Genomic DNA, 57,671 nt, shown 5'->3' with positions numbered 1-57,671 from the left:
ATTGTACCAATAATCACTCCAGTTGTAAGCGCTCCCAATAAAATGACTGCCAAATTTAGATCCATTATTATTCCCCCATCTCCATATAAGTGGAGCCAAAATATTTATATATTTACCTGATGTCTATTCATGGAGGTTACATTTTATTTTGAGATACTGAAAATCTGAGAAAATAAGGTAAATGTATCATTTCCCTAATAATACCACATTACAAGCTTTATAAACCTGTTGATTGACCTCCTTTTGTGAAATGCTAGAATAAAAGAGAACTTTTTTATCAGTAGGAGGATATCATGCAACACTTAAATTCTGAAAAGCTTCATGACGAGGCTTTGCAACATATTGTCGGTGGTGTAAACAGTCCATCTCGTTCATACAAAGCAGTAGGCGGCGGGGCGCCAGTTGTTATGGAAAAAGGAAAGGGAGCATATTTCTGGGATGTAGACGGCAACAAATACATCGATTATTTGGCTGCATACGGACCAATTATTACAGGTCATGCGCATCCCCATATTACACAGGCAATCCAAAAAGCAGCTGAAACAGGAGTATTATATGGAACTCCGACCCGGCATGAAATTACCTTTGCTAAAATGCTGAAGGAAGCGATTCCTTCTTTAGAAAAAGTAAGATTTGTTAACTCCGGAACAGAAGCCGTTATGACAACAATCCGTGTCGCACGTGCCTACACAGGCCGAGATAAAATTATAAAATTTGCAGGCTGCTATCACGGTCACTCAGACCTTGTTTTAGTTGCAGCTGGTTCAGGTCCGTCTACTCTTGGCACACCCGATTCTGCCGGTGTTCCAAAAAGCATTGCCCAAGAAGTAATTACAGTCCCGTTCAATGATTTGGTGCCATTTAAAAAAGCATTAGAAAAATGGGGAGACCAAATTGCAGCTGTCTTAGTAGAGCCAATCGTTGGTAACTTCGGGATTGTTGAACCAAAAGAAGGATTTTTACAGGAAGTAAACAGACTTACACATGAAGCTGGCGCACTAGTTATTTATGATGAAGTTATTACAGCCTTCCGGTTTACATATGGAGGCGCCCAGGATTTACTAGGCGTCCAGCCTGATTTAACTGTTTTAGGAAAAATTATTGGCGGCGGTCTTCCAATCGGAGCTTATGGAGGCAAAAAGGACATTATGGAAACGGTGGCTCCTTTAGGTCCGGCTTATCAAGCGGGAACGATGGCAGGCAATCCTGCATCGATCTTATCTGGGATCGCTTGTTTAGAGGTTTTACAACAAGCAGGAACGTACGAGAAATTAGATCATTTAGGCGCACTTTTAGAAGAAGGTATTAAGAAATATGCTGATGCATATAACATTCCAATTTCTCTTAATCGCTTAAAAGGCGCGCTTACTGTCTACTTTACTCATGAGAAAATCGAAAATTATGAGCAAGCTGAAAACACGGACGGAGAACGATTTGCAAGGTTTTTCAAGCTCATGCTTCAGCAAGGAATAAATCTCGCCCCTTCCAAATACGAAGCTTGGTTTATTACGATTGCACATACGGAAGAGGATATAGAAAAAACAATAACAGCTGCAGGAAATGCATTCAAACAACTTTCAAATGAATAACCATACATTCTTTCATTATGGAAAATCACTCATTTTCCATAATTTTTTTATTACCCAATAGTAAACGCTTACATTATTTTCACTCCCTAACTTTGTCAGGTTTCCTTACAAACAATTAAGAATGTATACCCTATCCACGAACCTGTATAAATAATTGAAAACCCTATCCGAAGGTGATAAGATTGGAATTATAATTCTGAAAATTTTTTCTTTTTAAGTTTTACCTTTATTCTTTCCTTCTTTGCACTCTCCTAAGAAACTGTTGCTTTAATGGATTCAGTCTTACATCAAGAGATTACCCATTTAGAAACTAATTTACGAAAACACCCATTTATTTTTATAGATTACTATGCTTATAGGAGGTGAAGGCCTAGAGACGGTTGCTCCCTCTCTCTAGCCGCAATTATGACTGAACAATGGAGTCCAAGTTTGTTTACAGATTATCAAAAAAATGCTGAACATGATGCTTGTGGTATTGTGTCTGTGATTGAAAAAAAGAATATCCCAACAAGAGATAATATTTTAGCATGTATTAATGCTTTAGTGACGATGAATCATCGTGCAGGTTTTATTAATGAAGAAGGCGATGGTGTTGGTATTCACATTGACCTTCCAAAAAAACTTTGGAAGGAAAAGTTGCAGCAGGCGGGTCAAGACCAATCTTTAGTTGACCGACCTGACTTTGTTGTCGGTCATTTTTTTATTTCCAGACATACAAACAAAGATCAAATAAAAGAACATGTGAGAAAAGAACTTACGAAGTCTAACCTCCAATTAATCTTTGAGACAGATGAGGTAACATCATCTGAAGCATTAGGACCAATCGCTGTTCAGGAAGAGCCGTTATTTTGGCAAGTGGGCCTTATTCCAAATGAAGAACATAAGCAATTATCGAAAACATTATTTCATCTTACAATTGAAATTGAAAAGGACGACCATATTCACGTCGCCTCTTTAAGTCAGCATGCAGCAGTATACAAAGTAATGGGTGCCGGTGACATTTTGCCAAAGTTTTATCACGATTTAGCAAGTCCGTTAGTTGCTTCTGCGATGACACTCGGCCATAATCGTTATTCAACAAACACCCTATCAAACTTTTTCCGTGTACAACCTTTTAGCGTACTAGGTCACAATGGAGAGATTAATACAATCTCCAAACTACGGGATGAAGCGAGAATGATTGATGTCCCTTTAACAAATGGGGGCAGTGACTCACAGGATTTAAACAGGACGATTGAAACGCTTGTTTGCCGGTACAATTTTAGTTTATTTGAAGCTCTTGACATCTTATTTCCGCCAATTGTAAATGAGATTAAGACCTATCCAAGCCATATTAAAGATTTATATACGTATGTGAGAGAGGCTTGGGGTCATTTTGCACAAGGTCCTGCAGGAATTATTTCGAGATTTGCAGATGAGGCTGTTTTCAGTGTGGATGCTCTTGGGCTCCGTCCATTATGGCAAATTGAGACAAAGGATTCCTATCTTTTCTCTTCAGAGCCTGGAATTATTTCAAATGCTCTTTACACAGGAGAGCCAAAACCGTTAGCGCCGGGTGAAAAAGTTGGGTTAAAATGGAACGATAATAATGAGATTAAGGTTTATCACTATCCAGAATTTCAAGAAGAGGTTTATCAACGATTCTCGCCAAAAGTGTCTTTGGAAAACTATCAAGTTCGGTTAAAGCATCCAAAGAGTACAAACCAATTAACATTATCACCTGTTCAAAAGATTCAAAACGGCCAATATTCTGCATTCGGCTGGGATCGCGAGCATATCCAGCTGCTTGAGCAAATGGCAGAAAAAGGCGCGGAACCAATTCGTTCTCTAGGCCATGATGGCCCCCTGGCAGCCATTCATCCTGACCGAAAAAATATTGCAGACTTTTTAAAAGAAAGTGTTGCGGTTGTAACAAACCCTGCGATTGACCGTGATCGGGAAACAGAACATTTTTCCACAAGAACAATCATCGGAAAACGTCCATCTTTAGTTGAAAAGCATGGACAAGAGCTTGTTTTAGAGCTCCCATCTCCATTGTTAATAGAAGGGCAAATCGGTCAAGCAGCTGCTTCAGAAACAGATCAACTTTCATATGAGCAGGTTGTTGAGCAGTTTTCAAACAATAAATCCCTTGCCATTCTTGATACTACATTTAATGAAAAAGAAGATCTGAAAGATGCCTTATCAAGACTGGCAGACGCAGCTATTGACGCTGTTCGAAATGGTGCTGCCCTCTTAGTTTTAGAGGATCAGAAGGCACACAAGGATCATGAACTGTGGATTGACCCCCACCTTGTTACTTCTGTTATTGATCAAGCTTTAGTGGAGGCAAGAATTAGAAGAAATTGTTCGATTTTACTTCGTTCAGGAGCGATTAGGTCATTGCATGACATCATTACTGCTTACGGACTAGGTGCAAACTTAATCAGCCCTTATATCCTGTTTGCTACAGTAGCAGAAGAAGACGGTCCAGTAACTCCAGTTGTAAACCTTTTTAATGCATTAAATAAAGGATTGGAAAAAGTCATTTCAACGATTGGCATTCATGAGCTTCGCGGTTATGGCCGTCTATTCTCTGCAATTGGATTAAACCTTGAAATTTCCGATAAATTGAAAGTTGTTAATTTCTTAGGCTCTGCAGAGTTAAAACATAATTTGAAGAGTCTAAAAGAGGATGCTATTGAAAGATTGAAAGATTATGAAAATGAAAAAGCAAGACCAGGAAAAACATTCCACATCTTCCCTCGCATTTGGAAGGCAATCGGGGATGTTGCTTCATCAGGAAACTATGATGGATATCGAGAAAAATTAACTGAACAAGAGGAAAAAAATCCAATTTCAATTCGACACTTAACTGATTTAAAGAAAATCAATTCTTCCGTTCCAGCTGAAAAAGTTGATCTAGGTGTTGGCGACCATGACCTGCCATTTGTTATCGCATCCATGTCATTTGGCTCCCAAAATGAAGTCGCTTTCCGTGCTTACGCAGAAGCAGCAGATCGTTTAAACATGATCAGCATGAATGGCGAAGGCGGAGAAATCAAGGATATGCTTGGGAAATATCCGAAAACACGCGGCCAGCAGGTTGCTTCTGGGCGATTTGGTGTAAATGCTGAGCTTCTAAACTCGTCCAATTTATTAGAGATAAAAATTGGTCAAGGGGCAAAGCCTGGTGAAGGCGGACACCTTCCAGGTTCTAAGGTTACAGCCAAAATTGCCGAAGCACGTAATGCGACAATCGGTTCTGATTTGATCTCACCGTCAAATAACCATGATATTTATTCGATTGAAGACCTATCGCAAATGATAACAGAGTTGAAAACGGCAAATGATCAAGCGAAAGTAGCGGTAAAGGTTCCTGTTGTCCCAAACATCGGAACAATCGCAGTCGGTATTGCTAAAGCAGGCGCTGATATTATTACGTTAAGCGGCTTTGACGGCGGTACAGGTGCTGCAAGGATCCATGCGCTTCAATATGTAGGATTGCCTGTTGAAATAGGTGTAAAAGCAGCCCATAACGCCTTACTTGAAGCAGGACTTCGCCATAAAGTAGAAGTTTGGGCCGATGGGGGAATTAAAAGTGCACTTGATGTAGTAAAGGTTATGCTGCTTGGTGCCAACCGCGTTGGATTCGGAACTCTTTCCATGATTGCCATTGGCTGTACAACATGCCGCGGCTGTCACCTAGACACGTGCCATGTCGGAATTGCCACTCAAATAGAAACTGAATCCCAAGCAGAAGAGCACGGATTGCGAAGATTTGTTCCGCGCCAGTATGACTTGGCTGTTCAAGGCTTAATGAATATGTTCGGTGCTTTTGGAACTGAGCTAAAATCCTTAGCTGCTTCTCTTGGCTTTAATCGTCTGCAAGAGCTCGTAGGGCGTTCAGATTTACTAGAGCAAACAAGAGGTGTAGACGCAATGGATCTTTCAAATTTATTAAAAACAAATGATATCCAAAACCTTGTTCATAAAGAGGTTGCAGCGAGCGTAGAAGAAAAACGATTAGCTGTAGCAGCCGGAGCAGAGTACCTGGATTATCATGAAGATGATTTACTTGAATCACGTGATTTCTCAGGGGTTACTTCTGAGCAGCGTGTATTAGCAAGCCGAGTTTCCTGTCACCGCGTCCGCGGCAGATTGGATGGGTCCTACAAAGAGCTGGATGACATCAAGCTTCAATACAGAGACGGCTCTGTATTAGGAAACGGTCTTGGTGCTTACAATACTAGCGGAATTAACATTCTTGTTGAAGGCGGAGCACAAGACGGAACAGGGAAGACTTCTTTTGGCGGCCAAATTAAAATCCTCAAATCAAAAGGGGTGGATGGAAACTATTACAATGGTTCTGTCGGAAAAGGTTTTGGTTATGGAGCACAAAGCGGACTTTTACTTGTTCAAGGAAATGCTGATGCAAGAGCAGGTATTAGATTATCCGGTGCAGACATCATCATCGGCGGAAAAGTAAAGACCCCGATTCCAGCTAATGAACTTGGAAATATTGGTGTAGGTGCAAACATTAAAGGTTTTGCTTTTGAATATATGACAAATGGACGCGGTCTTGTATTAGGCGATCCAGGCCCATGGATTTGTGCAGGTATGACTGGGGGAGTCGTTTACGTCCGCCAGCAGCCTGAAATGGGACTTACAAAATCAGCAATCGAGCGCCGTATAGCAAAAGGCGCGAAAATCGAAACAGGCTCACTCTCAGAACAAGGAAAATCTGACGTATTCGAGCTGCTTTCCATTTATATTGACGCATTAGAACAAAGCGGACAGACAGATGAAGCGGACGAACTAAAGCCGATATTGAATGAAGTAGAAAACCACTTCATTCAATTAGTTCCTCAAAAAGAACAAGCTGATCCTTCTGTATCCACAGAATGATGTCAAATTAATTTATTATAGGGTACCAGGTACTCGCGGTTCCAGGAACCGCGAGTACCTGGTACCCTTGTTTAATTTTGTATAAATCGGGGAAAAGTATCTTGAATAAATGATGAAATGAGTGTATATTACTTTATTGTTTAGGAACAAAATTGGAATCTCTCGTTTAAAAGCAATAAGGTTTTATAATTTTTTCCTAAATGACCAAGAAAATTTACTCATGAAAGGAATGCTTTTTTAATTCTATGAAACTCGGTGCCCGCATTTTAAAAACGGGAATTGCTATTACGATTGCCTTATGGATTTCAAATGTGCTGCAGCTTCCATCACCAGTCTTTGCAGGAATTGCTGCCATCTTTGCGATTCAGCCCACGATATATCGCTCTTATTTGTCAGTTATTGAGCAAGCCCAAGCGAATATAATTGGGGCATTTATTGCTATATTATTTGGACTTGTATTTGGTCCGCATCCTTTTGTTATCGGCTTTACCGCCGTCATTGTTATATCCATTAATTTAAAGCTTAAAATGGAAAAAACAATACCTGTTGCACTCGTTACTGTTATTGCGATTTTAGAAAATCCCGGAGAGGACTTTATCCAATTTGCTTTGATTCGTTTTTCGACTGTGCTATTAGGGGTTTTGGCTGCATTTGTTGTAAACCTTATTTTTCTCCCGCCAAAATATGAGACGAAGCTGTACAATCAAATTGTCGAAAACACCGTGGAAATTATAAAATGGATTAGAATTAACATCCGGCAGGCTTCAGAACATAGTGTGTTAAAGGAAGATATCGAGTCACTAAAAGAAAAGATGATAAAGCTTGACCAGCTCTACTTACTTTATAAAGAAGAAAGACATTACTTCAAACGAAATGAATACTCAAAGTCCCGGAAATTAGTCATGTTCAGACAAATGCTTGTGACCTCGAACCGGGCTTTATACACATTAAGAAAATTGCACCGATTAGAAAACGAATTGCATAACATGCCGAAAGAATTTCAGCAAATCCTTGTCTCAGAGCTTGATTACCTATTACATTTTCATGAGCTCATCCACATGAAGCTAGTCGGTAAAATCAAACCGCAATCATCACATGAACCTGAACGAGTCTATAATAAACAAAAATTGGTTGAAGCATATTTAAGCTATCAATCAAGCTGCGCCTGCCAAGACTCCTTCTATCACCTGATGCCGCTTGTCTCAAATATTATGGAGTACAGCGAACAGCTCGAGCATTTAGATATATTAATTAACAGCTTTCAAAGCTATCACCAAAAAGAAAACGAACAGATTATCAACCAAAATAATGGTAACTAACCCAGCTGTGAAAGCTGGGTTTTTTATTTTGGAGAAAATATTTCCTTCAACGGTACGATAAGGACAATAATGATCTAGATGTGAAATGTAAAACTTGAGTTAGTTGACTAAATCCTCTATTAATTTTAAACAGAATTGTTACATTTGTTAATGTTGTAAAAATCCAACCCTATTTCACATCAAAAGGACGATTTAATAGAATAAGGCTTATTGAGCCAATTGGGCTAAAAAAGTACCATAAATGGGTTCTATGCTAAACTATCAATAAATGTAGTAATCAAATATAAAAAAGTTGGAGAAATATGAAAAAAGTTAAAAGTAATATTAAAAGGATTATCATATTTTTAGTGATTTTAGTTTTCTTCATGTATTTAAATAACAGTCCTCTGTTTACTAAAGCTAGAGATGAAGCCCCTTTGTTACTGGCACATAGAGGGATGGCACAAACTTTCCATATGGAAGGAATCACAGATGATACATGTACTGCTGAAAGAATATATGAGCCAGAGCATCCCTACTTAGAGAATACAATTCCATCTATGAAAGCAGCCTTTGAAGCTGGCGCTGACTTAGTTGAATTTGATATTCAACCTACAAAAGATGGTCATTTTGCTGTTTTCCATGATTGGACATTGGAATGCCGCACTGATGGAAAAGGGGTTACAAGGGAACATACCCTTCAAGAATTGAAGTCCCTTGACATTGGATATGGATATACCGCTGACAAAGGAAAAAGTTATCCGTTTCGTGGTAAAGGAGTAGGGCTTATGCCATCACTTGATGAAGTTATATCATATTTCCCAGCTGGCTCATTTTTAATTCATATTAAAAGTGACAACCCAGAAGAGGGTGTTCACCTTGCCCAATATCTTTCTAAACTGCCAAAAGAACGTTTGAGTCAACTAACTGTTTATGGTGGAGACCAACCTATAAAAACATTAAAAGAAATTCTTCCAGAACTTCGTGTCATGTCAATGGATACCATGAAAAATTGTATGCTTCCTTATATTGCCGTAGGGTGGACAGGATATGTTCCCTCTGCTTGTCACAATACACAGATTCATATTCCAGAGAAGTATGCTCCATGGATGTGGGGATGGCCGGATAAATTTATAAATAGATTAGAAAATGCAGGAACTAGAGTGTTTATTGTTGCAGGTGATGGAGGATGGTCGGAAGGATTTGATACAACTGAGGATATCAAGAGACTGCCTTCTAACTATTCTGGTGGTGTTTGGACCAATAGAATCGATATAATTGCCCCTATTTTACATAGAATAAAATGGTGAATGTGTTCAAGTAAAAGGCGGTTTTATAGAAAAAGGATCAGAGAAATAATCAAACTTTTTCTTTATCCCTTCCCACCCATTTTTACTCAAATATTATATTTCTGCATTTGGTTTTAAAAATTTTTCAACTGATTTTTTTGTTTATTGAGTAGTTTTTTATGTCATTCCACACTACAAAATAGTAGGTAAATAATTTAAATAACTCAAACTTCGCACCTAAATAATTAGGAACAGTGGTTGATTCTATTTAGTTCTTCTGTATTCCAATATAAACCTTGACTTTGTGCTTAAATAATACAAAAAACACCTCATACTTTGGTATAGTGTGATTGACTAGAAAACACTACCAAACAGAAGAGGTGCTTCCTATATGATAGAGCATAATGACCAAAACAATCAACTATCAAAAGAATTAAAATCAGTATTCAGTGAATTAGAGATGTTTAAACATCTCCGAAAAGCTGGAATTACAAAGAAGTTTGGCTTCACAGCTTCCTATTTGTTTCAACTAATATTCTGTTTAATCTTTCATCATAAGAGTTGGTATACCCTTTTACAGTCAAAGAAGGGAGATTCTTACCCAGCTAAGGACGCTGTTTATCGTTTTATGAATCATTCAATGTTTGCTTGGCGTCTCTTTTTAACTTATTTAAGTGCTCATGCCGTTCAAAAAGTGGATGGTCTTACAGACTTAAATCGTCCAAAAGTGTTGATATTTGACGATTCCAAATATGATCGAAATCGCAGTAAAAAGGTTGAACTTCTCGCACGTTGTATGGATCATTCTTCTTTGCATAAACGTTTCTATAAAGGGTTCCGTATGCTCACTCTTGGTTGGTCAGATGGCTGTACTTTCATGCCTCTCGACTTCTCTTTATTGAGTTCAAAGAACGCACAGATTAACGGGATTTCCGAGAAGATTGATAAACGTTGCTCAGGCTATAAACGTCGTGTTGAAGCGCTGGAATCAGCTCCAACCATCATTCCAAGTATGATTGAAAGGGCATTACAAGCAGGTGTAACAGCTGATTATGTTTTGATGGATACTTGGTTTACACAACAACCTCTTATACAATCCATCGTTGGGATTGGTCTTGACGTGATTGGTATGGTCAAGGACACTAATCAACGTTATTTGATTAACAATCAAAGGCTTTCTTTGAAACAACTGTATAAGGTTGCCGCGCCAGTCTCAGATAAAAAAGGAATCTTGAGATCCATTCATACAACGATGGCAAATGGCGTTCGAGTAAAGGTAGTATTTGTTCAAAACCGCAACAAAAAGAGTGAATGGCTTGCGATTCTTAGCACAGACTGTGCGCTTTCTGAACAAGAAATTGTTCGAATCTATGGAATGCGCTGGGATATTGAAGTCTTCTTTAAGACAACCAAATCTCTACTACGTCTACAAAAAGAGTTCCAAGGGATGTCTTATGATTTACTTATAAGCCATACAACCATTGTCTTTTCAAGGTATATTGTATTATCTTGGCAAAACCGTTGTAACAGCGACCAACGTACCATAGGTGGACTCTTCTATGAACTTTGTGATGAAGTAAATGAACTCGATTGGGCTGTTGCTTTACAGCAGTTAATAGAGCTTCTTGAAGATACCCTAAAAAAGTCAAACAAAACAATTCAAAAACTAATTAAAAGTCAACTTCAGCAATGGATTCACGGTCTGCCTAACTATATCTAGGCTTATTTGTCGATTTCAGTCTGCGAAGTTTGAGTAAATAACTAAACCCTTTTTTTACATTTCAAAAAAGCGTGAACATCATGTCCACACTTTTCCTTAAAGTCTAATCCAACATTTGAATATCGAATAAACGTTTATAAGCCCCATCCTGGCTCGCCATAAGCTCAAAGTGCTGGCCGGTTTCCATAATTCTTCCATTTTCAATCACAACAATCTTGTCGGCATGCGTAATTGTCGAAAGGCGGTGAGCCACAATAAATGTAGTTCGATCTTTGGCGAGCTGTTCTAACGCTTCTTGAATTAAGTGCTCACTTTCTAAATCAAGAGCAGAAGTCGCTTCATCTAAAATAAGGAGCGGAGGATTTTTCAAAAATACCCTTGCAATTGAAATTCTCTGCTTCTGCCCGCCTGATAGCTTTACTCCACGCTCTCCTACAGGAGTGTCATACCCTTTTGGAAGTTTTAAGATAAACTCATGAGCATTTGCCGCTTTCGCAGCCTCGATTATCTCTTCCTCTGATGCATCAGGTTTTCCAACTAATATGTTTTCTTTAATGGAATCGCTAAACAAGAATGAATCCTGCAGGACCATTCCAATCTGATCCCTTAAGCTCTGGGCACGGTAATCCCGAATATCATGGCCATCGATGACAATCCTGCCTGAAGTTACATCATAAAATCGCGGTATCAGACTAACTAGTGTCGATTTGCCTCCTCCGCTCATTCCTACAAAAGCCACAGTTTCTCCAGGTTTCACATGTAAGCAAACATCCTGAAGAGCAACAGGCTCGTCCTCTTGGTAACGAAATGTAACATGATCAAACTCCACATTACCCTTTAAATTTTTTGCTTCAATTGGATCAGGTTTGTCTTTAATATCATACTTTTCATCCATTAACTCAAATACCCGATCCATTGACGCTACCGCTTGAGTTAAAATAGTTGAAGAGTTTACTAACCGTCTTAATGGATTATATAAACGTTCAATATAGCCGATAAAAGCTACCATTTCCCCGATTGTTAGATTTCTTTGAATAACCTGATAGCCCGCATAGGTGATAACAAGGAGAGGAGCTAAATCGGTTATCGTATTGACTACCGCAAAGGTTTTAGCATTCCAATCAGTATGTTTCAGTGCTTTCTGTAAAAAATTTGAGTTCTCTTCATCAAACTTCTGCTGTTGGTGATCTTCAATAGCAAAGCTTCTAATGACCGGCATTCCTTGGACCCTTTCATGCAAATGTCCCTGTACTTCTGCAAGCGCCTGAGAACGAACGCGGGTCAGATCGCGAAGTTTTTTGTAAAAATACTTGACCGATAGTCCATATAAAGGAAATAGAACAATCGATACTAACGTTAATTTAATATCCAAAAAAAGCATAATAATGATAGCAATTAAAATAGTGATAATATCCAGCCAAACATTCATAAGACCAACAATGACAAAGTTCTTCGTCTGTTCAACATCATTTATCACTCTGGAAATGATTTCTCCGGCGCGGGTATTCGCATAATATCTTAAGCTTAGCTTTTGCAAATGAGTAAAAAGCTGGTTGCGGATATCATATAAAATTTTACTTCCAACCCATTGCCCAAAATATTGCCGATAATATTCAACCGGAGGACGCAGAACCGTAAAAACTAAAAATACAATCCCCATAATCATAAATAGCCGCGATGTTTTTTCATCTGCAGAAAGATTCCCTTGCAATATATCATCTACAACATATTTTAAAAGCAGCGGTATGGCTAATGGAATGGCAAATTTAAGGATTCCAATCGATATCGTTCCAAAAATCTGCCATTTATAAGGCTTAACGAATGCCATATACCGTCTCATCGAACCCATAGTTCTCCCCCTATCCTTTTGTACTTGGTACTCACGGTTCCAGGAACCGCGAGTACCTGGTACCTTTCACTACACAAAAATGCCTGTCACCTCCGGCAAAAGCACAATTTGCCTGAGGAGCAGGCATTAATCATGAATGCTATTTCAAATAATTAAATACCGTTCATACCACTGGTCAATGAATTCAGGTGCAAAAGGCCCTTTTCGCTGACGGATCCAGCAAATTAGCTTTTCCACATTGGTTTTTAATATTAGATCAATGACATCAGGGTAATTCATCAGTTTTCTATGGTACTCATACTCATCCTCGTCTAACAAATTAAAGGTCATATCAGGGAAGACTTTAATATCGAGGTCATAATCAATATACTTTAATGCCTCGTCATCCCAAACAAACGGGGAGCTAATATTACAGTAATAATAAATACCATCATTTCGAATCATCCCAATCACATTAAACCAATGCCTAGTATGGAAATAACAGATGGCTGGCTCTCTTGTAATCCAAGTTCTTCCATCAGATTCGGTAACTGTGGTTCTGTCATTTGCAGCGATGATACATGCTTGCGTCCCCTTTAGGATGGTTGTTTCCTCCCATATTCGATGAATGAGACCATTGTGCTTATAGCTATGTATTTGTATTTTATCCCCTTCCTTGGGAAAACCCATTTTTTCCCCCTACTTTCCGTGGACGCTTTGTAAAATCCTAGTTAGATTCAGTCATTCACAAAGGCTTACTTTTTTATACTTTATTATAAAGGTTTCATTATTAAATTGAAAACAAAAGAGCCATTCGGTGTAGAATGGCCAAATTTAATAAAGATTATGTTACACTTTTTTGTTTCGTCCTGAACAAGCCGATCACTTATAAAGTATCCCGCGGTGGGAGAGTAGATGAAGAATAGATAGCCGAATTACCGGTATCTTTATTTAAAGGTCATTTATAGGAAGAACTAGACAATCGTTTTTTCCTTACTTTTCTGATAAGAAGCAATGACTTCTTCTGTTTGTCTTTCAAACATACATTGAATATTCAAAAGTTCTTTTTTCATATGTTCGATTTCTTTTTGCAGGGTTCCGAGCTGTGCTGAATGCTCAAGATCTGAGAGCTGACTTTCAATTTCTTGACATCGTTCGATTTCTGATTGAAGCTCAAGCAGCTTATCCATCGTTTTTAATTGTTCCCCAACTAATTGATCAAACTGAATCATTTGTATCTCCTTTTTCATTTTCGACTTGCTAACTCTCCATATAAAATTTCTGTTTAGATCATACGAATCCTTTGACTATTTATGTAGACGTTTAAGAACATTTGTCGAAGTAAGATTTCTTATAAAAAACACTGCTTAGTCTAATTCCAAATTGAAAAGGCACCTCTCCCGAGTTAGAAGAAGTGCCTTTCAATGTTTAATTATTGGTTATTTTGTTGTTGTTGAGCTTTTTTTTGTTGAGCTTGGGCGTTTTGTTGTCTTACTTGCTGCGCATCAGTTTCAGAAGCGAATTCTGCACCGTATTGGCCTTGAGCAGCAGCTTGGTTTTGTTTTTTCACTTGTTGAGCGTTTGTTTTAGACGCTTGCGGTTGTTGTTGGTTGTTTGCCATTGTTATCACCTCCACGAACTTTATAATGTCCAAGAGGCAATTCAATTATCCAACTTTTTTTAAAAAAATTTTTTAAACAAGAAGAGACCGTCCTCCATCAACGATAATTGTTTGTCCGCGAATCATTGATGCTTTATCAGAGGTAAGAAAATCAATCGTATTCACAATGTCATCAATGGAAACCATTCTTCCAGCTGGTGTATTATTTCTAGCATCTTCTAGCAGCTCTTCTCTGTTTGGAAAGTGTTTTAATGCCTCTGTATCGACAGCTCCGCCAGAGACAGCATTAACAATAATATTGCGTGAGGAAAGCTCGACAGCTAAATAGCGAGTCAGCGCCTCTAGAGCTGCTTTCGAAACACCAACTGTTGTATAATTGTCCAAATATCGGATGGAGCCTAAAGAGCTGATGCTTACGATGTATCCCCCGCCTGCCCTTTCCATTAGTTTAGATGCTTCCTGTGCACAGAATAAAAGTGCCTTGCTGTTAATATTCATCGTCCAATCCCAATGGTTTTCCTCGAGTTCTAATGCAGGACGCAAAACACCCGAGGCTGCATTGTTGACTAGGACATCCAGCCTTCCGAATGCTTCTTCAATTTGAGCAAACATTTCTTTAATTTTTTCAGGCTGTCCTACATTCGCTTTAACAACTATTGCCTTTACGCCTAATTTTTCTATTTCCTCAGCAGTTTCTAACGCTGCCTTTTTGCTTCTTGCATAATTTATCACAATGTTATAGCCTTTTTCAGCAAGCTTCAAGGCAGTTGCTTTCCCGATTCCTCTGCTGCTTCCTGTCACTAATGCCACTTTACTTTCAATCAATTCTTTCAACTCCTCAAATATGTATAGATGCCCTTATTGTACCAAACAATAAGGGCGAAAAAACAATCCATGTTAATATGCTTTTGGAGAAAGGGGCTCAAAACAATGTATGTTGGACGAGATATGTCTGAGCTGTCCATGATGTCTAAGCGTGATTGGAAAGAGAGTGAATTAGCGTATTTCCATCACTCACTTCAACAAATCATGCCTTACTTAAATGCAGAAGGACAAACAATCCACCGCGAAATTGTTCAAGAAATCGAAGAACGCGGCGGCCTACAGCGAAATGAAGCTGATTACACCCACGGAACCCGATCATCCTATGACTAATGGATAATGTGGTGCCATAATGTGGTGCCTGGCACCCTATTCTTACTTCGGTGCCTGGCACCCTATTCTTACTTCGGTGCCTGGCACCCTACTCTTGCTTCGGTGCCTGGCACCCTACTCTTGCTTCGGTGCCTGGCACCCTACTCTTGCTTCGGTGCCTGGCACCCTTGGTGGCACGCTTGGTTGTCTTTATATAGCTGCATGATTTTTTGGTGTGAGACTGGGAATGCATAGCGTTGAATTTCTGTTTTGTTTACTTTTATAAGGCCTTTTGTGTTAGAGGAGTCTTCTACTTTGGCAAAGTAAACAGATATGTTCCAGATGAGATGGCTAAATACATGCGGAATTGTCCCTTTTATATCTGAGAGCTCCATAGTTACGCCGTATTCTTCTTTCATTGCTTCAGTAAGCAGTTCTCTGTAGGAACGGAAATCACCAAGCATTTCAAAGTTAGGGAATTCCCAAAGGTTTGCCAGCAGTCCGCTTGCTGGTCTCTTGTGAATATAATAATTGTCTTCGTCATCTGTCAGTACAACTGCAGAGATTTGCTTTGGCAAAGGCTTTTTCTTTTTGCTTTTAACGGGAAGCTCCCGCTCAACTCCCTCTTCAAAGGCTGAACAGTGCTCTTGGACAGGACAGATGAGACATGCTGGAGAAGCAGGAGTACAAATGATTGCTCCCAGCTCCATCAAGGACTGGTTAAAATCAGATGGGTTTTCTTTTGAAATAATTTTATAAATGATTTCCTCAAAAATCTTTCTAGATTTGGGCTTTGCAATGTCGTCCCAAATAGAAAATAGCCTTGAAACAACTCTCATAACGTTTCCATCAACGGCAGGCTCAGGTATATTGTATGCGATACTCAAAATAGCTCCTTTTGTGTAAGGCCCTACTCCCTTTAACGAACCAAGTGTATCCGGAGTGTCCGGAACGATTCCGCTATAGCTCTCGTGCACCTCACGCACTGCAGCTTGAAGATTACGGACACGTGAATAATACCCTAAACCTTCCCAAGCCTTAAGGACTTCCTCTTCCTCAGCCTCCGCTAAAGCTTTTATAGTTGGAAATTTTTCTATAAAATGATGAAAGTAAGGAATAACAGTGTCCACTCGTGTTTGCTGCAGCATAATTTCTGAAACCCAAACTTTATATGGATCTTGGTCTTGTCGCCATGGAAGATCCCTTTTTTCTTTGTCATACCAGTCGAGAAGGTCTTGTTGAAATTCATAAATGTTGAATGTTTTTAGCTTTTCTTTTACATAGTCAACCATCAGAATGCTCCTTTAAATGTTAAATTCCATGAAAAGTGGGAAAATAGATGATAGACTCTATTTTATAAGTTGTGTTAACTCTAAGCATCATATCATACTTATAATAGTTAAGGATGATTTAAGCTCCTTTAAATAAGCAAGGAGGTTTACCCTTTGGATACTGGAACTCATGTTGTTATGGGAGTCGCTTTAGGCGGGCTGGCAACGCTTGATCCAATGGTGGGAATCGAAACAGAAACAGCGGCTGCTGTTATGATTGGTACCATAATCGGGTCCCAAGCTCCTGATATTGATACAATTTTAAAATTAAGAAATAATGCCATTTATATCCGAAATCACCGAGGAATCACCCATTCTATCCCGGCTGTTTTCATTTGGCCGCTTTTAGTTACTGGGCTGATCATGTTCTTTTTTCAAAATGTTGACATTTTCCATGTGTGGGCATGGACGTTTATAGCCGTAATTCTTCATGTTTTTGTTGACATATTTAATGCATATGGCACACAGGCTTTAAGGCCATTTTCAAAAAAATGGGTTGCCTTGGGTGTTATTAATACGTTTGATCCGTTTATTTTCACCATTCATATGGTCGGAATTTTCATTTGGCTTTTCGGTGCACATCCAGGCTATACCTTTTTGACAATGTACGCAGTAATCGTTGGATATTATATCCTCCGGTTTATTATGAAAAGACAAATTATTCATGACCTCAAGCAGCAGGTTGGAAAGATTGAACAAATTATCATTTCACCAACGATAAAGTTTCGCCAATGGCGGGTTGCCGTTATATCTGAAAAGCATTTTTATGTCGCTCGTGCTATGAACGGAAAAGTGGTCATTTTAGATAGATATAAACGTGTGCCACTCCCTGAGACAAAAACGATAAAGGCGGCAATGAAGGATAAAAACATATCCGCGTTTCTTTCCTTTTCACCTGTTTATAGATGGGAGGTCGATGAATATAAGGATCATTCTGAGGTTCGATTTATTGACCTTCGCTATCGAAGCAAGGGATATTACCCGTTTGTCGCGATTGTACAGCTGGACAATGATTTGGAAATAGTCAGCTCTTACACTGGATGGATTTTCAGTGAGGAAAAGCTGCGGAAAAAATTACATTTGATACCAGACTAAAAAAGTACCCTATAGGTAGACTTTTTTTAAATGTCTACTCTATAGGGTACATTTTATTGCGGAGCTTGGCACTTTTAATGTTTCAAATGATCGTTATCAAGAAGATGCTTATATTTTGGATTGGTTGCCACAAATTCGTCCAGCTTGTCCCCATATTGCTGGATTAACTGAGTGACAATTCTTTCTGTCACATTTTTTCCTTTATAAACATCTCCTGCTTTTGCTGAATTTGATTCAAAATCTTCCCATAAAAGTTCAACCCAGGTTCTGGCTTGTCCATAGCTAAGCCGGTCATTTTTTTCTAAAAGCAAATTAGTTAACCGTTCAAAATATGTTTCCATATTCAACACCTCTATCCTATTATTTTCTTTGTTAAACTTACTGCTTTGACTAATACTAATATTGTGCTTCACTGTTAAAGCGCAAATTAACCGATGATGGAGGGTTCCGAATGAGAAATAAAGTACGCGGCTTCCCTAATCAAAATAATAATAAATTTGAAGGTGAAGGAAGAGCTAAGGCTGAGTATGCTTCAAAACGTGCAGACGGTACGACAAATACTCATCCACAGGAGCGGATGAGAGCGTCAGGCCAGCGTCAGAAAGATTACCACCCTTATCAATAAATTCTTCCTGGAGGTGCCTTTATGGGAAAAAATAAGATGAACCATGCAAGGACAAAACAACCTTATCCGCAGCCATGGGCTAACCCAAAGCATGCCCACTCGCAAGTTAACGGTGAAACACAGCTATCCCAAGATCTTATTATTTTGCAAAACGAAACACGTAAACGATCTTAATTTAAACGGATCACGCAGGGATTAATTCCCTGCTCGGTCCGTATTTATCAGCATAGAAATTGGCAATGCCTCTTCTTTATTAGGTGTGACCGATCGTGAGCCCCAAGCAAAAACGCCGTTTAAATAATCGATTTTAAAGTATTCTCCTGGTGCTTCTTCGATTGGGTAGGACTTACCTGGTTCAAAGTCCTTTGGATCTAATAAATAGGATTTCGCCATTGCAATTTTTCTTTCTAAAACTGCAAATTCATTTATAATTCCGAGCTGTTCTGCCTTCCTTGCTTTTTCTTTTAATTGTGCAATCTCTGTTTTCAATTCAAATTCAGTCATCTCACTATAACGCTTTTCCAAGCTGTGCATCCCCTTTACAATCCTCTTTCTCCTGCAAGTATAATTAGAAAAGACTATTATTGCAAAAACTTTTCATAAAACGATCTTAAGCAAGATAAGCCTCTATTCTAATTCAAGATCTTTTTGGGGTGATAATTTAAGGATAAAGGAGGCAATTTTTTGTCACTGGCCGGACTCTCTCTTTTGAATACGAAAAAAATTAGGTAAGTCCTTACAAACAGGGAGAAATTAAAGAAATATTTAAAGGCATCAACCATAATAAGTACGATCTCTCCCCCTTGATATATCGAATTTTTATGCAGTAGAAAAATTTAGTGCCGCTGTATTTGAACGACATTCTATTCCAACTCTTATTAATAACGCAGGAATTGGGCATTTCAGACCTCTAAAAGCCTTTCTTTTTTACATGTAAATGAAATGATTGACATGAATATGAAAGGGTCGATTTAGGGCGGATTGGATACACCTTTTTTTGAAAAGAGCCCGATTATATAAGAGATAGAAGCCGCCTTCGCTCAGCAGAGGAGTCCGCGAAAAGGATCGCCTAAACTGGATGACGGAAGAAGTGAAATCATGATTAAATAAAGTCCTCCTCTTCCTCATTCAAATATTGCTCAATTAAATCAAGCTCAAAGCCTTTTCGATATAAAAATTGTTTCATTTTGAGTTTATATTGAAATGATTCTTCTGAACGATATTTCTTTTTCGCTTTTTCCGCCTGAAGCTTTAATGCTCCCCATTCTTCATTTTCATCTTTTTTATAATCAATTTCTTCAAGGACAATGTGTATAATAGAGAAAGGAAACCCTTTTCGAGCCAGCGTTTGTTCGATTTTTTGGCGTCTTTCCGTCGTCGAAAGCCTATTTTCTTTTTTTACTACTTTTTCGGCTGTAGATAAAGCTGCGTCGATCTGTTGTTCCTCAGAATATAAGGATAGAGCCTCCTCGATCTCATTCACATCTATCCCCTTTGTGACAAGCTCTTTCCGAATTAACTCAGGACCTTTTCGATTCGATTGAAACTGAGTCCGCACATAGCTATTGGCGAACTCTGAATCATTCACATAGTTATATTCCTTTAATTTATGTATGACTTCCTGGATAACGGCATCATCTATTTCTTTTTGACGAAGGTAATCCATCACTTCTCTGATTGCTCGCATGCGATAACTTAAATAATTCACTGCTATGTTAAATGCTTTTTTTACATCATCTCCATATTGGATCTCAAACATATCCAGCTCATCCAGCTCTTTGCCTTTTTGAAGACTATATTTAATAAAGATATCTTGATCTACACTGAAGGCATACTTGTCATCTAAATAAATATTAAATCTCTCTGAATTTTTCTTTTGGGTTGTAATTTTTGTGATAAACGGCATCTAGCATACACCTCCAGCTTTATTTTAGCATAGCTCAAAACGAAAAGCGCAGCTCAAAACGATCCGTACTTGCTTGAATAATTGGCTTGTGACCTATGGACTGATGGTGCTCAAAGCTAGACAAGGACAACTTTATTACTTCAACTTTATAGAAGCTAAAAAAGAATGATTAAAAAAGGTTTTTCACTGCTAAAACAGGAAAAGTATTACTATAGACGATTTTGAGGTGAGAATATGAAAATTGCGATAGCAGGCGGATCCGGATTCGTAGGACAGCATTTGGCTGACTATCTGATTGAAAAAGGTCATGATATTTATGTATTATCACGAAAAGAAAGAAAATCCTCTAATCCGAAGCTGCACTATATTCAATGGATGAACAACGGATCTACACCTGAAAAATATCTTGAAGGGATTAATGTAGTCATTAATTTAGCGGGTAAATCTATTAATGACCGCTGGACTGAGGAAGCTAAGCAGCAAATTGTACAAAGTCGAGTGAAATCTACACGTGAACTGATAAGAATCATTGATTTTTTAGATCAAAAGCCTTCTATAGTGATTAATGCCAGTGCTGTTGGGATTTATGGAACATCAAGAACCGAGACATTTACAGAGAAATCCACCCCGCAAGGAAATGATTTTCTTGCGAGCACAGTGGAAGCTTGGGAGTATGAAGCAAGCCAGTTCAAGGACTTTTCAATCCGGACCATTCTTCTCCGCTTTGGAATTATTTTAGGAGAACAAGGGGCATTACCCAAAATGGTGCTCCCATACAAATATTTTGCTGGCGGAACAGTAGGCTCAGGTGAGCAATGGGTTTCATGGATCCATGTTGACGATGTTGTAAGACTGATCGAATTTGCTATTGAACAGCCAACAATTGCCGGGCCGGTTAACGCAGCTTCTCCAAACCCTGTGCAAATGAAAACCTTTGGTCAAACAATAGCAAAGGTTTTAGGCAGACCCCATTGGATTCCTGCCCCATCTTTTGCATTAAAAGGTTTATTAGGAGAAATGAGCCTCCTAGTATTAGAGGGACAAAAGGTTCTGCCAAAGCAGGCTCTTATATCGGGCTTTACCTTTTCTTTTCCTCATCTTGAAGAAGCTTTGGTCAGCATATTAAGATCATCTAAGCAACCTGTATTAAAATGAAGGATGATTTAACTATGAAAAGCGAAATAAAAATTATAAAGTATGATCCGAATTGGATAAGGACTTTTGAGCTTGAAAAAAGCCATATCTCTTCTCTTCTTGGTGAAGAGGCGATATCCATTGAACATATAGGAAGTACATCGATCCCAGGTCAAGACGCAAAGCCAATCATAGATATTTTCGCAGGGGTTTCACCATTTCAAGAAGCAGCACACTACAAATCCCTGTTTCATTCAGAGAGCTATCGCTATATTCAAACAGATATGAGCGGAAGATATTTATTTTCAAAATATACTAGTGGGACTTGGTCACATAACATTCATGTTATTCCTTTCAATGATGAATTCTATATACGGAACGAATTCCTATTAAGAGATTATTTGAGGGCTCATCCTGAATTAATGCAAGAATATGGAAAGATCAAGAAAATTTCTGCTAAAAACCATGGGAACACTATGGAAGAATATACCCGCTCAAAAACGGAATTTATACAAAAAGTAATTGATGCTGCTAGAACAGAAAAAGGATTACCTTTGCAAAATGTTTGGGAAAATTAAGAAGGAATTCGATATTTGAGACTTCAAAATAAACAGTAGATAGGAGTCTGCCATGGCAAGATTTTTGTTTAAAAATGCGAACATATATCCAATCACTTCAAATGTTTTACATGAAACAGATTTACTGGTTGTGAATGGAAAAATTAAAGAAATTGGCCGGGGCTTGCATACGCCGCAGGGAACGGTTGTCATTAATTGCAGTGACCGGTTTTTATTTCCCGGGTTCATTGATGTACACACTCATTTGGGCTTATACGATGAAGGTACAGGCTGGGCAGGAAACGATGCAAATGAAACGATCGAGCCGCTCACTCCCCATATCCGCGCATTAGACAGTGTTCATCCTCAAGATCCAGCTTTTAAAGATGCGATTGCTTACGGAATAACAACCGTACACATCATGCCAGGCAGTGCAAATGTGATCGGAGGAACAACTTCCGTTATTAAAACGTATGGTTCAAATATATCAAAAATGATCCTGCAGGAAACAGCCGGGCTCAAGATTGCTCTTGGTGAAAATCCTAAAAGAATCCACAGTCATGGAAATAAAGATTCGATTACACGAATGGGGATTATGGGGATGCTCAGAGAAGCTTTTTACAACATAAAGCATATTCCTGAACTTGATGATTTTCGTACGATTGCAATCAGAAAAGCACTAAAGAAGGAAATACCTGTTAGAATTCATGCTCACCGGGCAGATGATATTATTTCTGCGATGAGATTTGCTGAGGAATTTGATCTTGACTACAGAATAGAGCATTGTACAGAAGGTCATTTAATTGCAGAAGAATTTGCCGGGAGAAATGCGAAAGTATCTGTTGGCCCTACCTTGACTAGGCGTTCTAAGGTTGAGTTAAAAAACAAAAGCTGGAATACTTATCAAGCCCTTGCTAACAGTGGTGTCGAGGTTTCCATCACAACAGATCATCCCTACACTCCAATCCAATATTTAAATGTAGCCGCAGCCATTGCCGTCAGAGAAGGATTTGATGAACAAAAAGCAATAGAAGGCATTACGATAGCAGCCGCTAGAAACTTACGTATTGAAGACCGTGTAGGGAGCTTAGAAGCTGGTAAGGATGCAGACATTGTTTTATGGAATTTCCACCCATTCCATTACCTTGCAAAGCCACTGTTGACAATGGTTGATGGGCAAATTGTTTATCAGCAAAACCCTCATTTTTAGCAAATCAATAAGTTTTTTCAAAAAAGTTGTTTCCTTTTTTATAAGAATCGAGTAATATATTTTTGCAAAGCCAAATTTTTAATGAAAATGGAGCTAATTAATTGTAGTCTTTTCCCAGAAAATTTAATGACCAATGCTGTTTATTGGGAAGGCAAATGGTGCGCCACCAGCTACACTGGTTCTAGTGGGTTCGATTCCCACCCCGGAATTTTTTTGTGTGAATTTGATAAAAAAATTTCGAGGGTGGGCCCGGACTGTCCGTATGCGTCTGCCCTCAAGTTGGAGGGAGAATAGTGTTAAAAAAGCGCGAAATTCAGGACAGTCATACCCTTTACGAATTAATGGTGCACCCAGATGTCTTCCCTTTTGTTCGTCATAAAGCAAACACATTTGAAGAGTACATGTTTTTAACAAAACAAATTATCGAGGCAGAAGAGCGCGGAGAATTAATCTCCAGAACCATGCTTGACGAATGGGGCTCCCCGATCGGGACGATCAGCCTATTTGATATTCAAGATGGCGCTGGATTCCTCGGAACATGGATTGGAAAGCCGTATCATGGGAGAGGCTATAATCAAATGGGAAAGGATGCTTTTTTCAATGAATTATTTTTTGAATTAGGCATCGAAACAATTTTTCTTCGCATTAGAAAATTGAATGTTCGCTCTACAAAAGCCGCTGAAAAACTCCCTTATGCCAACTTTGCCAATGAATCAAGAAAAGCATTGCTTGATGAAATAAATCAAGGTAAGGATATATACAATCTTTTTGAAATCCCCAAAGACCTTTATACATTATATACAATGAGAACCTTCCAAGAGGAAGAAGAGGATCAGCATTTGAAAGAAGCTTAAGGAACTTTCTTTAGAGAGTTCCTTTTTTTGTTAAGAATTTTAATTATTGTCCACACCAAGAGCCATCAGCTCGAGGTCACAAGTCTATCCGTCAAAAAGTTAATGAACAACCTCCATGCCGGCTCTCCTTGTGCTTGTCACCGTAAGACTGCGCTCAGAGCTTTTCGTTCTTTTGAATGAGAAAGTATATAGATGTCGAAACTAATCATGTACATAAAAAACTTGTGGAGGATGACGACTATGAAGAAAAAAACCGAAAAAACGAAAAGCACTCTTTCAAGCGCGCAAGAGGTTACTTATTTGAAGGAATTCAAGCGTGCAGACCGCGCTTCTGGTATGCAAAACCGTAACAACTATTAACTTCCAACATGTTTCCTTTAAAAAAAGCCATCCTAATTAAAGAACAGTACTACATTGTTCATCAAAAGGAGGGCTTATAATGGGTAGAGCACATAAACAAAAATCACGTGATCATAATAAAAGCTCATTGCCTCAGGTTCCAAAAAATTTGAAGAAACCATCAGATGGTGTTGATGAAGAATACTCTCGTGAGTTAGCGGACCAAGCTGATTTAGAAGCTCAAGCTCGCTCAAACGCTGCAAACCAACGCCAGCGTGTGAAAAAATAAAGTAATGAAGGGAGTCAGATCTATGACTCCCTTCTTATTTGAAAAGATTTAGTCAATTTTATTTATGTTTTAATTCCTCAACATTTCTTTTATCTTCAGTACAAAAAGCCGGTCGACATATTCCATTACGTATAAAAAATTGAAACCTTCCATCCTCTTTTGTGGTGAGAAATTGAGGATTCGATTGACCGCTTTGGGTAAACGTCCTCAACTATATTCTTTTAGTTTGATTAAGAGTGGGATAACGTTATCCACACCCCTGTGAACAATGTGGATTAACATTAAAAACCTTTATCGGCAAATCCTATTCTATACACAGATTTTTGTTAATAACTTTAGTGTTTTCTGTGGATACTGGGGAAAAACTTGTGATTTCTTTATTTCCCAAACCTTTTGCTTGTGGATAACTATTTAAAGGTTGACCCCTTCATTTCAATGATATTGTTGCTTTAATTAACTTAAATTTTTTAAGCCTATGAACTTGTTTCTACTTTCACCGCTGACGGACGATCAATTGCTTTATCCGATTCGCCGGCATTTTTCCGTGCAGCTTCTTTATTTTGAGTCATTTCCGCAACCGACTTTACTTTCAGACGGGCTGCACCTTTATAATTTTTAGTCGGGATAAGGCTTCCTGATGAAAACCTTTCTTTTGCTTGTGCAATAGCTTTTGTATATTGCGGAAGCCATCGTTCTTGAGCCACCAACATTTCATCGGTTAATTGCCAAATTTCTTTTGGATTACAAACAGCTCCAACAAGTGGATCCATCATCATGGCTTGCCGCAGGAGGGTATCATCTCCATTGACTGCAGCTTCGACCGCAAGTCGTTGAACTGAGATACTCACATTACAAACAGCTGCACACCCTAGTGGGAGATCCCCAACTTGCGGCATACTAATTCCGTTGCGGTCTACATATCCTGGTGCCTCAATGATGGCATCATCTGGCAGATTCGAAATCACACCGTTATTAACAACATTGAAATGACCTCTATATAATCGTCCTGTTTCTAGCGCCTCAATAATATAAGAACCGTGTTCTTCTCCTCGATTTTCTTGCTTGAATTCGATTGCTGGTTCTTTTAGCCAATTTGGAAAGTCTGTTTTAAACCAATTTCTTCCTTCCGTGCATACCCGTAAATACCCGCCTGTTTCTCCATTGATCCACATACCAAGATCAATCCACTCGTTAATTTCTTCCGGCCGTTTGCGGTACCATGGTACATATTCACTTAAGTGGCCATTGGATTCTGTACTGTAGTAGCCAAAGCGTCTTAACATATCAATTCTGACTTTTTCTGTAACAGAAAACTCAGGATGGTTTTCAAAAGCTTCCAATATCTTACCTGTTAGATCTTCACCATTATGTTTCACGCTGATGTACCATGTTTGATGATTTATTCCGGCACAAATAATGTCGACTTCTTCCTTTTTTAATCCAAATGCCTTCGCAATTTGTCTATGTCCGCCTTGAACACCGTGGCATAAACCAATTGTTCTAACTCCGCCATATTTCCTGCAAGCCCATGTCAGCATAGCCATTGGATTCGCATAGTTAAGTAACAAACAATCAGGTTCTGCAACTTCACGGATATCTTTGCAAATAGTAAGCATTTCAGAAATCCCACGCTGACCGTACATTATGCCGCCCGCACAAAGCGTATCACCTACACACTGATCAATCCCATATTTGAGTGGAATGTCGACATCGGATTGAAATGCTTCAAGTCCGCCTATTCGAACGACGGAAAATATGTATCTTGCATCTCTTAATGCTTCTCTTCGATTTTGTGTGGCATGAATCTTTATATTTAGACGATTTTCATCAATATCCCGTTGGCAAAGCTGTGTAACCATATCTAAATTTTCAGAATTAATATCGGTAAACGCAACCTCAATGTTATGAAATTCTGGTACAGCAAGCAGATCTCGTAAAAGCCCTCTCGTAAAACCAATACTTCCTGCTCCGATGAATGCAATTTTAAATGACATTCCAGACGCTCCTTTACTATATTAATACTTTATAAATATAATTCTATCACCATAGATCAGAAAACGTTTTCAAGGTTATAACTTTTCTAATTTAAAAATGTATAATATTTTAACTTCATATTTGGACTCTTTTACTTTCTAATCCAAAGTCTCTAAGTAATTTTTTTAATGACTTAAATCAGACTTTTTACTGGCAGAATGCACCTGCTGTCGGTTAGTTGATAAGATACTATTTAAAAATACTACAATACAATGTTATGAGCTGTGTTATGGTTAGTAATCATCTACCAAATTTAACAATATTCTGTTCGACGGATTTCCTATATTCAATGGGTGTTTTATTTGTATACTTTTTAAAAAGGAGGCTAAAATATTGACGACTATTAATACCAATATAATAAGATATTTCAATGACTGGAATATCTGTATCCGCCAACAACATTTTAGCTTTTTCCATTCTTAGTGAAGTCAAGTATTCCATAATGGTAGACCCTGTCTGTTTTTTGAAAATTCGATGAAGGTATCCTGGATGCAGATTTACCGCCTGGCCAATATCTTTCACTTGAATATCACAATCATAGTTATGGTGGAGATACTCAATTGTCTTTTTCACATATACATTTGCTTGTTGTTGTTCGCTCTTTTTTCCGCTTTCCTCAACAACCATTCGGGCAATTTGAATGAGTAATTGAGCCAAAAGGAGTTGGATCATAATTTCCTGTTCCGATTCCTTCTTGTCCATTTCTAAAACTAGATTTTTTAAAGTATGGTAAATTTCATTTGGGTCTTTCAATACAACATATGGACGATTTAGTAATAATAATTCAGCTAAGTTCTTGTTTTCAGCCGCCAATTCCTTAATCGATGGAAAGCGTCTTTCTTTTTTTATAAAGGAAAATTCAACGTTTAGTATACGACATGGAGTATTTTTTTCTACAATCAAACGATGTGACACATTAGAATCTAATAAAATAAAGTCACCTTTTTTCATCGAAACCGACTCTTCTTCTGTATCGACGATACATTTTCCATCGATCACATACATAATTTCAACCTCATTATGAGTATGAAATGCCATATCGTAACTTTCCCATTTCTTAAAATAATAAGCAAAAACTTTAGGATGATAATGGTTTGTTAATAATTCACTTTCATATAAACTAATATTATTCATAACAAATCTCCAACTTATATAAATTTCTACCTATTATCTGGAATCAATAATTCTTAAAAATTTTATCCCTATTAAACTTTCCCGATTGCACTTGTTTACTTTCCAGAACCCATCGTTATACCCTTCACAAAATATTTTTGCATGAAAAGGGATAAAATTAAGATTGGCAATGAAGAAAGGATAATCCCGGCAAATCCTACATTAAAATTTGTTTCAAATGCACTAAATAAGGTGGCTTGCATAACTGTGAGTGTTTTCATACTGTTGTCTGATAAAAAGAGCAGCGGCAGAAGATAGTCGTTCCAGATTTGAAGCGATAAAATAATCGTAAGTGCCGCGGCAACAGGCTTTAACATAGGCAAAATAATCACCCAAAATGTGCGGATGATGGAGCATCCATCGATAAAAGCCGCTTCTTCAATTTCTTTAGGTATGGTTTTCATAAATCCTGTCATGACAAAAATGGCAAATGGAAGACTCGTCCCAACATACAGAAAAATGACTCCAAAATGGTTGTTAATAAACCCCAAATTGCTGCCAAGCACAAACATTGGTACAAAAATAACTTGATACGGGATTAGGATTCCAGCAATAAAAAACATATACGACCCATTAAAAAATTTGTTTCCTCCTCTTACAATCGAATAGGCCGCCATTCCGCTTAGCAAAATGAGTAGCAAGACCGCACTTGCCGTGATGAAAAAGGTGTTCCCAAAGCTTTGTAAAAAGTTTAAGGCTTCAAATGCTTGCGAGAAATTATCCCATTCAAACTTCTCAGGTAAAGAGAAAGGAGATGAATGAATAAGCTCTTGCGGCGACTTAAATGCATAAAGGAATACCACTAAAAAAGGCAGCAAATAAAATAGGGCAATAATGGTCACAATTACTTGAATAAGAAGCGTTCCTTTGTTGTACCTTTTTTTCATGTTATAATTCGACCTCCCTTTTACGTAAAACCTTCAGCTGAATGTAAGCGAAAACTAGTAATACAAGCATAAACACAACACTCATCGCAGATGCATAACTGGATTGTTGAGACATAAAGGCGCTGTCATAGATGTCCATTATCGTCGATTTAGATGAATCACCTGGGCCTCCTCCTGTCGATGCGACAATTAATTCAAACACCTTTAAACTTCCTGTTGCAATTCCTATCGTGCAAATGGTGATAGATGGTGCTAACATTGGGATAGTAATATGAAAAAACTTTTGCCACCAATTTCCTCCGTCGACCGTACATGCCTCATAAATATCCTTTGGAACAGCCTGAAGACCCGCTAAATAAATGAGCATCCAATACCCAATCCATTGCCAGTTATTCGCTATAACAAGTCCGGTTAAGACAGTGTCAGGGCTTGAAAACAAATTAAAATCGATGTTAAGTCCGAGCAGCTCATTGATTCTTGGTAGGATTGTCCCGTACATTTTCGTCCAAATTTGACCGACTAAAATAGGGCTTAATAAAACGGGCGCAAAAATGATGGTTCGATAGAAATTTTTTGCTTTAATGCTGCTATCGAGCATCACAGCAAACAAAAAAGCCGCCACATTTTGAATGATCGTATTAAAAATCATAAACAGTCCAGTAAATATAAACGAATTAATAAACATGTCGTCTTTAAAAATTTCAATGTAATTCGTAATACCTATCCAATTTTTCGTCAAGCTAATGCCGTCCCAATCCGTAAATGAATTGTAGATTCCCATCAAAAGCGGGATGATCATTGCGACCATAAAAAAAAGCAAAGGAGGAAGCAGCAACAAATAATATTGAATGTTTTTTGAGCTCACCATTTTCTTTTTATGGACAACGAGAATGGATTTACTCGGAATCATTGTACTTGATGCCCGAGCATTCTTCTCTCCTAGATTCATAAAAACACCCCATTACAAAGTAAATTTAGAAGGGGAACAATTTTCGTTCCCCTTATTCGAACAAGTAGAATTATTCCTTTGCAAATTTCACCTTTGTTTTGTAATCATCAGTGGCTTTTAATGCTTCCTCCAATGTCTTGTCTCCTAATAGCCATTCCGCGATATAGCTTCCGCTTTGTTCTTGATATGGCCAAGGAATCTGCACGTTCCCTACGTTCGCATTTGCGGCCCCAAGGCTCTTATATGTGTTAATATCCTCTACATATGGGGCTTCTACTTCGGAAACAACATCTGGTAATAAACTCTCTGTTTGAACAAGGTCAATGTACTTTTTAGCCATTTCTTTATTTGTTGCAAAAATTTCTAAAACCTGTTTCACTTCTTTTGGGTGTTTGGTTGTGGCACTTGCAGAGAATGTGTGGTCCGGTTGCATGATGATTTTTGTATTGCTTTCATCCATTGCTGGAGTTGGGAAGAACCCAATTTCAAGATCAGGATTGTTTTTCAGCACTTGAGCCGTTGACCAAGTACCGATGATCCACATCGCTGTTTCCTCTTTTGCAAACATTTCTGCTGCTCCCGTGAAATCTAAACCAAATGGATCTTTGTTTGAGTAGCTGTAAAGATCTTCAAAATGCTTAAATACAGTTTTGAATTCAGGCGACGTTGCAAAGGAGACATCCCCTTTTTGCAAATCAGATCCCCAGGTTGGATTTTTTGAAAATACTTCAATTGTTGCAAACTGGTTGAAGGAATTCCCAATTTGGTAATCCTTAAAGTGAGAAGTAAACGGCGTAATACCTTTGCTCTGTAATGATTCAGCTACTGCCATTAACTCATCCCATGTTTTTGGGATTTCAATATTGTTCTCAGCAAAAATTCTTTTATTGTAAAATACCCCTTGAAAATTCGATGTATAAGGAACCGCATAATCTTTGCCGTCAATTTGCAGAGCTTTACGGATATCTTCTGGGAATTCATTCATAAACTCTTCTGAGGATAGATCCATTAAGTGTTCAGTGTATTTCGGGTGGTCTCCACCTTTGATCATGATAATGTCAGGTAATTGTTTACCAGCGATTCGTGTTTGCATGACCGAACTAAAATCCGTGTCCCAGTTAATGTATTCAAATTCAAGCTTTACATTTGGCAATTCTTTTTCCACCGTTTCTTTGACCATTTTCTCTGTCTCTTTTGTGTTTGTTCCGTTCCAATCCAGAACCTTTAAGGTAACCTCTCCATTCTCTCCTGTACCTGATGATTTTGAACTGCAAGCAGATAATAGTGATCCAACAATAATTAAAATCAGGAACAAACTAGCACCTCTAAATAGATTTTTCCTCATTGTTTTTCATCCCCCATTTAATATTCAATTTTCTACATTTCTTTAAGAAACATAAGGAATATGATAAGAAAGAATGATAATAAAACACTTTAAAGAAAGTAAATACAGCAGGATGGCAGAAAATACACCTCTTAAGTAATTACACTGTCTCCAATAATAAAAGCGCTTACATTTTCAGAAAAATTCTAACCCGATTTTCCTTTTGTAATCGTAGATTTCTAACTTAGTGTTAGTAAAGTTCTTTTTAAATCTTTTTTTCTTCATTAATCCACTAATCCAAAAACACTAACGCAGTCCTATTTAAGTCTGTCCTCCCTCCAAACCATTCATGTGATGAGATATTTATAGAACACCAAAATCCTTCTTATAAAAGTAAGTATATATTTATTAAACATAGCTGCAAATACACAATCCTAACCTCTTCCAAGAAAGCATGTATAAAATCCTAACTTTCTATTTCCAGGTATTCCTCTGTGATAGGAGATAAACGATTGATTTAATTTCTATGCTTTTGTGTCTAAAGAGTATGAAGACAGCATTCAAAAATTGTCAGCCCCAGAAATTCTATATTAAAAGATACGCGATGAAAATAAGCCGAACGAAAAGCGCAAGGCGCCCGCCTATCGGCGACAAGCATAAGATGAGCCGGCATGAAGGTTGTTCTTTAACCTTCTTGACGGATTGGCTTATGACCTCGAGCCGATGGCGCCTGGAGCTAGACAACGACAACACTCTTTAACACGTTAATACTTTAATTAAATTAAACTTTCTGATCTTATAAAAAAACCTTGATCTGCTTTTTATAGCAAATCAAGGTTTTATATATTGTATTTATATACTTCTAATAAAAAGGGTAATCAAAATCTTTTTTCTGGAAGTTTATTAGCTCCCTAATTAGTTTCTAACCACTGCCTCATCTTGTTCCTTCAAGGATGTTACGTTACTGCGAGTGTCCTCGACATTTTTTTGTACAACCTTCATATACTCTGAGACCATTTTTTGAAGGTTTGCTTCACGAGACAGCCAGCCATCTGTAAAATTAAGCTTATTTTGCCCAAGAGCACCTGGAGCTGGTAGGTTAAGGGTATCAAGGGCTCGTTTTACATCATCCAATTGCTGCATCACTTGGCCATGATTTAGTTTGATCGTTCCCATTAAAATACCCGCCTTTTTAAATCTTCAAGTTTACTGCCTAACTCGTCAAATGCCTCTTCACCTTTATCCAACAGCTGACTGGCTTCATTTGCCAATCCACCAGCAAAATCAAGCATTCCACGCTGCATACTTAATTGTGTGATTTTAAATTCAATGCTCTGTTTGTAATCATCATAATCCTCATTTACAATATCTTTCATTGTTTTGTGAGCTTCATCACGGGCGTCATCAAACGTGTTGGCCCGGTTTCCCTTCCATGCTTCACCTAAATCCGGCTCTAAAATCTTTCGAATCTCATTCAAGCTTGTATTTTGTTCATTGTCAATATCACCTTTTGCACGCTCTAACCTCGAGATTTTCTCATCCAGATCAGCAGATTGACTGGAAATCGACGAATAGATCTGACTGAGAGTATCCGAAAAACCCACCTGTGCCACCTCCGAAAAACCTCTTTATATTTTAAAAACCATCGTTTTCTTAATTGCGAATATAGATGCCTTTTAGTTTCCCATATTTTACAGTATAAGGTGTAAAGTAATATGACTAAATAGGAAGATTTTCTCTTTTTTGAGCAAGCTTTTTTTTAGTTACAAGTAAACCATTAGCAATATGAATGGTATCATCACTGCATTTGATGGTTAGAATTACAGTAATTTCCCATTATAGTGAAAAATACCTAAACCCTACTATCACCTTGCTTCATTATGATTTAAATCCAACTGATATCCTACTCGATTATTTTCAAAGAAGTTTCTAAGGAAAGGCCTTCTTTACATAGTACCTAAATTAAAAGGAACTCCAATACTGCTTAAATGCTTTATACTTTCGAATACTTGAGCCTTATTGTTTTGTAAATAATTGATCAATGATTGGGTTAGATGTATGCTTTGCTTTCTTAACAAATAAAGGATTAAGAATTACAAGTACCAAGACGTTTGCTATTAGGCCCCAGAAACCTTCATAAAGACCGAACGTATTACCAGTTGCATAAACAGCAACGGTTACAATCAGTCCAACAATTAATCCGATTGTTGTAGCTTCTTTTGTTTGGTTTCTCCAGAATAAACTAAAGACAATGGCCGGGAAGATTTGCACCATTCCAGAAACACCCAGCAGCTGCAGGGATACAAGTGCTGTTGGGAAGACCATACCAAAAATTAAAGCTAGTCCAATCACGACAAAAACCATCGAACGAGTGATCATCGTTAATTTTGCAGGTTTTACCTTTGGGTTTATAAAGTCACGGTAAATGTTATTCGCGAAAAGGTTTGAAGCGCCAATTGCCATAATTGAACAAGGAATAAGCGACGCTAATGCAATGGTTGAATATGCCAGACCTTGAGTCACACCACCGAAGGACACTTGAATTAATTGTAATAAGGCAAACCTTGGATCGGTTCCTTCTGGCAGAACATGAAACGCAATAAACCCTAAGAAAATAACAAGAATCAACACAATATTGTAAAGCGGTAAGAAGATTGCATTTTTTCGAAGCGCATCACCACTCTTAGCAGTAAACACACCAGTTGCTGCATGAGCCCACATAAATAACGCCAATCCAGAAACGAATGCAGCTGTAATAAACCATGGAATCCCTTTTGGTCCTGTGGTTGGGATTGTTAATAGCTGCGGAGATTCTGCAACGATTTTATCCATCATTGATCCCCAACCCCCAAAATGGATGATTGGAAGAGACGCAACTAGGAATAACATAATGACCCAAACTAAAATATCTTTAATAATTGCAGTATAAGTTGGTCCTTTAATTCCGCTAAAAAAGGTGTAAAGGGCAACTAATAAAAACGAGAGGATAACAACAACTTTCACGTTGATAAACCCTGTACCAGCTACTTGCAGCGTATCTTGAATTCCAGCTAACTGTAAATCAATATATGGAATAAGCATTACTACACCAACAATGGCAATTAGTAAGGATAAAAATTTACTATCAAATCTTCCTTTTGCATAATCAGCAAGAGTAGTTAATTTATGTTTTTTTGATACTTCCCATAGCTTTGGAAGGTAGAAATAAGAAAGAAAGAATGCGATAATTGGATACGGAATGGCAAAAAAAGCAAGACTTCCACCTGTATAGGCTGTACTAGTTAACCCTAGGAATGTATAGGCTGTATATAAATCAGCACCTACTAAGAGCCAAACCAGCAATGGTCCAAATCGTCGCCCGCCAACAGACCACTCTTCAACAGAGCTTCTGCTCGCCTTATCTCGTCCTGCAATAAAACCAATCAAAACAACAGTTATAATAATAAAACTTGTGATTAACAAAGCTGTTAAATTTCCTTGCATCTTTAAATACTTCCTTCCGATTTACTTAGTCGATAAATTACAAACGTACATATTGGCGTGATAATCATTCCTAAAAACAGCCAAAAATGAAAAAATGGCAATCCGAAAATAATAGGATCGATTCGATTGACAAAAGGGATTGCACCGAGCGTAAGTACAAAAGGAATAACAATTAGGGTGGCAAGTAAGATTTTTCTTCCCATATTTATCCCCCTTTCTTCAAATTAAAATATATTAGAATAGACAGAATTTATTAATAATAACATAATCATTTAGCAAAGCAAAAATAAATTTTTAAAAAGTTTAAAAAAATTTGTAAAAAAATCTTACTATCCGCTTTTAGAGTGTACTTAAAGCATTTGTATAACTTTTTCTAACTATTCTTACCGGGTTTAAGAAGGGATACTCCGGAAAGGCAAAGTCTATTAGTTCAAGAAATGCATGTATGAAAAAATAATTGTTGTAATATCAAAATCGTAACAAATAAAGACCCCGTTTCCACAACGAGGCCTTTCATGATTTATTTTAAAAGATATACTCTTGCTTCATAAGGCTTTAAAAAGATTGATGAGATCTTATCATCTTTTTCTTCTACTTCATAATTGCTGATTAATAAATTTTTCGAGTGATAGTGAATATGAATCGGCATTTGGAACTCTGAAGATTCATTGGAGAAGTTTGTCATAATGAGCAATGTTTCATTGTCTAATACTCGTGTATAGGCGTAAATTTTTTCATGATTTTCTAAAATGAGATCATAATCACCATATACAAAAACTTCATGCTCTTTACGCAGCTTGATAAGATTTTGATAATAATAGAATATAGAGTTTGAATCTTCTAGTGATTTTTTAACATTGATTTCTTTATAATTTGGATTAACTTTCAACCAAGGTATGCCTGTTGTGAATCCAGCATTTTCGGTAGCATCCCATTGCATCGGAGTACGCGAATTATCCCGGCCTTTTGCATAAATGTAGTCCCAAGCCGGCTTTACATTCCCATTACGTTCCTGATGTTCACGATACAGATTCAGGCTTTCAACATCCCGATAGTCCTCAATGGAATCGAACTTCACGTTTGTCATTCCAATTTCTTGCCCTTGATAAATATAGGGAGTTCCTTGCAGCGTCATAAGAAAGGTTGCCAGCATTGTTGCCGATTCCTTATGATACTTTTGATCGTCTCCGAACCGTGAAACAGAACGGGGCTGATCGTGATTTTCCAAGTATGAGGTGTTCCAGCCATTGTTATGCAGCCCTGTTTGCCATTTTGTAATAACTTGCTTCAACTCGCCCAAATTCCATGGCACAACCTCCCATTTTCCTCCTGGGCCGCTATCTAACCCCATATGCTCAAACTGAAAAAGCATATTAAACTTCCCAGTCACCTCGTTCGTATATAAAAATGCTGCCTCATCCGGCAATACTCCATCTGCTTCCCCTACAGTCATAATGTCGTATTTGGAAAACACACTCTCTTTTAATTCTCCGAGAAAATCTTGTATTCCCGGCTGATTCCTGTGACAATCCCAGGCAGGGACACACCTTAATCCTGATGGATTCGGAGCATCAGGTAGTCCGGCTTTCTTCTTAATGAAAGTAATGGCATCGATACGAAACCCGTCAATCCCTTGATCCAGCCACCATGTAACCATTTTGTAGAGCTCTTTTCGGACCGCAGTATTTTCCCAGTTTAGATCTGGCTGTTTTCTGCTAAACAAGTGCAAATAATATTCGCCTGTGACCTCATCGTATTCCCATGCAGAACCTTTAAATATAGACTCCCAGTTGTTAGGCTCCTTCCCATCCTTTCCAGGACGCCAAATGTACCAATCCCGTTTCGGATTATCCTTGGAAGAACGGGATTCTATAAACCATGGATGTTCGTCCGAGGTGTGATTAATGACCAAGTCCATAATCAACTTCATTCCTCGTTGATGGACTTCTTTCAATAGTTGGTTAAAATCTTTCATAGTTCCAAATTCGTCCATAATATCTTGGTAATCGGAAATATCATACCCATTGTCGTCATTTGGGGATTTATAAATAGGACAGATCCAAATAACATCAATTCCAAGCTTCTGAAGATAATCTAACTTAGAAATAACTCCTTGTAAATCTCCAATCCCATCCTCATTACTATCCATAAAACTGCGAGGATATATTTGATAAACCACACTTTCTTTCCACCATTTTTTATTCATAGTTACCTTCCCTTTTCTTCATATATTCATATTTTCTAAAAATTCACTGGCTCCTCTTGACTTGAAGTATTAAGCGAAAGGACAGCGAGAATGTTGAATAATAAATCCTAAATTACGATTTTAACTTCAACACCAAAATGATCAGATACTACTGATTTATTGCTGTTATTAAAGATTACCTCTGAGTATTCAACCTGAATAGGCTGGTTCACCAAAATTAAATCAATGCGTAAGTCTTGCTTGTTTTTATCCCAGCCTGCAATTTTTCCTTTGACAGTAATTCCTTCATCTTTTTCCTGAGCAAGATGGTACGTGTCATAAAGGCCTTGGTTCAACATGTACTCATAGCCTTCTCCTTTTAGAAAAGCACTATTGTTAAAGTCTCCTAATAGAAAGAACAACTCGTCCTTTTTTACATGTTGAAGAAGGGTATCTGCTTGATGCTTAAAAGGTTCCTCTTCATCCTTCCACCACCCCATATGACATGAGTAGAAGGAGATTAGCCTGTTATTATAGTTCATTTTGGCACCAACAATTTTTCGTGTTTTCCAATTATTCGTATCCGTACCCTTGGTAATGAAGAATGAATTATCCTCTACTATTGGATGCTTTGTTAAAATAGCTAAACCCTCTTCATATATATTGAATCCTATATGGGAGAGATCCCAAACAAACGAATAATTAGTAACTCCAATTTTTTTTAACTCTTGTAACAATACGAAGCCAAAATTATCTTTTTTTATGTTGTTGAACACACATTCTTCCTCAATCAATTGACTTACCTCTTGCAATGCAATAACATCATATGATTTTTCTTTAATGATCTCTGCCAAGTATCTGATTTTCTCTAATTGGTTCTCCTCTTGCCAAGAATGACAGTTTAATGTTAACAATTTCATTTGTACGATGCCCCCAAGTGACTTTGAATATTGAGTTGATATGTGTAATTCTTGTAAGATTTTTCACGTCTTATCATTTATCCCCGATAAACCTTTCACATTTTCCTTTTCAAGAATAAGGTTTATTATTCTAAAGCTCTGCTTGCGTTTGGTTATAAAATTAACTAAAGATTGCGTTGTTTTATTAAATTATGAAATATTCATAATTTTCAAATAATTAAAATTATAATTCTCTAAGAGGCTTTTCTCCTATCCTAAAAAGAAAAAACCTATTTAACTTTTTAATCATTACTTACTTCATACTACATTCCAAAATTAACTCTTTTCTTGACACTTCTAAATTTGAAAAATGTTCCATACTCTCTACTTTTTCCAACATATTCGTAATAATAATTGGAGTGATAATCTCTTTATTTTTCCTTTCCAAAAATTCTATGTCAAAGTTTAATAAAGCATCGCCTACTTTTACAGATTGTCCTTCTTGGACTATTGCATCAAAGCCTTCTCCTTCAAGTTCAACAGTATCCAAACCTACATGAATTAGAATCTCTAAACCTTTCATAGATTTAATCCCTATTGCATGATTAGTAGGGAAGACCTGTATGATTTCACCATCAATTGGGGAAACAACTTTTCCTTCCTTTGGTATGATTGCTAAACCGTCTCCCATCATTTTTTGTGCAAAAACAGGATCTGGAACTTCTGTTAGTGCGATAATCTCTCCAGTTAAGGGTGAATATATTTCTTCTATTTGAGGTTTTACCTTTTTTAGAAATAATTTTTGTAACATGACTAGCATCTCCTATTCTGGGTAATGGATATCCTTAATCTTGACCATTAGAAAACAATCGTTTAATTGTTATTCCAATAGGAAAAGTGAAATATTCCATGAAATCATTCATATCTATTAAGTCGAAAAAGAAACCTTACATGCTTTTTCGTATAGGTTCATGTTGGAACTCTCTTTGCAATTCTTAAATTTTTATCTTATTTTGATAATCAACATAGTTCCTGAATAACGTCTCGCCAATAATAAAGAAAGAAGAGAATGTATGAATTGGAAATCCATCATGAATCTGAGTTTCTGAACTACTAGCATATAAATTATAAGGAGTCATCGTTGCTAACCTATTACTTTTTAAATTAGTTATCGAAACAAATGGAATTCCCTTTGTTGTTAATGACTGCACAGCAGGAAATATTACCGGTGTATCACCTGAAAAGGAAATAATAATGATGAGATCCTTAACTGTTAAACTTTGGAGGGTTATTTCGAATTCTTTTGGTGCTCTTATCACATATAGATGCCGTTGCATGACAAGAAACATTCTTTGTAACTCATCCGCACAGTTCAACTGTAAACTGCCTGTTCCATAAACAAATATTCGTTCGGATCGATCTATTAACTCACATATATCTTGAAAGTCTTTTGTTTTGGTATATTTTATCGTTTCCTGTATATCCTCGTTTAAACGGCCAATACTGTTAACTTCTCTTTCCACCTTTTCGTGATCTTGCCATTTCAAAAATACACGAAACTCACTGTACCCGCTAAAACCTAGTTTTTGGGCTAAGCGCAGAATGGATGATCTGGAAACATTGCACTTATCTGCTAAATCGTTAATTCCCAGCTGATAACATGAGCTTTTATTGTTAAGGATGTATTTCAAAATATGAAAGTCATTTTCATGCAGCTGATTGTAATGTTCATTAATTAACTCTTCGATCTTCATTTTTTCATCTCCTCATATTTCTTTTAGTTTAGTATATACACCAAACCATTATCAATGTATGAGAGCAGAGGACATGAAACATCGGAGAATATTCTGTAGCAAAAATAACAGTATTTTGATCTCAATTATATAGGCAGACTATAACCAATACATCATTCAGATTGCATAATTTCTAATACTTTCACCATTTTGAAAATTTCAATTTGGAAACTTGAAGCCTCTTCATCTTCCCTCCTCCATCTTTTTATATCACATAGAAAAAATGACAACAATAATGTGCAAGCATTATGGTAGCACTCACACTCTTTGTTCTTTTTCACATCCCCTAAGAAATTTCCCACCACTTAAGATGGAGTGTTTTATTTTTCAATTGTAAATCGATAGTGTTATACCGAACTATATTTTTTGTGCCTTTACTTAAGATGAATATTAAGGCACTAATACCTAGAATAATTTGTATTCTTTCCACTTAAGTGTTGTATTTATAAAATGATATGGAGCTTTCCATCCATTAGGTCTGCCTCTCCTTTTTAAAGTGTCTAATCATTATATTAATCTACTAATAAATAAGAATGTGAAAATTCTCATCATATGAGAAAAAGAACAGAAAAAGTGATTGCGTCCATAATTCCTGTCCTTTATTGTTGGTATTTTTTTTATATGTTATAAATTTTGTGTAAGCGTTTAACCTCGGATAAGAATAAAACGCAAATTTAATCAATTGTTTACTAAAGTAAAAAGTTAGATTATAGGGGAGGCTCTAAATTGAAAGATAAACTATTAAACAGCATGCAGATTTTTGCGAGAGCAGTAGTTATTCCAGTATTTTACTTACCTATTGTAGGGATAATTTTAGCTCTTTCTGCAATCCTTACTAACCCGATTATTGTGGGAAAGGAAGGCTTTCTAATTAATTTAGGTAATTTCATTGGCAGTGGTCTTTGGCCTATTTTAATGAACTTAGGAATTGTTTTCTGTGTAGGAATTGCTATGGGAATGGCAAAAGAAAAGAAAGGCGATGCTGCACTTGTAGCCTTATTTTCTTATTTGACTTTTTTAGGAGCTAATCAATATTGGCTTGAGCTAACAGGAAAACTAGTAGAATATCAAGATGTTTCCGATTTATCCGGCACTGGACAAACCATGATATTAGGGTTTCAAGTAGTAGATATGGGAGTTTTCCTAGGATTAATTCTTGGAGTAGTAGTAGCACTTGTTCATAACAAATTTTATAATAAAGAGTTTTCAGGAGCATTTGGGGCATATGGAAATACGAAGCTGGTATTCATCGTACTCATTCCAATATTACTGCTATTAGCAATAGTTTTAAGCTATTTTTGGCCAACTGTTGCCATGGGTATTACGCTATTGGCAGGTTTTATCGATAAATCAGGCGCTATTGGTGTCTTTTTATATGGATTTTTGAATAGATTCTTAATTCCAACTGGATTGCACCATTTAGTCAATACACCATTCCTCTATTCTGATTTGGGAGGAAGAATAATTGTAAATGGAAAAGAATATTTGGGAGCAGTAAATGTATTCTTAGCTCAGCTATCTGATCCATCTATCAAGCAATTCGATTCATCAGCAAAATATTTACAATATGGGATGGTTAAAATATTTGGTCTGGTTGGGGCAGCTTTAGCTTTCTATAAAACAGCCAAACCAGAAAACAAGGCTAAATTAAAAGCACTTTTAATACCTGCGGTAGCAACATCCGCTTTGGCTGGTATTACAGAACCTTTAGAATTTACATTCTTATTTGTAGCACCCTTATTATGGCTAATTCACTCTTTAATGGATGGTTTATTTGAAGCGATTATCGTTTTATTAGGAGTTAGAACTCATGGAATGGGCGGACTTATAGAATTTTTATCTTATAATCTGCCAGCTGGAATTTCAAGAACTAGATGGCCGATATACATTGGGGTAGGACTAATTCAATTGGCAACCTATTATGTTGTTTTTAAATTTTTAATTAAAAAATTAAATCTTAAAACTCCTGGCAGAGAAGAAAGTGAAGTAAAGTTATTCACGAAAAAAGATTATAAGGAAAAGATTTCAAAACAATCAGGAGAAGCAGTATCAGCAGGCGGCAAAGATGAAGTAGCAGCTGAAATTGTACAAGGACTTGGCGGAAAAGAAAATATTGAATCTGTTGAAAATTGCTTTTCACGTTTAAGAGTAAAAGTTAGAAATGCTAGTATAGTTGATGAAGCAACTCTAAAAGGCACAGGTGCAGCAGGTGTAGTAAAGAACGGCGTTAATATTCAAGTAGTTTATGGACCTAAAGTTAATGGAATTCGGAATTCTGTTGATAACTATTTAAATGAAAAAATTTCGTAAAAGAGGTAACCAAGAGACGGTCTATGTATTGTAATTTTTCCCCTTTAATTAGTATAGCTTTTAATTAAATTTGAGCAAAATTACCTCGCAACCCCATATTTACGATAAGTAATAAGAATCCATTTTGAAAAAAGTGTGTTCAAAATGGATTCTTTATTAAAAAGAGTTTGATGATTTCTCAATTATCTGCCATCTACGAAATACCAATTTTTTTGGTCTCATATTATTCAGCTATTTTGACTGTTAGCAAAAAGGCGTCTCCACTCATAGTAGAAACGCCATCCTCACACACCCCTGAATAAATTTACTTATGATGAGCAACAAAACAATATGTGTATATAGGCTACCTCATAATTTCCTAATTTCCCCTCCCGACTTAATGATGATATTGAAGGATGTTGAACCGCCCTGTTCAACATGGTTTTCCCTATTTGAAACATCTATATTCGCCTCGATTTTCACCGTTTTTCTCTCGTTTCCTTTTAACTTCACCACATACGGTGCATTATTGTTCATTAGCGAAACCATTCGTACATCATCTTCGAAATAGTATTTTTCATAAAATTCAATAGTGAATTGAACATCGTGTCTACTGTAATTCTCAAAAGATAGCTCGCATTCCCCATTTAATGTTGTTGCATCAATCATATCGAAACGACAATTACTCATATCACGCTCATAAGAAACAGCGTAAATACCTGTGGCAATTGTTTTTTGAAAAGAACTGGCAATCATTGATGGTGCAAAAATGGCAATTATAATGGTAAGAAAGACAACACGCCCATGATATTTTTTTACCGATTTGGTAAGGAAATATAAACTTGTTATCAATAAAGCTAATGAAGCAATTCCTATATACTGTAATCCATTGACAGATTGAATAGGTATATTCAATATCGATGCAACTGTCTCACCATAAGGACTTTCGTGTGGAAAGGGGAAATTTAAGACAAGAGATGCAATGAAAAGAATGAGAGCAAGATATAGCATCTTTTTACTTTTTATCAAATGAAACACATCCAATTTATTCGTTTATAAATGTTCACTATTTATCTACGAAACTTAAAGGGGTTTGGGCTCACCTTTTTCAATTATTTTGACTATTTCATTTGAGTTAATTAATCTTTTGAGATTTGTTGAAGAATTTTAATGGAGCAAAACAATAAAAATAAAGGCATTATCCCAGTGATAACGCCCACGTTTAATCACGCTTTTTATAGAGTTGGAAAAGACTTTTTCATTCACGCTTTTTCACAATTGTTGATATGTCAGGCTTGAACGGCTTTTTTCTCACACTTTTATACACATTTTCTATTTTAACTGTGGATTAATTGTGGAAAAATTCTGTTTTAACTGGAAACTTTCTATTTTTTAGTTACACTTTTAAAATGAGTTGCGAGATACACTCAACATGCGCCGTATGAGGAAACATATCAAACGGCTGGATATAGCTGACTTTGTAGTGCTTTGAAACATATTGAATATCCTTTGCCAGTGTGGATGGATTGCATGAAACATATATAAACCGTTTTGGTTTCACTTTTAATACGGTGTCTAAAAATCGTTGATCACAGCCTGTCCTCGGTGGATCAACTACAATAACATCTGGGCTCCAGCCTTCCTTTACCCATTTTGGGAGCCAGTGTTCTGCTGTTCCTGTGACGTATTTGGCATTTACGATATCATGACGGGAAGCGTTCTTTTGGGCATCCTTAATTCCTTCTTCAATCGTATCCATTCCTCGTATTTCCTTGGCACCGTCTGCAAGCCATAATCCGATTGTTCCTACTCCGCAATATGCATCGACTACCTTTTCATTCCCCGTTAATTTTGCTGCTTTTTTCACTTCATCATAAAGTTTGACTGTTTGTGTTGGGTTTAGTTGAAAAAATGCACGGGCGGAAAGCTCAAATGATAAATCCCCAAGCGTCTCTTGGACAACTCTTTCTCCTTCAAGGTGAATCGTTTTATCACCAAAGATCAGGGATGTTTTGGCCCCATTTACATTTTGGATGATGGATTTCACTTCAGGTAGCCGCTTTTTTATCTCTTCGATGATTAACTCTTTTCGTGGCAGCTCTTCTTTAGCTGTAATGAGTACGACCTGAACCTCGCCTGTTTCAAACCCTACTCTTGTCACTACCGTTCGAATGATTCCTTTTCTTTTTCGTTCTTCGTATACAGGAATATTTAAGTCAGAAAGAATTTGCTTTACTGTCTGAGTGACTTTATTGGTCGCCGGGTGCTGGACCATACATTGATCAATTGGAATGAGACGATGTGAATCCATGCCATATAAACCCGCTATTACCTTTCCTTTATCAGTTCCTATTTGAAAAGAACTTTTATTCCGGTAGTTCCATGGGTCTTCCATTCCGATTGCAGGTCTTATATCCAATTGATCCAGCTTAAGTTTCGTGTGCCGCTCCAAAGCTTGAATGACTACATCCCGTTTTTCTTTTAATTGCTGAGGATAGGCAAGGTGCTGCAATTGACAGCCCCCGCATTGTTCGTAAATCGGACATGGGGCTTTGACCCGGTGCGGTGATTTTTTTCGAATCCGCTTAATTTTTCCTTCAGCAAACTTAGGATGTATCCGAGTAGCTTCTACAACTACTTCTTCTTCTGGGAGCGCACCTGCAACAAAGACGACCTGCTTTTTAAAATAACCAACGCCTTCCCCGTTGATCCCAAGCCTTTTAATTGTTAGAGGGAAGGTCTGTCCTTGTTTGATTGTAACTTGGGGCTTGCTTTTCTTATTCATTTTTATGTACAACTCCGTTTCAATTACTCAATGCTTCTCCACAAATAAAGGGATGCATAGCTTAAATATGGGGACCATTCCTTGCTTAGCTCATCCATTTCATCTGGCGAGGGCTTCTTTTCAAGACCGAAATGTTTTTTCATTGCATTCTGAATGCCAATATCTGCTTTCGGAAACAGGTTTGGCCTCCCTAATCCAAATAAGAGGATATTTTGAACTGTCCACGGTCCAATTCCTCGAATCGGAAGCAGTTTTTTAAAGATTTCCTCATCTGTCATATGTTTTAAGGCTTCCAAGTCCAAAGAACCTTCTGCAATTAATTTTGAAATATCAATTAGATACTCCGCTTTTCGGCCGCTGAATTGTAATTCTCTTAAGTCAGAATAGGTAAGAGAAGCAACCTCTTCAGGTGTTGGGTCAAACCATACACCATCCATTTTTTGTCCAAACTGATGAACAAACCTCTCAGTTAACTTATGAGCAAAAGCCAGGTTTAATTGCTGATGGATAATGCACTTGATTAAACAATGATAGAGGTGAAAATCTAATACGAGAGGTGTTCCTTCATGTTCGAGAAAAATTTGGGCTAAATTTGATTTTGAAAAGTGGGCGCGAACATCATTCAAATTTATGTCCCATTGAAAAATCCGTTTCACTTCATGAATCGCAATCTCTTTTTGCTTTTCTTTTTCCCCTTTAATAATAAATTGCGGATAAAGCTTTGTACCAATACTATGTACAGTTACAGCAAATGGCTGCTTTTTTTTATCATATAAAGGCACTTTAACTGTGCCTTCAGCTATATTAACTGCTTTAAGAGGATCAATTGACAATCTTTCCAGAACACGTACAAAATCATAAGGCGGATCGATAACTAATTTCTCTTCCCACATCATGAACCGTTCCCTTCACCTAATGTGAGTGTATTATATCACGAGGCTGCCTAAAGTTACCAGGTACCATGAGTACCTGGTAACTTAAAATTGTTCGTCTATCTCACGCTCAAACATTAGGTCGTTAAGGCTTTTAAATGTGTATCCTTCTTTTTTCAAATCTGTAATTGCTCTGTCGAGTGCTTCTGCATTATCTTTGGAAACGGTATGAAGGAGTAAAATACAGCCTGGATGTATTTGCTGCATAATGTTGTCGTATGCATACTTCCAGCCACGCTGACTGTCTGTTTTCCAGTCAACAAATGCCAAAGACCAAAACACAGGCTGATATCCCAATTCACGTGATAGAGCCAGCACCCGTTCACTAAATATTCCCCGCGGCGGTCTTAAATAATTGATTCCTTCTTGACCTGTGAGCTCGTTTACTTTATCACGAACAGAATCGAGCTCCCTTTTAAATCTTTCCTCATTTATTTTCGTCATGTCTGGATGATGCCAAGAATGGTTTCCGACGATGTGTCCCTCTTTCACCATTCGCTGCACTAATTGCGGCTGACTATTTAAATAGTGGCCAGTCACAAAGAAGGTGGCCGGTACCTTCTGTTTTTTTAAAACGTCAAGCACTTGTGGAGTATATCCTTTTTCATATCCGTTATCAAAGGTTAAATAGATCACTTTTTTAGATGTTTCGCCTAGATAGAAAGCATCGTACTTTTCCAGTAATTTATCAAGCTGCCCGCCTGCTTCCGCGGGTTTATGGTTTGTGCTTCTCTTAAAGCCCCAGTGAATCGGCCGGTTAGAGTGAGCAGCTTCGGCAGATGGGGAAATGAATGTCATACTTATCATAAATGCAATAAAAAATAGCCAATTCTTTTTCATGTTCTGACTCCTTTTCTTCAAACTATGTTTATGATAGTTTTCATCAGGAGACGTTTAACATACTCGAAACAAACGATTTCCATTTTTTAAGCATTAATAGGAAATCTAAAGAGTTGGGAAGCGATTTGTTTGGACTTTTATTGAACATTTCACGTTAAAAAATTAATTGCTTCCTCAACGAAATAATGCACCAAATAATGATAAAAGTATGAGCACTCCTATCCATTTTTTAAATGAAAAAAGCAATCCAAGAATTGCACTCTCAGACTGCTTTTTAATGCTTATTTAAATACTGGTTCTTTAAATTGCTGTAATTTTTCTAGTGAGGATTGGTCGACGTCCTGGTGTAAGCTGTTGCCGTGTGAGTCCATTGTGACGACTGCGGTGAAGTCTTTTACTTCAAGATGCCACATTGCTTCTGGAATACCGAATTCCATTAAGTCAACCCCATCGACTGCTTTTACACACTCAGCATAATATTGAGCAGCTCCGCCAATTGCATTCAAATAGACACCGCCATGTTCTTCTAGGGCTTTTAACGTTTTTGGACCCATTCCGCCTTTACCGATAACTGCGCGGATCCCGAATTTTTTCATAATATCGCCTTGGTAAGGCTCTTCACGGATACTAGTTGTTGGGCCTGCTGCTTTTACGTGCCAATTTCCTTCTTCATCTTTCAGCATGACCGGGCCGCAGTGATAAATAACTTGTCCGTTCAGATCGACAGGTGCATCGTGGTCAGATAAATATTTATGAATCGCATCACGGCCTGTATACATGCGTCCGCTGATTTTAACAACATCCCCTACTTTGAGCTCTCGAATTTGTTCTTCTGTAATTGGGGCTGTTAATTCAACTGTTTGTGCTTCGGGTTGATTAGATTCTGAAGTCGCTGCTACTTCGTCAGCGAATTGAACCTCTTCACCTTCTTGATAATGCCAATCTAAAATATCCCCAGTTTGCGGATCTAGTTTTACACCGAGACGACGGTATGCCCAGCAGTTATAAGCAACTGATACAAAGAAGCTTGCTGGAATCCGGTTAATTGCACCTACTTTACAGCCTAATAAAGTGGTTTCTCCGCCGAAGCCCATTGTACCGATCCCTAATTTGTTAGCATTTTCAAGAACATATTCTTCAAGCTTATGCAGTTCTTCATTCGGATTCACATCATCAACTGATCTAAAAAGCTGTTCCTTTGCAAGCTCATATCCTGACGTACGGTCGCCGCCTATACCAACCCCAATGAAGCCCGCACTGCAGCCTTGTCCTTGCGCTTGGTAAACAGAATGCATGATACATTTGCGAATTCCATCAAGATCACGGCCAGCGCGGCCAAGTCCGTCTAATTCACATGGGAGGCTATATTGGATATTTTTATTTTCACACCCGCCGCCTTTTAAAATTAAACGGGCATCTATATAGTCCTTTTCCCATTGTTCAAATTTAATGACCGGTGTTCCTTCACCAAGATTATCACCTGTATTGCTTCCATCAATTGAATCCACAGAGTTTGGACGCAGCTTTCCATCTTCAGTTGCTTTGGCGATCGCCTTTTTAATCGCATCTTTCATAACTAGCTGGTTTGCCCCAACAGGAACTTTAATTTTGAAGGTTGGTAAGCCTGTGTCCTGACAAATAGGTGAAACCTTATCATCGGCCATTTTAATGTTATTTGTAATGGTTGCTAAGGACATTGCCGCACGGGTCCCTGCACTTTCCTGCAATTTAGCGTGTGCGATGGCTCTACGCACATCCTTTGGTAAATTAGTCGATGTTTCTACTACTAATTTGTACATACTCTCATAGAACTTCTCCATCCCGTTTCTCCCCCTGAATCAAATAATTCGAGTCATTTTTCACAATTTTTATTATACTCGTTCAAGTTTATTTTTGAAAGTGTTTGCAGGGTGCCAGGCACCTTTTTTAAAAAAAGGTGCCTGGCACCAATGAACAATTACTTCTCCCAGTCCTTTTTAAATGTTTCGTATTTCCCTTCGAGGTCGTCGAGCATGTCAATTAAACGATCGATATCTTCTACATCCGTAGATTCCGGGTCCATTGAGTCGATTACTTCAAGAAACATATTTAAGCGATTTTTTAAATAATTTAGTTGTGAGTCTTTATCTCGGGTAGCATTTCCCATAACGCTCTCTCCTTTCACCGCTCTCATCGTAGCGTATTGTTTATTATTTGACAAATTCCGACTTTATTCCTTTACCTTTACAAGGATCTTCTGTAATACTAAAATATCATGGGCTGCAAAAAGTACCCGATGAATATAAAGGAGTTCATTTTATGTTAAAAGCAGAAAAAACACCAATTACGCCTTCTTATGATCCATGGGAAGCTTATATGGATATAGAGCAATATGGAGAACTGACTTTAACCAATGTCGAATTTACGACGACAACACTTTGCAATATGCGCTGCGAGCATTGCGCAGTAGGCTATACCCTTCAGCCAAAAGACCCTAAAGCTTTGCCGCTTTCGCTATTACTTAAGAGGCTTGATGAAGTGGGGACACTCCGTTCGATTAGTATTACAGGAGGAGAACCGATGCTTTCGCTCAAATCAGTGAATGAGTATGTTGTGCCTCTGTTAAAGTATGCCCATGACCGTGGAGTACGTACTCAAATCAATTCTAATTTGACTCTTGATTTAGACCGATACGAAAAAATTATCCCTTTTCTTGATGTCTTACATATTTCTCATAATTGGGGAACGATAGATGATTTTGCCAAAGTCGGCTTTGCGATGATGGAGCGCAAACCAACCTACAAGCAGCGTGCAAAATATTTTGAGCGCATGATCGAAAACAGCCGCGCTCTTGTAAATGCAGGGGTTATGGTGTCAGCAGAAACAATGCTGAATAAAAGCACCCTCCCTTATATGGAAAGAATTCATCGACAAATTGTCCACGAAATGAATTGTCAGCGTCATGAAATTCACCCAATGTACCCAAGCGATTTTGCAAGTACCTTAGAAACATTAACTTTAGATGAAATTCGCGGGGCCGTACACCATCTGCTAGATATTCGAGATGAAAATGTATGGATGCTCTTCGGTACTCTCCCGTTTTATGCATGCAGCAAAAATGAGGAAGATATCGATTTGATCGCTAGACTAAGAAGGGCTAAAAATGTCACAGTCCGAAATGATCCAGACGGGCGCTCCAGGTTAAATGTTAATATTTTTAATGGAGACATTATCGTGACAGACTTCGGAGACACCCCTGCACTTGGAAATATTCAGACACATACCTTGCAATCAGCTTACAACAAATGGATGAATTCTGAACTTGCCGGCGAGTTAAATTGCCATTGTCCAAAAGCTTCTTGTCTAGGACCAAACATTCTCGTGAAAAATAGTTACTATAAAGATGTAAACTTTAGGACACAACAAGCGAGGGTCTAGATAAGTGATGGAGCAAATAAGAGAAGTTCTAGGTATAGAAGCCGTTAAAATAGCTGTTGTAGCTCTATTTCTTTGGATTAGTGTTATCCTCATCAATAAACTAATTGATCATTTTTTTGAGCGAACAGACTTTATAGAGGAACGAAAAGAAAAAACGATCGCAAGCATCATTCGTTCCTTAACCAAATATGTAGCTTCAATCGGGTTTATCCTTTATGTTATATCCATATTTGTAGAAGATTTCGGCAGAATTCTTGCAGGAGCAGGAATTGCCGGGATCGTGATTGGCTTTGGCGCCCAAAGCTTAATCAGAGACATTTTGGCAGGCATGTTTCTCATCTATGAACGCCAGGTTCATCAAGGGGATTTTGTTACAATTAACAATTTGTTTCACGGAACGGTTGAAGAACTTGGATTACGGTCCTTAAAAATCCGTGAATGGAGCGGAAAGCTTCTTACCATTAGCAATGGGGAAGTTAAGCAAATTCACAATTATAATATTGAGCAAATGAGAGTCATCGAAAAAATTGTGGTAAGCTACCGTGAGAACCCTGATACTATTTTTGAAACACTTGAGAAAGCTTGTTTAAAACTAAATGCTGAGCTAGCCGTTTATTTAAAAATGGATTTTTATCAAAAACCGATCGAACCCTTTCAGGTATACGGAATCACTTCTTTAAATGCATTGAATCGAGGGATAGAGTATACGATTACAGGCTTAGTAAATGATGATGATTATTGGGTTGCAGGTCGAAAAGCTAGAAAAATCATTGCAGAGATACTATATAAGAATAACATCCAACTAACAGAAGACCGTATCCATCTCGTCAATCAAGAAAAAGAAAGCGAGCAACAGTAGCTGCCCGCTTTTTTCATTTGGATTAAAAATGTTCTGCTATCTAGGTATTTCTGAGACTACAAATCCAAATGACACATGATCCTGAACAGGAATCCACGCTCCGATTCCTTGAGAGGTTACGTTTTTTACGACTACTTTCTGTTTGTTGCCTCTCAAGACAATATAGACTTCACCATAGGTCACTTTACCTTTTTCATTCACGGCTGGTGAGTAGGCATATAAATAGCCCATTCGTTTTGGAGGAATATTATACACTTGTTCTTTTTTCGTTCCTCCCCCAATTATCGTCTCAAATGAAAGTGGCAGCGACGTCTTTTTCATTGCTTTAAGAAGCATCATTTTTTTCACATCTTCTGCATTTGGGACATTAGCAGTTAAACCGCCTGTTATTTTCTTCTGTCCCTCTTGATTATAGCGCATTTGCATAGGTGATTTGCCGCCGCGATTGTCGGTATAGTTTGTATTGACTTTTTGGTATTCCCAATTGGTTGCTGTTTCCGTGGATTCGTAGTTTAAGGCCCACTGTCCTAAAAAAATTGTTGCCCGATATCCAATGGCAAGCGGTGTTCCAGAAACAGAAGATTCGTTCATTAATCTGATCAGGTCAGGATTATCAATTTTCACTTCCGAAGTATCTAATAATTGTTTAGTAAAATCACTCGGTTGTAAGTAAGGTAAGTCTTGAACAGGATTGGGATACGTATTATCTTTTGAAATATCTAGAACAGAACTTGGTATTTTTAATGCGTTTTTTTCCGCTGCATAAATTGAGCTGGAAAAACTAAAGGATAAAAGCATGATCATAAAAATGAAAAAAACTTTTTTCATCATTTAAGACTCCTTCCATATTCTTTATCCTTAGTTTTTTCTAGCTTTTCTTCAATTATCCATACTATTTTGTTAGCCCATTTATTCTGTTGCCTATTCATACTTCCGTAAAGGCTCTATTTGAAAAAAATCAGAATATTTACAAATTTAAGGAAATAATGTACAATAATAGATGTAATGAAATAGTTCCTTAATTTTAAGGCTCTATTGCAATCATTCGCTCCTAAAATGCTACTTGTTTCGTCCTACACATTAATATGACTCTGTGCAGGTGCACAGAGTCCTTTTTTGGTGTTTACTGATTTTTTTGTTGCCTTCTAAAAGATAAAAACGGCTCAGCATTATAATAAGTAGAATCCTATCCCCATTATGACATAGGCGGCAAGCAAGGTTGCTCCCTCAAACCAGTTCGTCTCACCATCATTTGAAATTGCGATAGTCACCAAAACAGCTGAAACCATCGCTATTAGTTCAGGCAATGTAAAAACAAGCGGCATGTTCACTTCAAACATTAAAGAGATCAAGACAAGAACAGGTGCTACAAACATCGCTATTTGCAAGGTCGAGCCGACTGCAATTTCCACTGCAATATCCATTTTATTTTTATAGGCCATAATAATCGCAGATGCATGCTCAGCAGCATTCCCAACGATCGCAACGATGATTACCCCGATAAACAGCTCACTCCAGCCGAATTGTTCGCCAACAGCTTCAAATGTATGCACTAAACTCTCTGAAACATAGGCAACTGCCGCAGTTGCTAGCAGTAAAATAATTAGAGCTTTTTTCGCCGACCATTCAGGTTCTTCATGAACATCATTCGATTCCTCTTTATGTTGATAAACCCCTCTGTGGGTGACCAACTTAAAAAACAAAGCTGCTAAATAAAGCAGAATGAGAATCAGTGAAATTCCGATACTTAAGGTTAATTTCTCTCCATCATTCATCTGTTGAGAAAATACTTCCGGGATTACAAACGCCACAATGATAGAAAACATTAAAAGTCCTGAGTTATGACGCGCATCAAAAACATTAAATTCCTGCCGTTTAAATTTTAATCCCCCAACAAAAAAAGACAGCCCTGCTACAAGTAAAAGATTTCCTAGTACAGATCCAGTTAATGATGCCAGTACAACCTCTACCAGCCCCTCCTTTAAGGCGAAAATAGAGATAATTAATTCGACTGCGTTCCCAAAGGTTGCGTTAAGCAGGCCCCCTATTCTCGGTCCAGCCACTATTGCCAAGCTCTCTGTTGCTCTTCCCATATATCCTGCAAGTGCGATAATCGTTAAACAAAAGACACCGAACATAATAACAGAAGGCCAATGCAATAAATTTCCTGCTACAGATAACGGAATACCAATAACTGTTATTAGAAAAAAAATCCGATTTACCAAGGTATCACCTTTTTTCAATAGAATTGATTTTTTAGGATATTATAATCGTTCCCAAAAGCATAGGAATTATTAGCTAAGCCCTTCTTATCCTCAAGGTTTAATCTGAATTAAGAAGGAACCAGCTTTTATGACACACTTAGTTTCAATTAGAAAAAAATCGGATGCAATTAAATTTCAAACTACGCAGTTATTTCAGAAAAATCCTTCGAAATTATTTATAACCATTACCTTTTAGTCGATAAGATCTAGACTTATATTGACTATTGACAAGAGAATCTCGGTATAATCCTTTCTTTTTTACTCTACAACCTCAAACGTCTCATGAATGTTTATACTTCCTTCAACAGAGCGCACCATTGAACAATTTTTCCGTGTCAGCTCCATGGCTTTTTCAATTTTGTTTTTTTCAAGTCCCTCCCCTTTAATCAAAAAATGAATATGGACTTTTTCAATTCGGTTCGCTTCTGCTTCGTTACGCTGCACATCAACTTTAATTGTAATATCTTCAATTTTCATTCTTTTTTTCTCTAAAATTTTTCGAAGTACACCGCCACTGCATACAGCAATTGATGAGACCATTAATTGATATGGGCGAAATCCATACTCTTCATTACCGGAAATTTCTAATTCTCCATATTCAAATGTTGTTTTAAAGCCTGCCTCTTTCATCTTAAATTCCATTTTCCTCACCTCTTCAATCATTACTTTCTATTTTAGGAAATTTTTCTCTCAAATAAAAGATCTTGTTACATCTTCAAAAAGCGAGTAGTATAGAATTGATCTTCAAACTTATGTGACTGGCAGTTTGATCCCGCTTCTTTCAAAAATTTCCTATCGGGCTTGAAGAAAAGGAGTGGAATGTACATATGTCAACTTTTCGATTTTCTATTTTGATTAGCATTGTCGCTATTTCAGGGTTCTCTCAGGGCATGCTTCTTCCTCTTATTGCTGTTATATTTGAGAATGATGGTTTGTCATCCTCACTGAATGGTTTAAATGCAACCGCTTTATATATCGGCATCCTGCTTGTATCCCCTTTTATGGAACAGCCGTTAAGAAAATACGGCTATAAGCCTGTTATTATAATTGGGGGACTTATGGTTCTTGTTTCATTAGCATTGTTTCCTCTGTGGAAATCGTTTTGGTTTTGGTTTATTTTAAGGCTTCTCATCGGGATAGGGGATCACGCCCTTCATTTTGGCACACAAACTTGGATTACTTCGTTTTCACCACAACACAAAAGAGGCAGAAATATATCACTATACGGTTTATTCTTCGGAATTGGGTTCGCCGCAGGACCTCTTATGACGCCACTGGTTAGTATAAATGAAGCTTTCCCATTTATTATGTCAGCGACTATGTGTTTAATAGGATGGGCTTTTCTGTTTGCCTTAAACAATGATTTTCCGGAACAACATATTAAGATCAATTCATTTAGTCAAACGTTTAAACGTTTTTCAAGTGCGCTTAAATATGGATGGGTTGCCTTTTTGCCTCCGCTTGGATACGGCTTTTTAGAATCGTCATTAAACGGGAGCTTTCCAATCTATGGGCTTCGTATCGGCCTTGATGTAGGAAGTGTATCTCTCTTGCTAACTTCTTTTGCAGTTGGAGGTATTATTTTTCAGCTTCCTTTAGGTATTTTAAGTGATAAATGGGGCAGAAAAAACATTTTGATGGTTGTCTTAGTATGTGGATTTGCGAGCTTTTTAACTGCCTCTTTCTTAGAAGAATCTGTTGCCCTACTTTCTACTTGTTTATTCGCAGCTGGGATGGCTGTTGGCTCAACCTTCTCTCTCGGAATCAGTTATATGACAGATCTGATGCCGGCAAGCTTACTTCCTACCGGAAATCTAATGTGTGGAATCGCATTTAGCGTTGGGAGCTTAGCTGGCCCATACGCAGGCGGAATGTTCATTCAACTATTTCATCATATCAGCTTTTTTCTCATAATTAGTACATTGTTGTTGGTGCTATTCTTTATCACTTTACTCGGAGAAAAAAGAAGCGCTTATCAATTTTTCAAAAGACATGGAAACTCTCATTCCTCCTGATTAGAGAAAAAAGATTTATAAAGGCCCGGATACTAATAACTCTTAGATCTGAAAGGACGACAGATAATGGGTTAGAGGTTCCAGGTCTTTTTTATCTGAAAATTTTTAAAAAAGTGTTGAACAATTTATTTATTCTGTTATATAATAATATCAAATAAAAATAACTGTATTATAACAAATGAATGAGAGGGGAAATAATTATGAGCAGACAAGAACGCAAAAATATGATCGAATTTATTTCTACAATGAGGAAAATTGAGAAGGACACACTAATTTATATGACAGATGCCGAAGTGGAGCACATCTATTTCTCAACATATGACCACTACATGGAAATGTCAGGAGAATAAAAAAATCCACCAATGGTGGATTTTTTTTTAATGATAGCCGTTTTGACCGTTTGCACTTCCGCTTGTTTTATGTTTTGGTTTGCTTTTTGAATTTTGTTTCGTATGGCTGCCGTCTTTTTTCGTATGCTTTGTCATTCTGAAATCCCTCCGGCAATTTCGTAAGACACGATGGTTTTTGTGCCTTCATTCATAAATTCCCACAGTGATCTGGACTCTATGTAGGAAATTCTAAGATTAGTTTCTATATTTTCCCAAATACAAAATAGCGTTAAGTTCTCCTCCTAAAATAATAATCATTCCAGTGAGGTAAAACCAAATCATTAAGACAATGATCCCCCCGATGCTACCATATGTTGCACTATAATTGCCAAAATTGCTGACATAGTAGGAAAAGACAGATGAGATTCCAATCCAGCCAATGGTTGTAAACATAGATCCCGGCAGGGCATCCAGCAGACTCATATGTTTATTTGGAGCAAAAAAGTACAAGGCAGTAAATACAAAAAAAAGGATGAATGCGCTCAAAAACCAGCGGATTGTATTCCAAATATCAAAGAAATATTCTGAAAAGCCAAAGGATGTAAAAATAAATAATCCAATCTCTTTTCCGAACACTGGTAACAGCAAAGCGGTAATGAAAACGATGATCATCCCGATTGTTAACAAAATGGAAATTGCTCTAGAAAGTAAAAATGATCGGCTTTCTTTTACTTCATATGCTCGATTAAAGGCTCGAACAATAGCACTTATGCCATTTGAGCCAGAAAGTAAGGTTGCGATAATTCCAAAATAAAGCAAACGGTCGTTTTGCTTATTCAATATTTCCTGTAAAGTCGAAACAATCATTCGTTGTGTATCAGCAGGAGCATATTGCTTGATCAAGTTCAAAATGTCTGCTGGGGCTAATGGTAAATAACCTACTAATGAAATCAGAAAAATTAAAAAAGGAAAGAGTGACAGCATGAAGAAGTAGGCAATTTCTGCTGAATTCCCAGCAACTTCTTCATTAGCGAATCGTTTGAATAGTTCTTTTAGTAACCACAATCAAAGATCACCTCACTCCTTCTTAGAAAACCTCTCTTTCGTTTCCTCGATTAACTCAAGTACTTGAGGGGTTGTTTTTCTAAGTTCCTGAAACTTTTCATTTACAAATGCGACGTCACCGCTCACTTCATCAATCGTTTTACGTACCTCTTCCACTTTTTCCTTGACCTCATTTGTTAATTTAGAAGGGTCCTTACAAAATTCAATTGTTTTTTCGCTTATTTCTTTTCCTTGTCTAATCACTTGATCTCTTGTTGGTTTATGAAAAAGAGAAACAAGTGCTCCTATAGCTGCTCCAATGACCATATTCTTTACTAGTCTATTCTCATTTGACATATAGCTTGCCCCTTTCTTTAAAGTTTGTTCTCTTTTTTTATATATTCCAGCAGATTTTTGCATCCCCTTGTTACCATCTCATATACTTCATCAAAATTCCCGGTAAAATAAGGGTCCGGAACATCAACCTGATCAGAATCCTCGATATAATCAAGCAGCCTCCCAATGTAACCCGTCTTTTCGTTCCCAGCTAAGCGTCGTAAATTTCCAACATTTTCGGTGTCCATTCCAATAATGTAGTTAAAGGACGGTAAATCTTCCTTTATGACTTGTCTTGCTGTTAATCCTTCAAACTTAATTTGATTCTTTGTTAAAATATCCCTTGTTCCTTCATGGGGCGGGTTTCCAATATGCCAATTCCCTGTGCCGGCAGAGTCGACGATTATTTTTGATTCAAGATTTTCCTTTTCAATTAAATCTTTCATAACTGCTTCGGCCATTGGAGATCGGCAAATATTGCCGAGACATACAAAAAGGACTTTAATCATTTTGAAATCCTCCAATATTTATATTTATTAAAATCTTAGATGGCGGAGTTGTTTTTTTCAACTGTTTACCTTATTTTAGCACGAAGGTCATAAATAAAACGTACTCTTATCATTTTGTTAAAACGTGTTACAATAATGAAATAAAGAGGTAGTGGAATCAATCGAGCCTGAGAGGATGGGTATGGTGAATAATTTATCAGAAAAGTCTAAAGAAAACGTCGAGTATATGATTGAAGAAATTAAGCAAAAGTTAAATGTCATAAATATCGGAGCCATTAAGCCTTCCCACTTTAATGAAGAAATGTATGAAGAGCTTAAAGATATTTACGAGCTTGTTAAGAAAAAAAATACGTTTAGTCCAAGTGAAATGCAAGCCATTGTAGAAGAATTAGGCAACCTGCGAAAATAAGAGTATTCTGTCCCCCTTTTTTCATGCATATATGTGTATGGAAAGGGGGATTTTTTATGATGATACTAGGCTGGTGGCTTGTAACTTTTGTTTTGTCACTTTTTCTTATCTTTGCGATCGTTTTTATTATTTACGCTTTAAAATCAGGGGTTAACACAGAGGATGCGGTAAGGATTGATCCTATTCCTGATGATAGCAAAAAGCAGCCCT

The 57,671-nt window shown here is 37.5% G+C and carries 57 protein-coding genes (2 of these 57 running past the window's edge); 22 read left to right on the top strand and 35 right to left on the bottom strand.

Annotated elements, in window-relative coordinates; genetic code table 11:
* On the bottom strand, positions 1 to 65 hold the 5' end (the start) of the coding sequence (locus IC621_RS05455) for a hypothetical protein (protein ID WP_191156525.1). 163 nt of this gene lie to the left of the window's left edge; 65 of the gene's 228 nt are visible here — the first part of the coding sequence; the start codon lies at positions 63 to 65; its stop codon lies off the left edge, out of view.
* Positions 66 to 293: 228 nt separating this feature from the next.
* Here IC621_RS05455 and IC621_RS05450 point away from each other — a divergent pair, with 228 nt between their 5' ends.
* The 5 genes from IC621_RS05450 (at position 294) to IC621_RS05430 (ending at position 10,783) form a co-directional block, all read left to right on the top strand.
* Positions 294 to 1,589, top strand: a complete 1,296-nt coding sequence (locus IC621_RS05450; RefSeq protein WP_191156523.1) for a glutamate-1-semialdehyde 2,1-aminomutase — start codon at positions 294 to 296, stop codon at positions 1,587 to 1,589.
* Between the two features lie 405 nt (positions 1,590 to 1,994).
* Positions 1,995 to 6,476, top strand: a complete 4,482-nt coding sequence (locus IC621_RS05445) for a glutamate synthase-related protein (RefSeq protein WP_191156521.1) — start codon at positions 1,995 to 1,997, stop codon at positions 6,474 to 6,476.
* Positions 6,477 to 6,721: 245 nt separating this feature from the next.
* Positions 6,722 to 7,795 carry an FUSC family protein gene (locus IC621_RS05440; protein ID WP_191156519.1) on the top strand — a complete coding sequence of 358 codons (1,074 nt, stop codon included), beginning with the start codon at positions 6,722 to 6,724 and terminating at the stop codon, positions 7,793 to 7,795.
* A 302-nt stretch (positions 7,796 to 8,097) separates the two neighbouring features.
* Positions 8,098 to 9,084, top strand: a complete 987-nt coding sequence (locus IC621_RS05435) for a glycerophosphodiester phosphodiesterase family protein (protein WP_191156517.1) — start codon at positions 8,098 to 8,100, stop codon at positions 9,082 to 9,084.
* A 370-nt stretch (positions 9,085 to 9,454) separates the two neighbouring features.
* Positions 9,455 to 10,783: an IS4 family transposase gene (locus IC621_RS05430; protein ID WP_191156515.1), complete on the top strand. Its 1,329-nt coding sequence runs from the start codon at positions 9,455 to 9,457 to the stop codon at positions 10,781 to 10,783.
* A 103-nt stretch (positions 10,784 to 10,886) separates the two neighbouring features.
* On the opposite strand, the gene IC621_RS05425 is transcribed toward IC621_RS05430, so the two are convergent.
* The 5 genes from IC621_RS05425 to fabL all read right to left on the bottom strand — a co-directional run bounded on the left by IC621_RS05425 (position 10,887) and on the right by fabL (position 15,054).
* On the bottom strand, positions 10,887 to 12,632 hold the full coding sequence (locus tag IC621_RS05425; protein WP_191156513.1) for an ABC transporter ATP-binding protein: 1,746 nt from the start codon (positions 12,630 to 12,632) through the stop codon (positions 10,887 to 10,889).
* A gap of 144 nt (positions 12,633 to 12,776) precedes the next feature.
* Entirely contained in the window at positions 12,777 to 13,301 is a 525-nt protein-coding gene (gene ntdP / locus IC621_RS05420; protein ID WP_191156511.1) for a nucleoside tri-diphosphate phosphatase, read from the bottom strand.
* A gap of 284 nt (positions 13,302 to 13,585) precedes the next feature.
* Positions 13,586 to 13,843 (bottom strand): YgaB family protein, encoded by a 258-nt coding sequence (locus IC621_RS05415; RefSeq protein WP_191156509.1) that lies wholly within the window; start codon positions 13,841 to 13,843, stop codon positions 13,586 to 13,588.
* A 200-nt stretch (positions 13,844 to 14,043) separates the two neighbouring features.
* Complete coding sequence (locus IC621_RS05410) at positions 14,044 to 14,232, bottom strand: gamma-type small acid-soluble spore protein (RefSeq protein ID WP_191156508.1); 189 nt, start codon at positions 14,230 to 14,232, stop codon at positions 14,044 to 14,046.
* 72 nt (positions 14,233 to 14,304) lie between these two features.
* The gene (gene fabL / locus IC621_RS05405; RefSeq protein WP_396652975.1) at positions 14,305 to 15,054 is read right to left on the bottom strand and encodes an enoyl-[acyl-carrier-protein] reductase FabL; all 750 of its coding nucleotides are present in this window, start codon (positions 15,052 to 15,054) and stop codon (positions 14,305 to 14,307) included.
* 108 nt (positions 15,055 to 15,162) lie between these two features.
* Here fabL and IC621_RS05400 point away from each other — a divergent pair, with 108 nt between their 5' ends.
* Positions 15,163 to 15,387, top strand: coding sequence for a hypothetical protein (locus IC621_RS05400; protein WP_191156503.1), 225 nt, complete (start codon positions 15,163 to 15,165; stop codon positions 15,385 to 15,387).
* Positions 15,388 to 15,527: 140 nt separating this feature from the next.
* On the opposite strand, the gene mutY is transcribed toward IC621_RS05400, so the two are convergent.
* The gene (gene mutY, locus IC621_RS05395; RefSeq protein WP_191156501.1) at positions 15,528 to 16,658 is read right to left on the bottom strand and encodes an A/G-specific adenine glycosylase; all 1,131 of its coding nucleotides are present in this window, start codon (positions 16,656 to 16,658) and stop codon (positions 15,528 to 15,530) included.
* Positions 16,659 to 16,811: 153 nt separating this feature from the next.
* Here mutY and IC621_RS05390 point away from each other — a divergent pair, with 153 nt between their 5' ends.
* A complete protein-coding gene (locus IC621_RS05390) occupies positions 16,812 to 17,792 on the top strand; it encodes a metal-dependent hydrolase (RefSeq protein ID WP_191156499.1) in 981 nt (326 codons plus the stop codon).
* A gap of 74 nt (positions 17,793 to 17,866) precedes the next feature.
* Here IC621_RS05390 and IC621_RS05385 read toward each other — a convergent pair whose 3' ends face one another.
* Positions 17,867 to 18,133: a YfhJ family protein gene (locus tag IC621_RS05385; RefSeq protein ID WP_191156498.1), complete on the bottom strand. Its 267-nt coding sequence runs from the start codon at positions 18,131 to 18,133 to the stop codon at positions 17,867 to 17,869.
* Positions 18,134 to 18,243: 110 nt separating this feature from the next.
* On the opposite strand from IC621_RS05385, the gene IC621_RS05380 reads away from it, so the two are divergent.
* Both IC621_RS05380 and IC621_RS05375 read left to right on the top strand, forming a co-directional pair.
* Complete coding sequence (locus IC621_RS05380; protein ID WP_191156497.1) at positions 18,244 to 18,417, top strand: small, acid-soluble spore protein K; 174 nt, start codon at positions 18,244 to 18,246, stop codon at positions 18,415 to 18,417.
* Between the two features lie 21 nt (positions 18,418 to 18,438).
* A complete protein-coding gene (locus IC621_RS05375) occupies positions 18,439 to 18,591 on the top strand; it encodes a YpzG family protein (RefSeq protein ID WP_191156496.1) in 153 nt (50 codons plus the stop codon).
* A 21-nt stretch (positions 18,592 to 18,612) separates the two neighbouring features.
* On the opposite strand, the gene IC621_RS05370 is transcribed toward IC621_RS05375, so the two are convergent.
* Together IC621_RS05370 and recX are read right to left on the bottom strand one after the other, a co-directional pair.
* Entirely contained in the window at positions 18,613 to 18,942 is a 330-nt protein-coding gene (locus IC621_RS05370) for a YfhH family protein (protein WP_191156495.1), read from the bottom strand.
* Between the two features lie 577 nt (positions 18,943 to 19,519).
* Entirely contained in the window at positions 19,520 to 20,323 is an 804-nt protein-coding gene (recX, locus tag IC621_RS05365) for a recombination regulator RecX (protein ID WP_191156494.1), read from the bottom strand.
* A gap of 234 nt (positions 20,324 to 20,557) precedes the next feature.
* On the opposite strand from recX, the gene IC621_RS05360 reads away from it, so the two are divergent.
* The 6 genes from IC621_RS05360 (at position 20,558) to IC621_RS05335 (ending at position 24,706) form a co-directional block, all read left to right on the top strand.
* A complete protein-coding gene (locus IC621_RS05360; protein WP_191156493.1) occupies positions 20,558 to 21,478 on the top strand; it encodes a TIGR01777 family oxidoreductase in 921 nt (306 codons plus the stop codon).
* A 14-nt stretch (positions 21,479 to 21,492) separates the two neighbouring features.
* Positions 21,493 to 22,035 (top strand): GrpB family protein, encoded by a 543-nt coding sequence (locus IC621_RS05355; protein WP_191156492.1) that lies wholly within the window; start codon positions 21,493 to 21,495, stop codon positions 22,033 to 22,035.
* A 52-nt stretch (positions 22,036 to 22,087) separates the two neighbouring features.
* The gene (locus IC621_RS05350) at positions 22,088 to 23,224 is read left to right on the top strand and encodes an amidohydrolase (protein WP_191156491.1); all 1,137 of its coding nucleotides are present in this window, start codon (positions 22,088 to 22,090) and stop codon (positions 23,222 to 23,224) included.
* 293 nt (positions 23,225 to 23,517) lie between these two features.
* On the top strand, positions 23,518 to 24,078 hold the full coding sequence (locus IC621_RS05345) for a GNAT family N-acetyltransferase (RefSeq protein ID WP_191156489.1): 561 nt from the start codon (positions 23,518 to 23,520) through the stop codon (positions 24,076 to 24,078).
* 231 nt (positions 24,079 to 24,309) lie between these two features.
* Positions 24,310 to 24,438 (top strand): YfhE family protein, encoded by a 129-nt coding sequence (locus IC621_RS05340; protein ID WP_191156487.1) that lies wholly within the window; start codon positions 24,310 to 24,312, stop codon positions 24,436 to 24,438.
* Between the two features lie 79 nt (positions 24,439 to 24,517).
* Positions 24,518 to 24,706: a YfhD family protein gene (locus IC621_RS05335; RefSeq protein WP_191156485.1), complete on the top strand. Its 189-nt coding sequence runs from the start codon at positions 24,518 to 24,520 to the stop codon at positions 24,704 to 24,706.
* Between the two features lie 473 nt (positions 24,707 to 25,179).
* Here the strand turns inward: IC621_RS05335 and melA are convergent, their stop codons facing one another.
* The 13 genes from melA to IC621_RS05270 all read right to left on the bottom strand — a co-directional run bounded on the left by melA (position 25,180) and on the right by IC621_RS05270 (position 39,394).
* A complete protein-coding gene (gene melA, locus IC621_RS05330) occupies positions 25,180 to 26,700 on the bottom strand; it encodes an alpha-glucosidase/alpha-galactosidase (protein WP_191156483.1) in 1,521 nt (506 codons plus the stop codon).
* A gap of 280 nt (positions 26,701 to 26,980) precedes the next feature.
* The gene (locus IC621_RS05325) at positions 26,981 to 27,874 is read right to left on the bottom strand and encodes an AraC family transcriptional regulator (RefSeq protein WP_191156481.1); all 894 of its coding nucleotides are present in this window, start codon (positions 27,872 to 27,874) and stop codon (positions 26,981 to 26,983) included.
* 95 nt (positions 27,875 to 27,969) lie between these two features.
* The gene (locus tag IC621_RS05320) at positions 27,970 to 28,800 is read right to left on the bottom strand and encodes a carbohydrate ABC transporter permease (protein ID WP_191156480.1); all 831 of its coding nucleotides are present in this window, start codon (positions 28,798 to 28,800) and stop codon (positions 27,970 to 27,972) included.
* Position 28,801: 1 nt separating this feature from the next.
* Positions 28,802 to 29,749, bottom strand: a complete 948-nt coding sequence (locus tag IC621_RS05315; RefSeq protein ID WP_191156478.1) for a carbohydrate ABC transporter permease — start codon at positions 29,747 to 29,749, stop codon at positions 28,802 to 28,804.
* Positions 29,750 to 29,819: 70 nt separating this feature from the next.
* A complete protein-coding gene (locus IC621_RS05310; protein ID WP_191156477.1) occupies positions 29,820 to 31,094 on the bottom strand; it encodes an ABC transporter substrate-binding protein in 1,275 nt (424 codons plus the stop codon).
* Positions 31,095 to 31,988: 894 nt separating this feature from the next.
* Complete coding sequence (locus tag IC621_RS05305) at positions 31,989 to 32,249, bottom strand: YwqI/YxiC family protein (RefSeq protein WP_191156476.1); 261 nt, start codon at positions 32,247 to 32,249, stop codon at positions 31,989 to 31,991.
* Entirely contained in the window at positions 32,249 to 32,677 is a 429-nt protein-coding gene (locus IC621_RS05300; RefSeq protein ID WP_191156475.1) for a YwqH-like family protein, read from the bottom strand. The genes IC621_RS05305 and IC621_RS05300 overlap by 1 nt, the downstream gene beginning before the upstream one ends.
* A 412-nt stretch (positions 32,678 to 33,089) precedes the next feature.
* Positions 33,090 to 34,556 (bottom strand): sodium:solute symporter family protein, encoded by a 1,467-nt coding sequence (locus IC621_RS05295; RefSeq protein ID WP_191156474.1) that lies wholly within the window; start codon positions 34,554 to 34,556, stop codon positions 33,090 to 33,092.
* A gap of 2 nt (positions 34,557 to 34,558) precedes the next feature.
* Positions 34,559 to 34,759, bottom strand: a complete 201-nt coding sequence (locus IC621_RS05290; RefSeq protein WP_191156473.1) for a DUF3311 domain-containing protein — start codon at positions 34,757 to 34,759, stop codon at positions 34,559 to 34,561.
* 317 nt (positions 34,760 to 35,076) lie between these two features.
* Positions 35,077 to 36,762, bottom strand: coding sequence for a glycoside hydrolase family 13 protein (locus IC621_RS05285; RefSeq protein WP_191156472.1), 1,686 nt, complete (start codon positions 36,760 to 36,762; stop codon positions 35,077 to 35,079).
* Positions 36,763 to 36,869: 107 nt separating this feature from the next.
* The gene (locus IC621_RS05280) at positions 36,870 to 37,661 is read right to left on the bottom strand and encodes an endonuclease/exonuclease/phosphatase family protein (RefSeq protein WP_191156470.1); all 792 of its coding nucleotides are present in this window, start codon (positions 37,659 to 37,661) and stop codon (positions 36,870 to 36,872) included.
* Between the two features lie 292 nt (positions 37,662 to 37,953).
* A complete protein-coding gene (locus IC621_RS05275; RefSeq protein ID WP_191156468.1) occupies positions 37,954 to 38,451 on the bottom strand; it encodes a PTS sugar transporter subunit IIA in 498 nt (165 codons plus the stop codon).
* A 184-nt stretch (positions 38,452 to 38,635) separates the two neighbouring features.
* Entirely contained in the window at positions 38,636 to 39,394 is a 759-nt protein-coding gene (locus IC621_RS05270) for a MurR/RpiR family transcriptional regulator (protein ID WP_191156466.1), read from the bottom strand.
* 765 nt (positions 39,395 to 40,159) lie between these two features.
* Here IC621_RS05270 and IC621_RS05265 point away from each other — a divergent pair.
* A complete protein-coding gene (locus IC621_RS05265) occupies positions 40,160 to 41,743 on the top strand; it encodes a PTS transporter subunit EIIC (protein ID WP_191156464.1) in 1,584 nt (527 codons plus the stop codon).
* Positions 41,744 to 42,091: 348 nt separating this feature from the next.
* On the opposite strand, the gene IC621_RS05260 is transcribed toward IC621_RS05265, so the two are convergent.
* From IC621_RS05260 to IC621_RS05235, 6 genes are all read right to left on the bottom strand, one after another.
* A complete protein-coding gene (locus IC621_RS05260) occupies positions 42,092 to 42,751 on the bottom strand; it encodes a hypothetical protein (protein ID WP_191156462.1) in 660 nt (219 codons plus the stop codon).
* 367 nt (positions 42,752 to 43,118) lie between these two features.
* Positions 43,119 to 44,507: a 23S rRNA (uracil(1939)-C(5))-methyltransferase RlmD gene (gene rlmD / locus IC621_RS05255; RefSeq protein WP_191156460.1), complete on the bottom strand. Its 1,389-nt coding sequence runs from the start codon at positions 44,505 to 44,507 to the stop codon at positions 43,119 to 43,121.
* Positions 44,508 to 44,530: 23 nt separating this feature from the next.
* Positions 44,531 to 45,400 (bottom strand): DNA-3-methyladenine glycosylase family protein, encoded by an 870-nt coding sequence (locus IC621_RS05250; RefSeq protein ID WP_191156556.1) that lies wholly within the window; start codon positions 45,398 to 45,400, stop codon positions 44,531 to 44,533.
* 84 nt (positions 45,401 to 45,484) lie between these two features.
* Entirely contained in the window at positions 45,485 to 46,246 is a 762-nt protein-coding gene (pdaA, locus tag IC621_RS05245) for a delta-lactam-biosynthetic de-N-acetylase (protein ID WP_396652974.1), read from the bottom strand.
* A 314-nt stretch (positions 46,247 to 46,560) separates the two neighbouring features.
* Positions 46,561 to 48,099, bottom strand: coding sequence for a fumarate hydratase (locus tag IC621_RS05240; RefSeq protein WP_191156456.1), 1,539 nt, complete (start codon positions 48,097 to 48,099; stop codon positions 46,561 to 46,563).
* 137 nt (positions 48,100 to 48,236) lie between these two features.
* Positions 48,237 to 48,425 (bottom strand): SE1561 family protein, encoded by a 189-nt coding sequence (locus IC621_RS05235; RefSeq protein ID WP_191156454.1) that lies wholly within the window; start codon positions 48,423 to 48,425, stop codon positions 48,237 to 48,239.
* A gap of 152 nt (positions 48,426 to 48,577) precedes the next feature.
* On the opposite strand from IC621_RS05235, the gene yfkAB reads away from it, so the two are divergent.
* The gene (yfkAB, locus tag IC621_RS05230) at positions 48,578 to 49,696 is read left to right on the top strand and encodes a radical SAM/CxCxxxxC motif protein YfkAB (protein WP_191156452.1); all 1,119 of its coding nucleotides are present in this window, start codon (positions 48,578 to 48,580) and stop codon (positions 49,694 to 49,696) included.
* Between the two features lie 7 nt (positions 49,697 to 49,703).
* The gene (locus IC621_RS05225) at positions 49,704 to 50,555 is read left to right on the top strand and encodes a mechanosensitive ion channel family protein (protein WP_191156554.1); all 852 of its coding nucleotides are present in this window, start codon (positions 49,704 to 49,706) and stop codon (positions 50,553 to 50,555) included.
* 36 nt (positions 50,556 to 50,591) lie between these two features.
* Here the strand turns inward: IC621_RS05225 and IC621_RS05220 are convergent, their stop codons facing one another.
* The 3 genes from IC621_RS05220 to IC621_RS05210 form a co-directional block, all read right to left on the bottom strand.
* Complete coding sequence (locus IC621_RS05220) at positions 50,592 to 51,386, bottom strand: YfkD famly protein (RefSeq protein WP_224752326.1); 795 nt, start codon at positions 51,384 to 51,386, stop codon at positions 50,592 to 50,594.
* Positions 51,387 to 51,724: 338 nt separating this feature from the next.
* On the bottom strand, positions 51,725 to 52,798 hold the full coding sequence (cax, locus tag IC621_RS05215) for a calcium/proton exchanger (RefSeq protein WP_396652973.1): 1,074 nt from the start codon (positions 52,796 to 52,798) through the stop codon (positions 51,725 to 51,727).
* A 279-nt stretch (positions 52,799 to 53,077) separates the two neighbouring features.
* A complete protein-coding gene (locus IC621_RS05210; protein WP_191156447.1) occupies positions 53,078 to 53,461 on the bottom strand; it encodes an OsmC family protein in 384 nt (127 codons plus the stop codon).
* A 185-nt stretch (positions 53,462 to 53,646) separates the two neighbouring features.
* Between IC621_RS05210 and IC621_RS05205 the strand changes: the two genes are divergently transcribed.
* On the top strand, positions 53,647 to 54,834 hold the full coding sequence (locus tag IC621_RS05205; protein WP_191156445.1) for an MFS transporter: 1,188 nt from the start codon (positions 53,647 to 53,649) through the stop codon (positions 54,832 to 54,834).
* Positions 54,835 to 55,034: 200 nt separating this feature from the next.
* Positions 55,035 to 55,184, top strand: coding sequence for a BH0509 family protein (locus tag IC621_RS05200; RefSeq protein WP_191156443.1), 150 nt, complete (start codon positions 55,035 to 55,037; stop codon positions 55,182 to 55,184).
* Positions 55,185 to 55,418: 234 nt separating this feature from the next.
* On the opposite strand, the gene IC621_RS05195 is transcribed toward IC621_RS05200, so the two are convergent.
* Genes IC621_RS05195 through IC621_RS05185 form a run of 3 tightly spaced genes read right to left on the bottom strand, consistent with a single transcriptional unit; the run spans position 55,419 to position 57,052 of the window.
* On the bottom strand, positions 55,419 to 56,228 hold the full coding sequence (locus IC621_RS05195) for a YihY/virulence factor BrkB family protein (protein ID WP_191156441.1): 810 nt from the start codon (positions 56,226 to 56,228) through the stop codon (positions 55,419 to 55,421).
* 12 nt (positions 56,229 to 56,240) lie between these two features.
* A complete protein-coding gene (locus IC621_RS05190; RefSeq protein WP_191156439.1) occupies positions 56,241 to 56,564 on the bottom strand; it encodes a YtxH domain-containing protein in 324 nt (107 codons plus the stop codon).
* A gap of 17 nt (positions 56,565 to 56,581) precedes the next feature.
* Positions 56,582 to 57,052: a low molecular weight protein-tyrosine-phosphatase gene (locus tag IC621_RS05185; RefSeq protein ID WP_191156437.1), complete on the bottom strand. Its 471-nt coding sequence runs from the start codon at positions 57,050 to 57,052 to the stop codon at positions 56,582 to 56,584.
* Positions 57,053 to 57,233: 181 nt separating this feature from the next.
* On the opposite strand from IC621_RS05185, the gene IC621_RS05180 reads away from it, so the two are divergent.
* Entirely contained in the window at positions 57,234 to 57,461 is a 228-nt protein-coding gene (locus IC621_RS05180; RefSeq protein WP_191156435.1) for a DUF1128 domain-containing protein, read from the top strand.
* 56 nt (positions 57,462 to 57,517) lie between these two features.
* Positions 57,518 to 57,671: the 5' portion of a hypothetical protein gene (locus tag IC621_RS05175; protein ID WP_191156433.1), read on the top strand. 2 nt of this gene lie beyond the right edge of the window; only the first 154 of its 156 coding nucleotides appear in the window; the start codon lies at positions 57,518 to 57,520; its stop codon straddles the right edge of the window (only 1 of its three bases is visible, at position 57,671).

This window comes from Metabacillus arenae (genome assembly GCF_014773385.1).
GTDB lineage: Bacteria > Bacillota > Bacilli > Bacillales > Bacillaceae > Metabacillus_D > Metabacillus_D arenae.
Note: the sequence above shows the minus strand (reverse complement) of the source record. Positions and strands in the feature narration are given on the sequence as shown.

Excerpts from the sequence above, each read along its gene's own strand:
- IC621_RS05450 (WP_191156523.1), top strand. The coding sequence starts at position 294 with ATGCAACACTTAAATTCTGAAAAGCTTCATGACGAGGCTTTGCAACAT.
- IC621_RS05445 (WP_191156521.1), top strand. The coding sequence starts at position 1,995 with ATGACTGAACAATGGAGTCCAAGTTTGTTTACAGATTATCAAAAAAAT.
- IC621_RS05440 (WP_191156519.1), top strand. The coding sequence starts at position 6,722 with ATGAAACTCGGTGCCCGCATTTTAAAAACGGGAATTGCTATTACGATT.
- IC621_RS05435 (WP_191156517.1), top strand. The coding sequence starts at position 8,098 with ATGAAAAAAGTTAAAAGTAATATTAAAAGGATTATCATATTTTTAGTG.
- IC621_RS05430 (WP_191156515.1), top strand. The coding sequence starts at position 9,455 with ATGATAGAGCATAATGACCAAAACAATCAACTATCAAAAGAATTAAAA.
- IC621_RS05425 (WP_191156513.1), bottom strand. The coding sequence starts at position 12,632 with ATGGGTTCGATGAGACGGTATATGGCATTCGTTAAGCCTTATAAATGG.
- ntdP (WP_191156511.1), bottom strand. The coding sequence starts at position 13,301 with ATGGGTTTTCCCAAGGAAGGGGATAAAATACAAATACATAGCTATAAG.
- IC621_RS05415 (WP_191156509.1), bottom strand. The coding sequence starts at position 13,843 with ATGATTCAGTTTGATCAATTAGTTGGGGAACAATTAAAAACGATGGAT.
- IC621_RS05410 (WP_191156508.1), bottom strand. The coding sequence starts at position 14,232 with ATGGCAAACAACCAACAACAACCGCAAGCGTCTAAAACAAACGCTCAA.
- IC621_RS05400 (WP_191156503.1), top strand. The coding sequence starts at position 15,163 with ATGTATGTTGGACGAGATATGTCTGAGCTGTCCATGATGTCTAAGCGT.
- mutY (WP_191156501.1), bottom strand. The coding sequence starts at position 16,658 with ATGGTTGACTATGTAAAAGAAAAGCTAAAAACATTCAACATTTATGAA.
- IC621_RS05385 (WP_191156498.1), bottom strand. The coding sequence starts at position 18,133 with ATGGAAACATATTTTGAACGGTTAACTAATTTGCTTTTAGAAAAAAAT.
- IC621_RS05380 (WP_191156497.1), top strand. The coding sequence starts at position 18,244 with ATGAGAAATAAAGTACGCGGCTTCCCTAATCAAAATAATAATAAATTT.
- IC621_RS05375 (WP_191156496.1), top strand. The coding sequence starts at position 18,439 with ATGGGAAAAAATAAGATGAACCATGCAAGGACAAAACAACCTTATCCG.
- recX (WP_191156494.1), bottom strand. The coding sequence starts at position 20,323 with ATGCCGTTTATCACAAAAATTACAACCCAAAAGAAAAATTCAGAGAGA.
- IC621_RS05360 (WP_191156493.1), top strand. The coding sequence starts at position 20,558 with ATGAAAATTGCGATAGCAGGCGGATCCGGATTCGTAGGACAGCATTTG.
- IC621_RS05355 (WP_191156492.1), top strand. The coding sequence starts at position 21,493 with ATGAAAAGCGAAATAAAAATTATAAAGTATGATCCGAATTGGATAAGG.
- IC621_RS05350 (WP_191156491.1), top strand. The coding sequence starts at position 22,088 with ATGGCAAGATTTTTGTTTAAAAATGCGAACATATATCCAATCACTTCA.
- IC621_RS05340 (WP_191156487.1), top strand. The coding sequence starts at position 24,310 with ATGACGACTATGAAGAAAAAAACCGAAAAAACGAAAAGCACTCTTTCA.
- IC621_RS05335 (WP_191156485.1), top strand. The coding sequence starts at position 24,518 with ATGGGTAGAGCACATAAACAAAAATCACGTGATCATAATAAAAGCTCA.
- melA (WP_191156483.1), bottom strand. The coding sequence starts at position 26,700 with ATGTCATTTAAAATTGCATTCATCGGAGCAGGAAGTATTGGTTTTACG.
- IC621_RS05325 (WP_191156481.1), bottom strand. The coding sequence starts at position 27,874 with ATGAATAATATTAGTTTATATGAAAGTGAATTATTAACAAACCATTAT.
- IC621_RS05320 (WP_191156480.1), bottom strand. The coding sequence starts at position 28,800 with ATGAAAAAAAGGTACAACAAAGGAACGCTTCTTATTCAAGTAATTGTG.
- IC621_RS05315 (WP_191156478.1), bottom strand. The coding sequence starts at position 29,749 with ATGAATCTAGGAGAGAAGAATGCTCGGGCATCAAGTACAATGATTCCG.
- IC621_RS05310 (WP_191156477.1), bottom strand. The coding sequence starts at position 31,094 with ATGAGGAAAAATCTATTTAGAGGTGCTAGTTTGTTCCTGATTTTAATT.
- IC621_RS05305 (WP_191156476.1), bottom strand. The coding sequence starts at position 32,249 with ATGGGAACGATCAAACTAAATCATGGCCAAGTGATGCAGCAATTGGAT.
- IC621_RS05295 (WP_191156474.1), bottom strand. The coding sequence starts at position 34,556 with ATGCAAGGAAATTTAACAGCTTTGTTAATCACAAGTTTTATTATTATA.
- IC621_RS05290 (WP_191156473.1), bottom strand. The coding sequence starts at position 34,759 with ATGGGAAGAAAAATCTTACTTGCCACCCTAATTGTTATTCCTTTTGTA.
- IC621_RS05285 (WP_191156472.1), bottom strand. The coding sequence starts at position 36,762 with ATGAATAAAAAATGGTGGAAAGAAAGTGTGGTTTATCAAATATATCCT.
- IC621_RS05280 (WP_191156470.1), bottom strand. The coding sequence starts at position 37,661 with ATGAAATTGTTAACATTAAACTGTCATTCTTGGCAAGAGGAGAACCAA.
- IC621_RS05275 (WP_191156468.1), bottom strand. The coding sequence starts at position 38,451 with ATGTTACAAAAATTATTTCTAAAAAAGGTAAAACCTCAAATAGAAGAA.
- IC621_RS05270 (WP_191156466.1), bottom strand. The coding sequence starts at position 39,394 with ATGAAGATCGAAGAGTTAATTAATGAACATTACAATCAGCTGCATGAA.
- rlmD (WP_191156460.1), bottom strand. The coding sequence starts at position 44,507 with ATGAATAAGAAAAGCAAGCCCCAAGTTACAATCAAACAAGGACAGACC.
- IC621_RS05250 (WP_191156556.1), bottom strand. The coding sequence starts at position 45,400 with ATGTGGGAAGAGAAATTAGTTATCGATCCGCCTTATGATTTTGTACGT.
- pdaA (WP_396652974.1), bottom strand. The coding sequence starts at position 46,246 with ATGATAAGTATGACATTCATTTCCCCATCTGCCGAAGCTGCTCACTCT.
- IC621_RS05240 (WP_191156456.1), bottom strand. The coding sequence starts at position 48,099 with ATGGAGAAGTTCTATGAGAGTATGTACAAATTAGTAGTAGAAACATCG.
- IC621_RS05235 (WP_191156454.1), bottom strand. The coding sequence starts at position 48,425 with ATGGGAAATGCTACCCGAGATAAAGACTCACAACTAAATTATTTAAAA.
- yfkAB (WP_191156452.1), top strand. The coding sequence starts at position 48,578 with ATGTTAAAAGCAGAAAAAACACCAATTACGCCTTCTTATGATCCATGG.
- IC621_RS05225 (WP_191156554.1), top strand. The coding sequence starts at position 49,704 with ATGGAGCAAATAAGAGAAGTTCTAGGTATAGAAGCCGTTAAAATAGCT.
- IC621_RS05220 (WP_224752326.1), bottom strand. The coding sequence starts at position 51,386 with ATGATGAAAAAAGTTTTTTTCATTTTTATGATCATGCTTTTATCCTTT.
- IC621_RS05210 (WP_191156447.1), bottom strand. The coding sequence starts at position 53,461 with ATGGAATTTAAGATGAAAGAGGCAGGCTTTAAAACAACATTTGAATAT.
- IC621_RS05205 (WP_191156445.1), top strand. The coding sequence starts at position 53,647 with ATGTCAACTTTTCGATTTTCTATTTTGATTAGCATTGTCGCTATTTCA.
- IC621_RS05200 (WP_191156443.1), top strand. The coding sequence starts at position 55,035 with ATGAGCAGACAAGAACGCAAAAATATGATCGAATTTATTTCTACAATG.
- IC621_RS05190 (WP_191156439.1), bottom strand. The coding sequence starts at position 56,564 with ATGTCAAATGAGAATAGACTAGTAAAGAATATGGTCATTGGAGCAGCT.
- IC621_RS05185 (WP_191156437.1), bottom strand. The coding sequence starts at position 57,052 with ATGATTAAAGTCCTTTTTGTATGTCTCGGCAATATTTGCCGATCTCCA.
- IC621_RS05180 (WP_191156435.1), top strand. The coding sequence starts at position 57,234 with ATGGTGAATAATTTATCAGAAAAGTCTAAAGAAAACGTCGAGTATATG.